We start from the raw sequence: 54,847 nt of genomic DNA on the forward strand, positions 1-54,847 counted from the left end.
CTGCGGCCTTATCTGCGGTCGTGTGCGTAGGGGTATTGTTTAATGTTAAACAACTTTGCCCTAATGTGCCTCAAGGCCTCTCCCTCGGCAAGCCTCTACGCCTCTCGAAGGGGCCGATGCAAGGGGAGACGTATAAAATGGGGGTCTTGTGTCAGGGCGCCATTCGAGGCGCGTAAAAGACAAGCAAACCTGTGCGAAGAACCGCACAATCGGTAAGCCCCTGCGTCAGGCCCGCGTGCCGGGCGTGTATCGCGCTTGCATCTGGGCGGGCGAGGCTTCACTCTGGACCGAATAGTCAAAAATGAGGGTTTCCCATGTCTGCGCCCACCTCTCTCTTGGATGAAGCCGCGAAAATTCAGGACAAAGCCTATGCGCCCTATTCCAACTTTCGCGTCGGGGCCGCGATCCGCACCGCGTCGGGCGCGATTTTTACTGGCGTGAACGTGGAAAATGCCGCCTATCCCGAAGGCACCTGTGCCGAAGCCGGGGCCATCGCGGCCATGGTTTTGGGGGGTGAAACAGAGATCGCCGAGGTGGCCGTGATCGGAGACAGCGACGAGCCGGTGCCGCCCTGTGGCGGCTGTCGCCAGAAAATTCGCGAATTTGCGGCGCCGGAGGTGCAGGTCTCGATGATGTCGCGCACGGGCAAGGTGCTGACCATGACGGTGGGCGAACTTCTGCCGGGCGCCTTCACGCCGGATCATATGGACTGAGCCTCATGAGTTTCGATGCACGCCAAATCATTGAAAAATTACGGGACAAACGCGAGTTGTCGCCCACTGAGCTGACCGGCTTTGCGCAGGGTCTCGCCAGTGGCGCTGTGACCGATGCACAGGCCGGGGCCTTTGCCATGGCCGCTTTGCTGAACGGCATGTCCGACCCGGATCGCGTGGCGTTGACGCTTGCGATGCGCGACAGCGGCGAGGTGATGCGCTGGGACCTGCCGTCGCCCGCGATTGACAAACATTCCACCGGCGGCGTCGGCGATTGTGTCTCGCTTTTGCTTGCGCCTGCTCTGGCGGCTTTGGGTGCTTGCGTGCCGATGGTCTCGGGGCGCGGGCTTGGTCACACCGGCGGCACATTGGACAAGCTCGAATCCATTCCGGGCCTCAAAACCGAGGTTACGGACGCGCGGTTTCATGAGATCGTCGAGCGCGTCGGCTGTGCCATCGTCTCCGCCTCTGGCTCCATCGCGCCCGCCGACAAACGGCTCTACGCGATCCGCGACGTCACCGGCACGGTAGAAAGCATCGACCTGATCACCGCCTCGATCCTGTCCAAAAAACTCGCCGCAGGCCTTGAGGCACTCGTGCTCGACGTCAAATGCGGCTCGGGCGCTTTCATGACCACGCCCGAGGACGCCCGCGCTTTGGCGCAAAGCCTCGTGACCACAGCGAATGGCGCAGGCTGCAAGACCTCCGCGCTGATCACCGACATGAACCAACCGCTCTGTCCGACGCTGGGCAATGCCTTGGAAATCATGACGGTGATGGAGGCGCTGACCACGGGCGAGGTGGACAATATCTTGTGCGATGTGACCTGTGCCTTGGGGGGCGAATTGATGGTTCTGGCCGGATTGGCCGAGGATGCGGACCAAGCCGCCTGGGCCGTGCGCGACACGCTCACAGATGGCTCCGCCGCGGAACGCTTTGGTCAGATGGTCGCAGAACTTGGCGGGCCTGCCGATTTCGTCGATCACTGGCGTGACCGCTTGCCCTCGGCCCCGGTGGTGCGCGATGTCCTGTCGCAAGAGCCGGGCTATGTGTCCGAGATGGACGGCCACGCGCTTGGCATGGCGGTGGTGCATCTGGGCGGCGGGCGCATGAAAGGCGGCGACAAAGTCGATCCGGCGGTGGGGCTTTCCAATTGCTGCATGATCGGGGAGTATCTCGATGCGGACAACCTGATTGCCACCATCCATGCGAAATCCGTGGAGGAGGCCGATCAGGCGGAGGCCGCGATCCGTGCGGCGATCCGGCTGGCGCCTGAGGCCCCCGACGAGCCGCCTTTGGTCTATGAAAAGGTATCGGTATGAGCAGGGCATTTTTGATCGTGGTGGACTCGGTGGGCCTTGGCGGCGCACCGGATGCGGACAAGTTTTTCAACGGTGAGCGGCCCGACACGGGGGCGAACACCATCGCCCATATCGCGCAGGCCTGTGCCGAGGGGCGCGCCGAAGACGGTCGCTCGGGGCCGCTGCATCTGCCGAACCTCGATGCGCTTGGCTTGGGCGCGGCGATGGCGCATGCGACCACGGACCCGGCGCCGGGGCTGGAGGCTCTGCCAGAAGGACTTTATGGCGTTGCTGCCGAGATCAGCCCCGGCAAGGACACGCCTTCGGGCCATTGGGAATTGGCCGGTGTGCCTGTGCCTTGGGATTGGCATTATTTCCCGGATGAGCAGCCGTCTTTCCCGCAGGATTTGATGGAGAAGGCGGCGGAGTTGTGCGGGGCAGGGGGCACTTTGGCGAATTGCCACGCTTCCGGCACGGAAGTCATCAAGGAGTTCGGCGCGCAGCATATCGCGACCGGTTGGCCGATTTGCTACACCTCTGCGGATTCCGTGTTTCAGATCGCCGCCCATGAGGATCATTTCGGCCTCGACCGGTTGCTGAAGCTCTGCGAAGACCTCGCCCCCACGCTCCATGCGATGAAGATCGGGCGTGTCATTGCCCGGCCTTTCATCGGCACGCTGGAAGACGGGTTCACCCGCACTGGCAACCGCCACGACTACGCCATCGCGCCGCCCAGCCCGACGATTTGCGATTGGGCGAAATCCGCCGGGCGTGCGACCTATGCTGTTGGGAAGATTGGCGATATTTTCTCGATGCAGGGCTTGGATGAGGTCCGCAAGGGCAACGATCATCTGCTTTTCGACCACCTCTGCGACGTGATGGGCGAGGCGCCTGACGGGTCCTTCACCTTTGCCAACTTTGTCGAATTCGATAGCCTCTATGGGCATCGCCGAGATGTCTCCGGCTATGCCCGCCATCTCGAATGGTTTGACGCCCAGATGCCGCGCCTGTTTGAGCGGGCGCGCGAGGGCGATCTTTTGATTTTCACCGCCGACCATGGCAACGACCCGACCTGGTCGGGCACGGACCACACCCGCGAACAGGTGCCGGTGCTGGGCTATGGTGTCGGCCTCAAACCCATTGGCCCTGTGGCCTTTTCCGATGTGGCGGCCTCGATTGCGGCGCACCTCGGGATCGAGGCGCAAGGGCCCGGACGGAGTTTCCTATGAGCATCACGGATATGCCGAAAATCGAGTTGCACATGCATCTCGAAGGGGCCGCGCCCCCCGCCTTCATTCGCGGCTTGGCGGCTGAGAAAAAGGTCGATCTCTCGGGCGTTTTCGATGAGAGAGGCGCCTATAAATACAAAGACTTCTGGGATTTTCTCAAGGTCTATGAGGCCGCCACCTCGGTCCTCAAAACGCCGCAGGATTACTACCGCCTGACCCGTGCCGTGTTGGAAGAAAGCGTGGCGTCGAATGTGATCTACACCGAAAGCTTCCTCGCGCCTGATTTCTGTGGCGGTGGCGATGTGTCGGCGTGGAAAGACTACCTCGCCGCGATCAAACAGGCCGCTGATGAGATGGAGCGGGAGGCCGGCATCGTGATGCGCGCGATCCCGACCTGTGTCCGCCATTTCGGGCCGGATCAAGCCAAGAAAACCGCTGCTTGCGCTCAAGAGACCGTGGGCGATTTCGTCACCGGTTTTGGCATGGGCGGTGATGAGGCGATGGGCAAACAGGGGGATTTCAAATACGCCTTCGACATGGCGCGCGAGGCGGGGCTGCGGCTGACCTCTCATGCGGGCGAATGGGGCGGGCCGGAGAGTGTCCGCGACGCCATTCGCGACCTCAAGGTCGAGCGCATCGGCCATGGTGTACGGGCCATCGAAGACCTCGCGCTGGTCGATGAGATTGCCGAAGCGGGGATCGTGTTGGAGGTTTGTCCGGGCTCGAACATTGCGTTGGGTGTCTATCCGAAATGGTCCGATCACCCGATCGCCAAGCTGCGCGCGCGCGGTGTGAAGGTGACCGTTTCCACGGACGATCCGCCGTTCTTCCATTCCACAATGCGCTATGAATTCGACCGCCTCGCCGAGACCTTCGGCTGGGAAGAGGATGATTTCAAAGACTTGAACAAGGTCGCGATTGAAGCGGCCTTCTGCGATGAGGCGACCCGTGGAATGGTCGCCAAGAAACTGGAGCCTACCGATGCTTGATCATTTGACCGTCGTGAAACACCCGCTGGTGCAACACAAACTGACCATCATGCGCGACAAGGAGACCTCGACCGCCGGGTTCCGCCAGCTGTTGCGGGAGATTTCCCTTTTGCTCGCCTATGAGGTCACGCGCGAGCTGGACATGACGGAAAAGACCATCGAGACGCCGATGCAACCCATGCAGGCGCCGACTTTGGACGGCAAAAAACTGGCGCTGATCTCGATCCTGCGCGCAGGCAACGGCTTGATGGACGGCATTCTGGAGCTGATCCCCTCGGCGCGTGTCGGGTTCGTGGGCCTGTACCGCGATGAAGAGACGCTTGAGCCGGTCGAATATTATTTCAAAGTGCCCGAAGACTTGGGCGACCGCTTGGTGATCGCTGTCGATCCGATGCTCGCCACGGGCAACTCCTCGGTCGCGGCCATTGATAAGCTCAAAGAGGCGGGCGCGAAAAACATTCGGTTCCTTTGCCTTTTGGCGGCGCCCGAAGGGGTCAAACGCATGAAAGAGGCGCATCCCGACGTGCCGATCGTCACAGCGGCAGTGGACGAAAAGCTGAACGAACATGGATATATTGTCCCCGGGCTAGGGGATGCGGGCGATCGCATGTTTGGCACAAAATAAGCGATTTCCCCTCTTAACAGCGAATCAGTTCTGCGCTAGTCTGTGCACAATATCTTGTGCGGGGCATCATGATGCAGGGTTTGAGAACGATTTCCGTCGCCGTGATGGTTGCGACTTTGGGCGTGTCCGCCGTCGGTCTTTCAGAGGCCGGGGCGCGCGCCCTTTCTAATGCAGATCATCCGGCGGAATTTCCGCCTGCATCTTACAAAGGGTCGCAATATGTCGACAGCCGGGGCTGTGCCTATGTGCGCACAGGCTCCGGTGCCGCGGTGCAATGGGTGCCGCGCGTGTCGCGGGATCGTCAGGTGCTCTGCGGCTTCAAACCGACCCTTGCTCAGATCGAAGACAGCTTGCCGGTCATTCCCGATCCCGTGAGCCCGACGCCGACCACGACTGTGGCGGCGGCTGCGACCCCTGCGCCGAAACAACCTTCTACGGTTCACGTGTCGGCGCCCACCCCCGCCCCCCAAGCAGCGCCGGTCGCTGCAAAAGCGGCGCCCGCTCCGCAACCCAGCCTGCCGCCGCTTGAGCAACTCGCCGGTAAAACTGTGGGCGAACGCGGCTGTGTGGCCTCTGTCACGGGCGGTCAGCTGCGGTGTGAGACCGGGACGGTCGAATATATTCTCAAGCGCCTGCCTGCAGGCGTCACGGTGCGCACTGCCGATGGCGGTCGGATGAAATTGACCGAGCCGACGTTGGTGCGTGTGCCGGTCAAACGCGCAGCACCTGTTCAGGCTCCGGTCGAGGCCCCCGCGACGATCATGGTCACGGCTGCCGCCCCCGCCACTGTTGCACCAACAGCCACGGCGGCCCTGACGCAATGTGGCGGTCTCTCCGGCAATGCAGCGCAATATATGAACACGAACGGGCGTTATGCCGTGCGGTGCGGCCCGCAGGCCGTGCACCCCTCCGCCTATATTCAGCGCAACGCGCAGGCGCGTTTGTCGACCCAAAGCGCCAATCAGCTTGCCGTGGCGCGTGCCGCCGGGATCGATCCCTACGCGCTGCCGCGTCCGGTGGCGGGCAGCTTGCCGGATGGCTACAGCCGCGCTTGGACCGATGGGCGCCTCAACCCGCACCGTGGTCCGCAAACCGCCCGCGGTGATTTGCAAATGGCACAGGTCTGGACCCAGACCACGCCCGCCTATGATCTCTATGCGCCGCGCAAAAAGACCTTCTGGGAATGGCTCTTTGGCACGCCTTTCAAGACCCGGAACACCGTCACGGTTCAGGCCCAGCACTACGCGGGGCAAGGTCAGGCGCCGGTTCAAATTTCGACCAAATCGGCGGTGCCCGCGCGCACGCCCGGTGTGGCCAAACCCGCTTTGGCGCAGGTCCAACCCCAACAGGCGCAGGCTCTGCGCTATGTCCAGGTGGGCACCTTTGGTGTCCCCGAAAATGCCGAGCGCTCAATCGCGCGTCTTTCGGCCATGGGCTATCCCGTCTCCTCGCAGGTGCTGCACCGAGGTGGAAAGCCTTTGAAGATTGTTCTGGCCGGCCCCTTCGCCCGGCCCGAGCAAACCCTGTCCGCTTTGTCTGCCGTTCGTGGGGCAGGCTACGGGGACGCATTCGCGCGCAAGTAGCGTTGAGTTAGACGAGGCAGAACAATAAAAAGAAACCCCCGCATCTGGCGGGGGTATTCTTTTGTTTCTGGTGTCGTGTGAGGTGTTAGCCGCCACAGACCCCTTGCAACGCGACCCAATCGCCATCTGAGAGCACAGGCCGCGTGGTCTCGATCTGCACGCCATCGGCCTCGATCAAGGGCAGGACGCTTTCGCCGGTGATGTCGCGGGCATAGGCGTAGGGGGCGCTGTGGACTTCTGCTCCGGCAAAGGCAGCGATCAGGTGATCGTTTTCCACCGGCGTCACGGGGGCCGTCAAAAGGCTTTCGGCATGAGCGTCGAGGATTTCGGGCGGAATATGCCCGGTGGTCAAAAGTCTGAGCGAGGTGGTGAGCCCCGCATCCTGCAACAGGCGTTCCAGCGGATCTTGCTCCTCTGCGCGCACCAGCTCGGCCAAAACATAGCCGGCCAAGACATCGGGGTCCTCGTGATCTTCGACCAGCGCACGGTTCAACAGGATGATCTTGCCGGGCAGGTGCTGTGACTGGGCGACGCCACTGGTGAGCACAACGATCTGACCGGAACCTCCGGGAATGAGGCGGTTTTTCAACGTGTTGAGCGCGCGGGCGCCATGCACCGTATCACAGGGCGCACCAGACAGGCGTTTGATCCGTTCCAAAAGCTCTTCGCCGATTTCAGCGCGGGACACAGGCGGCACGATGGTGACGGCCTGACGAATGAGCGCGCCGGGCAACCAGAACACGCCCAGCCCGAGGATCGCAGCCGCCCCCAGTCCGATCATCACCCCACGCAGTCGCCCCGGATGCGGGCGGGCACGGTCGATGGCGCGACGAATGCGGTCGATCGCTTCGATCATCAGCGCGTCGTCGATCTCCAACTCTTCACTGCTGTCAGACGCGGGACGGTAGCGGGCCGGGGTCTCGCCCTCGGCGGTGATGCGTTCGATGGCGGGCAGCGACCAATGGGTCAGGGGCCGACCATCGGTGCGATCATCGCTCAGCGTTAGCGTCGCCTCGCCCACGGAAACGATCACGGAACGGCGCTGGCTGTCCCCTTCGGGAAGCCAGAGACCGGGGGCTTCGAGCCGTTCGAATTCCGTAAGCGCGATCATGCGCGGGCTGCTCTTTTCATCGTTGTTTCGGGCAATCTATCGCGGAACGCCGGGCGCTACAATCGTTCTGGGAACCGAAGGGAAAAGGCTTTAGTATTTTGCCATGATCATCTCACCGGGCCGCCGCTATATCTTTGTTCACATTCCCAAAACCGGGGGCACGGCGCTGGCGCAGGCGCTGGAGACGCGGGCCATGGCCGAGGACATCTTGATCGGTGACACGCCCAAAGCGGTGAAGCGGCGCGGGCGGGTCAAGGGGCTGACGGCGGCGGGGCGGTTGTGGAAACATTCCCGGCTGGCGGACATCGAGGGGCTGGTGGCGCGCGAGGATTTCGCGGATCACTTCATCTTCACCCTCGTGCGCAATCCCTGGGACCGGTTCGTGTCCTATTATCACTGGCTCAGAGGGCAGAGTTTCGATCATTCTGCGGTGACTTTGGCCAAGTCCACGGCGTTCTCCGGCTTTCTCAATGCGCCCGAGACGGTGAAGAGCCTCTCGGTGCCGTCGCGCAGCTATATGTGCGACGGGGCAGGGCAGGATCGGGCCGATCTTTATGTGCGGCTGGAGGCTTTGGACGAGGATTTGGCGCCGCTGTGGGATCATCTGGGGTTTGACCTTTCGCCGATTGCGCCGGTGAATGAATCCCAGCGCGCCCGCGATTTTCGCACTTATTACTCGGAGGCCGATGCGGAGTTGGTGGCCCGGATCGCGGCGGAAGACATTGCCCAATTTGGCTATGGTTTTGACTGAGCGCGCGTTGAAACTGAGGCTGAAATGCGGCGGGCTGGGGGAGATTGCCTGAGGTTTTGCGCCTGTGAGGGGGGATTCGGCGTCGAATCGTGGGGACATCCGGCAAAGCATTCCTTTGAGAGAGGGCCGCTAACCCCAAGAATTCTTGGTTGAACCTGAGTGAACTCCGAATTTTCTTAACGGACTGTTACCAAATTCGAGAACAATTGAATGAAATCCCCGACATTTGCGCCGATGTCGGGATTATGCCCCATTTGCGTCCCATTCGCGTCGAACTGTGACCCCACCGGCCACCTTTTCATGATCTCACAGATCGCAGAGCTCGGGCTGCCACCCGAAAAGAGCCTGATGGGGATGAGACGATGATGAAACTGGGTCAGATGTTGCGAAAAGAGCCGGTCCATGATGCGGGCGGGCGCTCTGGCGTATGGGATGGGGCGTGTCATGGTGGGCATGCGGCGCAGACCTCGGGCCTCATCGCCGGGATGCAGGTGGCGACCAGCACCGGCTGGCGCGATGTGGCTGCTCTGCAAGAGGGCGATAAGGTGCTGACCTTTGACGAATGCCTTCAGACCGTGCGTCGGATCATCAAACGTTGGACCTACACGGATCAGGGCAGGACTCCCGCGCATCTCTGGCCGCTCTTTGTGCCCGCGGGCGCCTTGGGCAACCGCTCGGAGATGACACTTTTGCCGGAGCAGGCGGTGATGGTGGAAAGCGATGCGGGCGAGGCGATGTTTGGCGATCCTTTCACTTTGATGCCAGCTTTGGCGCTTGAGGGCTATAAGGGTATCGAGCGTATGTGGGCGCGCAAACCGGTCGAGGTCGTGATCCTGCATTTTGACAGGGAACAAGTGGTGTTCGGCAATATCGGCGCGCTGTTTCACTGTCCGGCCGAGGAGACCGTCACCATCGCCGGATTGATGGAGGCGCGCGACCAGCCGGGCTATGAGGTCATGTCGCTGACCCAGGCGCGGATGTTCGTGGATGCGCTGATCGATGAGGACGCGCAGGATAGCGTTTGGATGCAAGAAGAGCAGCGGCACAGAGGTCAGACCACATCGCGGCGCTACGCGTCCTGATGCGAAATCGAGACGTCTTTTCGATTTTGAGAGCTGTTTCTTGGGCTTTCGCGGCTGAAATTGCCTAGGAAAGTATCATTTCTTTGTGGGGATTGCTGCGGCGCAGCATTTGTTGGGCGCTGTCGAAGAGGCTGGCGATTATGATGAGATCATGCCTCGTGTGGGAGGGCTTATCAAGGCGCGAGGGGTCACCAAAACGGAGCCCGATCCATGTGTATTTCCGCCGAAGCGCTCGCGCTTTTCCTTAATCTCATCGCTGCGCCGATTTCCTCGGAGCCGGGGCGGATCATCGTCCATGCCACGGAACAGGACGCCCATTGGGTGCAGGTCGAAGACCGTTGGTGCACCATGGCGCCGCAGCTTCAAGGACGCGACATGTTTGCTGAATTGGCCAAGGATGACGTATAAAAAAAGCCCTCCCCGAAGTGGGAAGGGCTGAGTGTCATGTGGGGCGCGCTCAGGCGGCTTTGCTGTCCACGCCTGCGCCGAAGCGGCCGTAGAAGGTCTCGCCAGAGGCCGCCATCTCGCGCAGGAGGGTCGGCGTCTCGAACCGCGGCCCGTGCGTTGCGGTGAGATTGTCGCAAATCTCGACGGCTTTCGCCGCCCCGATGATGTCGAGCCAAGAGAACGGACCACCGGACCAAGGTGCAAAGCCCCAGCCGAGGATGGCGCCGACGTCGCCTTCGCGGATGTCTTCCAACACGCCCTCTTCGAGTGCGCGCACGGCTTCCAGAACCTGCGCCATCATCAGACGGTGCTGGACCTCGTCGAGATCGGGCTGGGCGTCGGCCACCGGGAACTCTGCGTTGAAGCCCTCCCAGAGATAACCGCGTTTGCCCTTCTCGTCATAGTCGTAAAAGCCCGCATTGGCCTTTTTGCCCAGACGCCCCTGATCGAACATCCAGAACACCACCTCATCGACGGCCTCATCCGGGTAAGCATCGCCCATCGCGGCCTTCGTCGCCTTGGCGATCTTCACGCCGAGATCAATCGAGGTTTCGTCGATGAGTTGAAGCGGCCCGAGCGGGAAGCCCAGAAGTTTTGCTGCATTCTCAATGAGCGGCAGGTCCACGCCCTCGGCGGCCATGCGCACACCCTCGTTGATGTAGGGGATGATGCAACGGTTGGCGTAGAAGAACCGCGCGTCATTCACGACGATCGGCGTCTTGCGGATCTGGCGCACATAGTCGAGCGCTTTCGCCACGGCGACATTGCCGGTCTCTTTGCCCTTGATGATCTCCACGAGCAGCATCTTGTCGACGGGGCTAAAGAAGTGGATGCCGATGAACTGCTCCGGGCGCACAGACGCCTTGGCCAGCTCGGTGATCGGCAGGGTCGAGGTGTTTGACGCAAAGATGCAGTCCGGGCCCACGATGGCTTCGACTTTCTTGGTCATCTCCGCTTTCACGCCGATGTCTTCGAACACGGCCTCGACAATCAGGTCACAGCCTTTCAGAGCGTCGAGATCGGTGGTCGCGGTGATGCGCGACAGCACTTGCTCTTTCTTCTCCGGCGTCACCTTTTTGCGGGAAATGCCTTTGTCGAGGATGGCCTCAGAGTAAGCTTTGCCCTTGTCCGCGGCCTCTTGTTTCATGTCGATCAACACGACCTCGATGCCCGCATTGGCGGAGACATAAGCAATGCCAGCCCCCATCATGCCCGCGCCCAAGACGCCGACTTTTTTGACGGTCTGGTCCGCGACCTCGGGACGGTTGGCACCTTTTTCCAAAGCCTCCTTGTTGATGAACAGGGACCGGATCATCGACGACGACGACGGGTTCATCAGCACATGGGTGAACCACCGCGCTTCGATCTTAAGCGCGGTGTCAAACGGCACCTGCGCGCCTTCGTAGACGGCCGAGAGCAACGCTTTCGCCGCCGGGTAGACGCCCTGGGTGTTGCCGTTGACCATGGCGGAGGCGCCGACGAAGGTCATGAAACCGGCCGGGTGATAAGGCGCGCCGCCGGGCATTTTCCAGCCCTTCGCGTCCCAAGGTTTCACGATGTCCGCGTCTTTCGCGGAGAGCACCCATTCTTTCGCCTTCGCCAGCAATTCGCCGGGCTCTACGACCTCTTGAATGAGGCCCGCGCCCTTGGCTTTCTTCGGGTCCAGCATCTTGCCTTCGAGAAGGATCGGTGCCGCCGCCATTGCGCCGACCATGCGCGAGACACGCGTGGTGCCGCCCATGCCGGGGAAGATGCCGACTTTGATCTCCGGCAGGCCGATCTTGGCCTTCGGATTGTCGGCGGCAAAGATGCGGTGGCAGGACAGAGGCAGCTCCAAGCCGATGCCAAGCGCCGTGCCGGGCAGAGCCGCCGCGACCGGCTTGCCGCCCTTGTTGGTCTTCGGATCCATGCCCGCACGTTCCAGCTTGCGCAGGATCGCGTGCATGTTCATCAGCCCGTCAAACAGACCTTTGGCCGGATCGTCCCCCGCCGCGTCCTTCATCTTGGCGATGATGTTCAAATCCATCCCGCCGGCAAAGGTGTCCTTGCCGGAGGTGATCACGATGCCTTTCACGGCCTCGTCGCCCAAGGCCTTGTCGATACAGGCGTCCAGTTCGGAAATTCCCTCCATCGAAAGCACGTTCATGCTCTTGTTCGGGATGTCCCAGGTGATGACGGCCACGCCGTCGCTGTCTACGTCGTAATGAAAATCAGTCATTGTTTTCCCTCTCTCGCAGGGCTGGTGCCGGTCCAGGGGTGATGCCCGCGCGCATTCATGATGGAGGACATTTTGTACCCCCCGTCGGTGGCGTGGATCAGCGCGGAGGAGGTGAAAGGCTCCGTCGCGCGATGTCCGTGGCTCAGCAGTTCAGTCTCATAGGTTCCGATGAAGGTCCCGTCGCGACAATCCTCCAAAGAGATCGGGCGGCGATAAATCTCGTCCAGCCTCATGACCGCGCAGGCCTGAAGGTAGAGATCGAAATTCTCGCTGAGCTCTCGAAGGGTTGTCATGAAAACGGGGCCTTGTTGTGTCACCATGGAAAAGGGCAGGAGGATGCGCGAGGCCCAGAGATCGAATTCGCCTGTGATGAAACAGGTGGAAATATCGTCCAGAAACTCGCGAAACTCTGCCGCGTTCACATTCAGATCCTTTCGATAATCGTCGCCGCTCCCATACCGGATGCGATACAAAGCGTGGCGAGACCCGTGCCTTTGCCGGTGCGCTCCAACTCGTCCAGAAGCGTGCCGATGATGATCGCCCCGGTTGCGCCAAGAGGGTGGCCCATCGCGATGGAACCACCGTTAACGTTAACTTTCGATGAATCAACATCGAATGCCTGCATGAAACGCATGACGACGGAGGCGAAGGCCTCGTTGACTTCGAAGAGGTCGATGTCGGAAATCGACATGCCGCTGTCGCGCAGAATTTTCTCGGTCACAGGCACGGGGCCGGTGAGCATGATGGTCGGATCGGTGCCGATCTTGGCGGTCGCCCGGATGCGGGCGCGCGGTTTCAGGCCGTATTTCTCGCCGAACTCCTTGTTGCCGATCAGCACGGCGGCGGAGCCATCGACGATGCCCGACGAGTTGCCCGCATGGTGGATGTGGTTGATCTTCTCGAGATGTGGATATTTCATCAGCGCGATCTTGTCGAAGCCCGGCATGACCTCGCCCATCTCTTTGAACGAGGCTTTGAGTGCCCCCAGTGCCTCGACCGAGGTGCCCGGACGCATGTATTCGTCATGATCCAGAATGGTCAGCCCGTTGATGTCCTTGACCGGCACGATGGATTTCGCAAAACGGTTGTCCTTCCACGCCGCTTCGGCGCGGTTTTGGGACTCGACTGCCAGCGCGTCGGCCTCTTCGCGGGTGAAGCCGTATTCGGTGGCGATGATGTCCGCCGAGATGCCCTGCGGCACGAAATAGGTCTTCATCGCAATCGCCGGATCGACAGCAATCGCCGCCCCGTCCGATCCCATGGCGACCCGGCCCATCATCTCGACGCCGCCGGCGATATAGGCCATGCCCGCCCCGCCTTTGACTTGGTTGGCGGCGAGGTTCACGGCTTCCATGCCCGAGGCGCAGAAGCGGTTGATCGCGAGGCCGGGGATGGATTGGTCCAACTCGGAGGCCAAAACGGCCGTGCGCGCAAGGCAACCGCCCTGTTCGCCCACTTGGGTCACATTGCCCCAGATCACATCCTCGACGGCATGGCCCTCAAGTCCGTTGCGCTCCTTGACGGCGTTCAGCATCTGCGCGGAGAGCGCGGCCGAGGTCACCTCGTGCAGGCTCCCGTCCTTGCGCCCTTTCCCGCGCGGGCTGCGCAGGGCGTCGTAAATATAGGCTTCGGTCATAGTCTCCTCCAAAGTCTTGGCAGTGGCGTTTCAGGCCCGGTCCAAAGGGTTTCCGGGCATCATGTCGTAAGGGTGTTTCCAGCCGGGCAGGGCGCTGATGCGCGTGAGCCAGGCGTCGATTTGGGGCCAGTCGGCACGGTCAAATCCGAAAGGCTCCGGGTAAAAGAGATAGGAACAACAGGACAGATCGGCGGCGCTGATCTCCTCCGTTCCGGCCAACCATGTGCGATCCGCAAGCGTGTCGTTCAGGACGGTAAAGGCGGCTTTGAGGCGGCCCTGCGTGAAGGCGATCACCTCGGCGGGGCGTTTGTCCTCAGAGAGGAAGTTCATCAGGAACCGCGCTGTGCCAGCCTGCGAGGACATCTTGTGATTGTCCCACAAAACCCAGCGCAACACCTCGCGCCGCTCTGCTTCGCTTTGGCCCTGAAACTTGCCGGTCTCTCTGGCGATATAGTCAAGGATCACGCCCGATTGCGTCAGCACCAGATCGCCGTTCACATAGACCGGGCATTCCCCCATCGGATTGAGCGCGCGAAAGGCTTCGGATCGCGCCTCTCCGCCAAAGAAATCGACATAGACCGGCGACCAGTCCAGCCCCGCGAGTGTCAGGCCAAGCGCCACCTTGTAGGAATGGCCGCTCTCTCCAAAGCAATAGAGTTGAATGCTCATCGCGCGTCTCCTCTCGGGACACAGGTAGTGCGACCGGCATTGGTTTTGAGTATTTTCGCCAAGAAAAAGTCAGGACGCTTACTCAAAGTTAACCTTACCGGATCATGTTCGGAGCTGCGGAACAGGCTGGAGAGCCGATGACCGTCCAAGGAAAAGTCGCGTGAAGGCCTCAAGGCGGGGCGCAGGCCTGCGGTCGATCGGCTTTCGCGCGCATTTTCGGCTTTTTCTTGGCAGAAATACTCATGAAGAAGAGAATTCGGACACATCATCGGCCGCGCGCGGGCCGGGTGATTATGATGCGCCACAAAACTCATCTCTTTCTCGTCTCCAAATCCGAATTGAACAGGCGCAAGCGGTGCGTCAGCTTTTCTTCATCCGTGACGGAGGTGAAATTCTCGAACAGGAAAGACAGCGCCTCTCCCTCGTCCAAGCCCGCCTCCCTCGCGAACTGTCTAAGACGACGATACCCGTCTTCGGTCATGGAAACAGGAAAACGCCGCGTCATTCTGAATCGCTTTGCCATGGTTACGCTCCGTCATTTCGCCATTTTGTGGCGCTGCAAAAGAAAAGGCCCCCGCCGGGGCAGGGGCCTCATGTCTCGGGTTGGGCGCAGTTTAGAACGCCTCGGCGGGGAGAGTCATCACCGGATCGGCACCGGATTCGATGCGTTTCAAAAGCGTGCCGGTCATCGGCAGTTGGCGGGCCATGTAATAGCGCGCGGTGGTGAGCTTGTTCTGGTGGAACTCCGCGTCATCCGTGCCGTTTTCCAGAGCGGCGAGCGAGACTTTCGCCATCCGCGCCCACATCAGGCCAAGGCAGACGTAGCCAAACAGATGCATGAAGTCATAAGAGCCCGAGAGCGCCGCATTCGGGTTTTTCATGCCGTTCTGCATGAAGAACATGCCCGCGCCCTGAAGGTCTTTCGAGGCGGCTTTCAGCGGATCGACAAATTCGGCCATATCGCCTTCGCCGTTCTCTTTGCAGAAACTCTTCACCATCTCGAAGAAGGCCATGACGTGTTTGCCGCCATCGGTCGCCAGTTTGCGGCCCACGAGGTCGAGCGCCTGAACGCCGTTGGCGCCTTCGTAGATCATGGCGATCCGGGCATCGCGAGTGAATTGCGACATGCCCCATTCTTCGATATAGCCGTGGCCGCCGTAGACCTGCTGCGCATTGACCGTGGCTTCATAGCCTTTGTCGGTGAGGAAGCCCTTGAGCACCGGGGTCATCAGAGAGATGAGGCCATCGGCGTCCTTGTCTTCGGAACGATGCGCCTGGTCGATGAGCTGCGCGCCCCAAAGCATGAAGGCCCGCGCGCCCTCGATAAAACTCTTTTGATCCATCAGGTTGCGGCGAATATCGGGGTGGACGATCAGCGGATCGGCGGGGCCGTCCGGGTTTTCGGCACCGGTCACGGCGCGGCCCTGAAGGCGGTCCTTGGCATAGATCACCGCGTTCTGATAGGCGGCTTCGGCCTGCGCGAGGCCCTGCATGCCGACGCCCAGACGGGCTTCGTTCATCATGGTGAACATGGCGCGCATGCCCTTGTGCTCGGTGCCCAAGAGGTAGCCGGTCGCCTCGTCGTAGTTCATCACACAGGTCGAGTTGCCGTGGATGCCCATTTTTTCTTCGATGGAGCCGACAGACACACCGTTGCGCGCACCCGGGTTGCCGTCCTTATCGACGATGAATTTCGGCACGATAAAGAGCGACACACCTTTGATCCCCTCAGGGCCGCCGACGATCTTGGCCAGCACGAGGTGGATGACGTTTTCGGACATGTCGTGATCGCCCGCCGAGATGAAAATCTTCTGGCCGGAGATTTTATAAGACCCGTCCGCTTGCGGTTCGGCTTTCGTGCGCATGAGGCCCAGATCGGTGCCGCAATGCGGTTCCGTCAGGTTCATCGTGCCGGTCCAGTCGCAGGACGTCATCTTCGGCAGGTAGGTGGCCTTTTGCTGATCCGTGCCATGGGCGAGGATCGCGGAAGCGGCACCATGGGTCAGGCCCTGATACATGGTAAACGCCTGGTTCGCGGCGGAGAACATCTCGCCCACGGCGGTGTTGATCACATAGGGCATGCCCTGACCGCCGAATTCCTCCGGCATGTCGAGACCGGGCCAGCCGCCCTCTTTCACCTGCTCGAAAGCCTCCTTGAAACCGGTCGGCGTGGTGACAACGCCGTTCTCCAGCGTACAGCCTTCCTGATCGCCCACGACGTTCAACGGCGCGATCACCTCGGAGGCCAGTTGGCCGGCAGCGTCGAAAATGGCTTCGGTGAACTCGGGCTCAAGGTCCGCGTAGCCCGGAATGTCGGAGCCCGAAATGTTCAGCACATCGTGCAGAACATATTGAATGTCTTTGGTCGGAGCCGTGTAGCTCGGCATGGCGTGTCTCCCTTTGCACAGCGCGCGGGAGACATCTGTCACCCCTCGCGTTTCAATCCTTCGATTTGCCCTTCGACAAATCCGATTTCATCCTCCAGATCGGTCATGACCGCGATCAGCGCCTGTTTCTGCGCCTCCATTTCCGCGCGCTTCACGTGATAGGCCGCAAGGGTCTCACGCAATTGCTTTTCACCGCGATCTTCCTCCTTGTAGAGATCGAGCAGCTGCCGGATCTCTTCAAGGGCAAAGCCAAATTTCTTGCCGCGCAGGATCAGCGTCAATCGCGCCCGGTCCCGTTTGGTAAAGAGCCGCTTCTGACCCTCGCGGATCGGAAACAAAAGCTCCTTGGCCTCGTAAAAGCGCAATGTGCGGGGCGTCACGTCGAACGCATCACACATTTCACGGATCGTCATAACCTCATTCGTCACGTCGGCGTGCTCCGGTCTCGTCACTTGGGTCGCTGGTTCCGGGCGAGGATAATCCCGCTGGAGCTGGCTTCCTGTTATGAGGCCCGCAGCTTGCGCCGTCGCCTCACTCTAATCTTATCATAGAGACCTCTTTAATCGAAACGTGGCGTCACTTTTTGAGCCATGATTGGGGGCGGAGGTCCGTTGAACTCTGTCAAAATATTCTTTCGTGGCAGGCAATGCAAACGGTTTGGTTTAGATAATGGGACGCGAATGTTTTGCCTTGTTCCGTTTGACTTAAAGCGCTTTGGGTATTGGTCCTATTTGAGAGAAAGACCAACATGTGCGCTGTCGTTGGTCGCGTGCTGACGCGAATGCACGAACAAGCCGGTCCGAAATAGGAACGTAACGTCGCAAGTTTGCGCAGGCGGGACCCGCGTCAGGCGGAGACGCTTTTGACGGTCTCCGCGCGCAGCTCCGTAAGCTCCGCAATCGCTTGATCAAGCTCGCGTTTCTGCTCTTCGAGGGCCATCAACTGACGGTCGGCCAGCTCGAGAAAAGCCTGCGCCTGCGCCGCTGTGCCCTTTTCCTCGTAAATCAAAAGCCACTGGCGGATTTCTTCCAGAGAAAACCCGTATTTACGTCCACGCAAAATAAGCGTCATACGCGCCACTTCGCGCGGCGTATAAAACCGTGACCGGCCTTCCTTTTCAGGCGCCAGCAACTCGATATATTCATAATAGCGCAGCGTGCGTGGGGTCACATCGAACTCGGCGCACATCTCTTTGAACGTGAGACGTTGATCGGACATGGCTTCTCTCTCCTCACGTCGCATCTAAACTGATTGGTTCAGTTTCGCAACTCAATTTCGCCGTTATGCGCGACCATAGCCATCCGCGCGGGGGCGGATCAAGCCATGTTCGGCGCACAGGTTTCCCACATGGGTTTCGTGGCGTCAGTTTGGCGCAGCTGTCCCCATTGCTCGCGATTTTCTCCTTGCAGCCAGATCGGCAGGTCACATTATAAACGCGCCCATACCGCGCTCATAAAGAAGAAGATCATGCCCGCCGACCGCACAGAAATCGCCCGCCAATTCATCGCGAGCCTGCCGCATTGCGAGGCGCTGGGCATGGTTCTGACGACCATCGGCGCGGGCGAGGCCGAGATTTACATGCCCTATTCGGAAAAGCTGATCGGGGACCCGGAAAGCGGCGTGATCCATGGCGGCGCCGTTTCGGCCCTGATGGACACCTGTGCTGGGGCGTCGGTGATGAGTCATCCGAACGCAGGGCTTGCGACCGCCACACTCGATCTCAGAATCGACTATATGCGTGCGGCGAAACCCGGCGCGACGATCACCGCCCATGCGATTTGCTATCACATGACGCGTGCCGTGGGATTCGTGCGGGTCTCCGCCACAGATGGCACCTCCGACGTGCCGGTCGCCGCCGCCACGGGCGCCTTTACCGTCGAAAGGGGCAACTCATGAGCCGCGCCAAACCCGAACCGATTCAGGTCGTCAAAGAACGCCGTGATGCCGCGCTTTCTGCCCTGGTGGCGCGCGTGCCTTATATCTCTTTCATGGGCTTCGAGTTTGAACGCCGCGGCGATGAGCTGACCGCGGTGATGCCCTATCGCCCCGATTTGATCGGCAATCCGGCGCTGCCCGCGCTGCATGGCGGGGCCTTGGCAGCCTTTCTTGAAGTCACCGCTTTGATTACGCTGAGCTGGTCGATGGTCTGGCCGAAGATCGAAGCGGGCGAGACCGTGGATGTCCTGCCGAAATTCCCGAAAACCATTGATCTGACAGTGGATTACCTGCGCTCCGGTCTGCCGCGCGATGCCTACGCCCGCGCCGAGATCACCCGCGCCGGGCGGCGTTATGCCTCGGTGCAGGTCGAAGCCTGGCAAGACAACCGCGCGCGTCCGACCGTGCATGCGACGGGGCATTTCCTGATGCCTGTCCTGATGCCGGACAATCGCACGTCCAATGACTGAAGCGCTGCCTCTGACCCATCGGCGGGTCCTGAAAATCGCGCTGCCCATTGTTTTGTCCAACGCCACCGTGCCCATCTTGGGCGCGGTCGACACCGGCGTCGTGGGGCAAATGGGGGAGGCGGCGCCCATCGGCGCTGTCGGGCTTGGCGCGATCATTCTGGCCTCTCTTTACTGGGTCTTCGGCTTTCTGCGCATGGGCACGACCGGCATGGTCAGTCAGGCGCGGGGCGCTGGCGACACCGGCGAGGTGGCCGCGCTTTTGACCCGCGCGCTGATGATCGGCGTCCTCGGCGGCGGGCTTTTGATCCTCTTTCAAGCGCCGCTCCTCTGGGCGGCGTTTCAAGTGGCGCCGGCGTCCGATGAGGTCGAAAGCCTCGCCCGCAGTTACATCGGCATCCGCATCTGGTCCGCGCCGTTTAACATCGCGGTTTTTGGCCTCACCGGCTGGCTCATCGCACAAGAGCGCACGACCGGGGTCCTGCTGTTGCAACTCTGGATGAACGGTCTCAACATTGGGCTCGATCTCTGGTTCGTGCTTGGGCTGGGCTGGGGCGTCGAAGGCGTGGCGATTGCGACCGTGCTGGCCGAGGTCTCCGGTGCGGGGTTTGGCCTCTGGCTCTGTCGCGATGCCTTCAAAACCACGCTCTGGCGCGATTGGGCGCAGGTCTTCGACGGGGCGCGGCTCATGCATATGCTGCGGGTCAACACGGATATTCTGATCCGCTCCGTTCTGCTGTTGGGCATCATGGTGAGCTTTACCTTTTTCGGCGCGGGTTTCGGCGATCTGACGCTGGCCTCGAACCAGATTCTGATGCAATTCATCGAGATCACCGCCTATGCGCTCGACGGTTTTGCCTTTGCCGCCGAGGCCATTGTCGGCAATGCCTTGGGCGCGCGGTCGCGCATGGCGCTGCGCCGAGGCGCGGTTTTGGCGTCCTTTTGGGGGCTGATCGTGTCCGCTTTGCTGGCGTTGGGATTTGCCGTCTTGGGCGGCACGATCATCGACGTGATGACCACCGCGCCCGATGTGCGCACGGAGGCGCGCACCTATCTGCCGTGGATGGTGGCGGGGCCTTTGTTGGGGCTGGCGGCCTGGATGCTCGACGGAATTTTCATCGGCGCGACGCGCACCCGCGACATGCGCAACATGATGGTGCTGTCGCTTTTGGTCTATCTGGCAGCGGTGGCCGTGTTGATCCCGCTTTGGGGCAATCACGGGCTTTGGGCGGCGCTGATGATCAGCTACATCGCCCGCGGCGCGACGCTGTTTGCGAAATATCCGGGGCTGGAGCGGAGTGCCGAGGTCTGATTTGAGTATTTGGGCAGCAAAGGAAACGGCGACTTAGAGCCAGTCGCCGCGTCCTGTGCCCACTGCCTCCGAGACGTGGTCGAAACCGTCTTTCGCCAGCAAGTCGTCGAGGCCGCGCGCGATGCGAGGGGCGAGCGAGAGGCCTTGGTAAACCATCGCGGAATAGAGTTGGACCAAAGAGGCGCCCGCGCGGATTTTCGCATAGGCATCGAGCGCCGAAGAGATGCCGCCAACGCCGATGAGCGGCACGTCGTCGCCCAGTTCGCGGGAGAGCGTTGCGAGCACGCGCGTGGACTTTTCGAACAATGGACGCCCGGAAAGCCCGCCTGCTTCGCCTTTATGTGCAGATTTCAAACCTTCGCGCGACAGCGTGGTGTTGGTGGCGATGACGCCGTCGATGCCGGACTTGCGGGCGACTTCAGCGATTTCCTGAAGCTCTGTCAGCTCAAGATCGGGGGCGATTTTAAGCAAAACCGGCACGGCACGTTTCAGGCCCTTGCGGGCGTCGAGCACACCGGCCAAGAGCGCTTCGAGCGCTTCGGCACCTTGCAGGTCACGCAGCTTCTCGGTGTTGGGACTCGAGACATTGACCGTCGCGAAATCGATGAAATTGCCGCAATGCGCCAGCACCTTGGCGAAATCTGCGGCGCGGTCTTCGCTATCTTTGTTGGCGCCGAGGTTGAGGCCGACGGGGATGTCCGTGCTGTGATGCGAATGACGGCTGCGGGCGAGGCGGTTGGCGATCTCTTCCATGCCATCATTGTTGAACCCGAAACGGTTGATCACGGCGTGATCTTCGCTCAGGCGAAACAGGCGCGGTTTCGGGTTGCCGGGCTGCGGATGCGGGGTCGCGGCGCCCAGTTCGATAAAGCCAAAACCCGCGCGCGACAGTTGCGGAATGGCCTCGGCGTTCTTGTCGAAGCCTGCGGCGAGGCCGACGGGGTTTGGCATTTCGATCCCGGCGAAGGTGGTTTTGAGTCGAGCCGACGTCACGGGGCCGGGCAGGGGCGCAAGCCCCGCACGCAGCGCGGAGAGCGACAGTTTGTGAGACTTCTCCGGGTCGAAGCTGCGCAGGACCATCATGCCAAATTGTTCGAAAATAGACATTTGCGGCTCCTAGGGGCTCAGGACAGATCGGGGAAGATATGGCCCTCGGGGCCAAGCGGCAGGGGGGTGACCCAGAGGATGTCCTCCATGGTCAGCGCCCGATAGAGATGCGGAAACAAAGCTCCGCCACGCGAAGGCTCCCATTTGAGATGGGGTGCCAGCGCGTCGCTCTCGAGTGCGAGAAGATGCAGGTCCTCTTCGCCGGCGAACCATTTCGCGGCGGTCTCGGCGACCTGATCTTTGGTGGAGAAATGGACATAGCCATCGGCGAGATCCACGGGGGCGCCGAGGGTCTCGCCAGCGGTTTGCATTGCCGCCCACTCGGGGGCACGGAAGATTTTGTAAATCAGCATGGTTTCCAGATGCCAGTGCGGCGCGGCGCGGTCAATGACACTTTCACGCAGAGGCGAAAATGCCGCGTGGATCAGAGCCAGCGGTGGCAGTGTTTGTGGATGGCCGGAATGATGACGAAGACCATCGAGCCAACGATCATCGGCACCATGACGAGGTTGCGTTGCCAGATGTGCCATTCGGAGGTGAAGGGGGTGAGCGCGTAGATCACAGCGGTGACCAGAGGATAAACGCCCATAAAGACGAAGAAGCTGAAACGTAGGCGGTTGGGTTTTCTGGGGGGTGTTTGGGGCAGGGTGGCGGAGGATGCAGACATGTGGTAGCTCCAAAGAGAACGGTGCGTTTCGTTTGTCTTATATGAACGATCCGTTTTGATATGTAAAGGATCAGCTTGTGACAAATCCTGTGGCAAATCGCACAGCCCCCTCTGCGGAGGCGATGGGTGGAGAGGGGAAAACGTCTCGGCCTCAACGGCGCTCCATCGGCGCGCGCCGTAATCCGGCGACGGAAGAGGCGATTCTGGACGCGGCCGAGGCGCTTTTGGTCGAGAAGGGGGTGAAAGGGCTGACCATGGAGGCGGTGGCCAAACGCGCCCGCGCGGGCAAGGCGACGCTTTATAAATGGTGGCCGTCGCGGGGCGCCTTGTTGGTGGCGGTCTATGAGCGCGCCAAGGGCACATATCATCACGAGGACAAAGGCACATTGATCGCTTCGATCACCGCGTTCTTCCGTTTCGTTTTTACCCATTGGCAGACCCCGAAAGGCCAGACCTTCGCGCTGATCATCGCGGAGGCGCAGTGCAATGCCGATGTCGCCGAAGCTCTGGAGCACTATCGCCTCGAGAGGCTGGAGGCCTTGAGCGCGGTGGTCGACAGCGCGGTCGCGCGCGGCGAGGTCAAACCCGGTGTGACGGCGAAAGCCCTAGCGGAGACGATTATGGCGGCGGCCTGGATGCGGCTTTTGACCGGGCGGCTCGAGACCGATCCTGCGATCTTGGCGCAGGAGGTGCTGGGGGGGTGCCTGGACGGGCAGGACGTCGAAAAAGGATGATCTGCCTGTCATTGCATCGTTACATTTCCGTTACGTTGCGAATGTAGCCAAAACCCGGAACAGGGCTTTGACTCTTTGATAAACTTTGGTCAGGCTCAGGGTCATCTAGTTTAACAGGGGGCAAGATATGCTCAAAAAAGTTCTCACCACCACCGCTGCAATGGCTCTGATGGCCGGAGCTGCGCATGCCGAATATACGCTGCACATTCTTCATACCAACGATTTGCACAGCCGAATCGAACCGATTACGAAATACGACAACACCTGCCCCGAAGAAGACAACGCGGCGGGCGAATGCTTTGGCGGCTATGCCCGTCTGGCCACGAAAGTTGCCGAGATGCGCGCGGAGCTCGACGGTGAGAACGTGCTTCTGCTCGACGCAGGCGACCAGTACCAGGGCTCGCTGATGTACACGACCTACAAGGGCGATGTCGAAGCCGAGATGATGGAAAAGATCGGCTATGACGTGATGGCGCTGGGCAACCACGAATTCGACGATGGCCCGGACGGCACGCTCAAACTGATCGAAAACGTGTCCTTCCCGGTGATCTCCGGCAACCTCGACGTATCGCAATCCAACATTCTGGCCGATAAGGTGAAAAACCATGTCGTGCTTGAGGTGGGCGGCGAAAAGATCGGCATCATCTCCGCGCTGGCCGTGGACACGCCGGAGACCTCCAGCCCCGGTCCGAATGTGATCTTCCAGGACGAAGCCGATAGCCTTGCCGCCGATGTGGCCGCACTTGAGGCCGAAGGTGTGACCAAGATCATCGCGCTGACCCACGTCGGCGTGAACAAGGATCTGTCGCTGGCGGAAGAGGTCGCGGGCATCGACGTTGTGGTCGGCGGTCACTCCCACACGCTGTTCTCCAACGAGATCGAAGGCGCCATGGCGTACCCCACGATGGTGGGCGAGGTCCCGGTGGTCTCCGCCTATGCCTATTCGAAATACCTCGGTCACCTCGTGCTGACCTTTGATGACGAGGGCACGCTGATCTCCGCGACGGGCGAGCCGATCCTGCTCGACGCCTCCGTGGCCGAAGACGAAAGCATCAAATCCCGCGTCGCCGAACTGGCCGGGCCGATCAACGAACTGAAAGCCACGGTCGTGGCCGAAGCCTCCGCCGACATCGACGGCTCGCGCGAAACCTGCCGCGCTGTGGAATGCCCGATGGGCAACCTCGTGGCCGACGCCATGCTGGAGCGCGTGAAAGACCAAGGTGTCGAGATCGCGATCCAGAACGGCGGTGGCCTGCGGGCTTCCATTCAGGGCGGTCAGGTGACCATGGGCGATGTGCTCACGGTGCTGCCGTTCCAGAACACGCTCTCCACCTTCGAAGTGACCGGCGAAACCATTGTCGCGGCGCTTGAAAACGGCGTCTCCGAGATGGCCGATGGCGCGGGCCGTTTCCCGCAGGTGGCGGGCATGTCCTACACCGTTGACCCCTCCGCCGAGGTGGGTGCCCGCATTTCCGACGTGATGGTCGGCGGCGCGCCGATCGAGATGGATAAGGTCTATGGCGTGGCGTCCAACAACTACGTCCGCAATGGCGGTGACGGGTACAAAATGTTCACGAGCGCTGAGAATGCCTATGACTTCGGCCCCGATGTGGCCGATGTTCTGGCCGATTACCTGATCGAAAACGCGCCCTACACGCCCTACACGGACGGCCGCATCACCGTGAAGTAAATCGCGGTTCGACCTAGACAAACCAAGAAGCCCTCGCGATCATGCGGGGGCTTTTTTGTTGGAGGACGGATCATGCACGGGCGCTGCACATGTGGTGAGGTGGAATTCGAGGTCACGGCCTCGCCAATGATCGTGCATTGCTGTCACTGCAGCTGGTGTCAGCGCGAGACGGGATCGGCTTTTGCGCTCAATGCCTATCTTGAGACCTCTGAAATCAAGGTGACGAAAGGCGCGCCGGACATGGTTTTGACGCCCTCGAATTCGGGCCATGGCCAGAGCATCGCGCGCTGTCCGACCTGCAAAGTCGCGCTCTGGTCGCATTACGCGGGCTCAGGCGAGGTGTTTGCCTTTGTCCGTTGCGGCACGCTGGAAGAGCGCGCCGAGATCGTGCCGGATGTGCATATCTTCACCTCCACGAAATTGCCCTGGGTCGTGTTGCCCGACGGCGCGCAGGTGTTTGAAGGCTTCTATAAGCCGAAAGAGGTTTGGTCTGAGGCCAGCCTTGCGCGGTTCAAGGCCGCGAAAGGGGCTTAGATGGATCACCCGCTCATCGATTTGATCAATCAGAAAATCGCAGAGGCCGAGCGCGACGGCGCTTTCGACAATCTGCCGGGTGCGGGCAAGCCTTTGCCTGAGGAAGACGACCCGGAGAACGCGCTTCTCAATCGGGTGATCAAGGAAAACGGCGGCGTGCCGGAGTTTGTTATCCTGTCGCGGGAGTTGGAGAAGCTGCGTGAGGAACTGCGCGAGACCGGGGACCGGACGCGGCGCACCGAGATCATGAAAGAGATGTCGATGATGGATGCCAAGATTGATCTGGCGCGCAAGGCGCATCGCTGAGGGGGGGGGCTGTTGCGCCAGTCTTGTTCTGAGCTTGTCATCGGAACACCAGGCGTCAGTTTTCGCGCCTCACCGATACGATCCGCTCTGGCCCCCGCCATCTGAGCGGGTAAAATACGCTTATGTGCGGACGTTTTGCCCTGACCTTGCCCAATGATGCCATGGCGCAGCTTTTCGAAGCGGCGCCTGCGAATGACCTGCCGCCGATCCCGAATTACAACATCTGCCCGACCACACAGATCCACGTCATCTATCGCGAGACCGATCAGCGCCGCCTCGTGCCGATGCGTTGGGGCTTTATCCCGCGCTGGTATAAAATGCCTTCCGACGGGCCGCTTTTGATCAACGCGCGTGCCGAAACCCTCGCCGAGAAACCCGCCTTTCGCGAGGCCTGCCGCACGCGGCGCTGCCTCATTCCGGCGGATGGGTTTTATGAATGGTTTCGCCCCGAAGGTGGGGAGAAACTGCCGTGGTACATCCAGCCCTCGGGGGAGGGCCCGATGGTCTTTGCGGGCGTCTGGCAGGAGTGGGAGCAGAACGGCACGCGCCTTGCGTCCTGCGCCATGGTCACGACCGAGGCCACAGGCCGCATGGCCGAGATTCACCACCGCATCCCGGTCATTTTGCGAGCCGACGATTGGGGCAAGTGGCTGGGCGAAGAGGGGCATGGCGCGGCGCGTTTGATGCAGCCCGCAGCAGATGACAGACTTACATTTCACCGCGTCGATAAGGCCGTGAATTCCAACCGGGCCACGGGGCCTGAGCTGATCGAGGAGATCGACGAATGAAGACATCGCTTTTGGAAGGGCCGTCTGCGGCGCTGGCACATTTGGGTGTTGAAATGACCGGTTGGGACAGGGATGTGGCGCGGTTTGAGGCGACGATTTGCCCCGAGCACCTGAACCGCTCCGGCTTGCCGCATGGAGGGGTCTACGCCACGATGCTCGACACGGCGATGGGCTATGCTGGCGCCTATACCGGCGACCCGGAAGACCGGCGCATGACGCTCACCCTGTCGCTGAGCATCAACTACCTGTCGCGCCCGAAAGGCACGCGGCTGATCGCGGTCGGACGCCGTATGGGCGGCGGGGCGAAGACGTTTTTCACCGAAGGGACGATTGTCGATGAGACCGGAGAATTGATCGCCACAGCACAGGCGACGTTTCGGGTGCGATCAGGTGTGTAATTCGAATTCAATATATTGAATTTGTATTCGCGTTATGCTACATCTGTCGCAAATCTGACATCCATTCACGGAGACCCCCATGTCCATTGACCGCGCTATGTTCCGCTTTGCCGGCATCATGGTTTTGGTCAGCGTCGCGCTGACCCAATTTGTTCACCTCGGCTTTGTCTGGCTGACCGTGTTCATCGGCGCCAACCTTCTGCAATCTTCCTTCACCGGCTGGTGCCCGGCGGCGATGGTCTTTGCTAAGCTGGGCATCCCTGCTGGCTGCGCCTTTGAGAAGTGATCTCAGAGGATAAGACGTTCGAGCGGGGTCCTTTGGGACCCCGTTTTTTTGAGTATTTGTGCCAAAGAAAAGCGTAAGTCGACGGGCACAGATTTGAGAGGGAGGGGGATTTTGGAGCGGGCGGCGGGAATCGAACCCGCGTCATTAGCTTGGAAGGCTAAGGTCTTACCACTACACAACGCCCGCCGCGTAGAACCCTGTGTTTAGGGCATGGATTTTGGAGCGTCAAGTGGTCAAGGTGGCGTCAAATGGCTGACTGGGGCGGGCGGGCGCGATCACGATTTCTGTGTGGGGCTTGACTTCGGTCAAATTCCTGATTGAAAAGCTCGGGTAAAGCCGTCCCGACGGACCTCGCTTTGGAAACTGCCATGACTCTCAGGAAGCTCACGATGAAATCTCTTGCCCTGCGGATCTTCTGTGCTTTGCTGGCCGCTCCGGCGATGGCCGAAGACCTTGCGACGCTCGAAAAGCTGGGGGAGGCGCTGTTTTTCGACGAAAACCTGTCGCAGAACCGGACGCAATCCTGTTCGACCTGTCACAATCCCGACTACGGCTTTGCCGATCCGCGGGGCATGGCGTCGCCGGGCGATGACGGGGTTTCCATAGGGGACCGCAATGCGCCGACCGCGAGCTACGCGCATTTCGCGCCCATGTTCGAAAAGCTCGACGAGGGCGTCTATCGCGGTGGGCAATTCCATGACGGGCGCGCTGCGACTTTGGCGGATCAGGCGGGCGGGCCGCCGTTGAACCCGATCGAGATGGGCATGCCGGATGCCGCCTCCGTGGTGGCACGGCTGGAGGAAAACCCGGCCTATGTCGTGGCCTTCAAGGACCTCTTTGGCGACGAGATTTTCGCCGACCAAGACGAGGCCTATGCCGCGATAACCAAGGCGATTGCCGCCTTTGAAGGCACCGATCTGTTCTCGCCGTTTGACAGCAAATACGACCGTTACCTACGGGGAGAGGCGGAGTTGACACGCGAGGAGGCGCTGGGCGAGACGCTGTTTTTCTCGCAGCAATTCACCAATTGCAACCTCTGCCACGAGCTCAAGCCGCGTGCGGGGATGGAGGGCGAGACCTTCACCAATTACGAATATCACAACATCGGCGTGCCGGAGAATGGCGCGCTGCGTGACATGAACGGCGTCGGGCGCGGGCATCCCGATCTGGGGCTGGCGCAGAACGCGTTGGTCGAGGATGCGGCGGGTTTGGCAGGCAAGATCAAGGTGCCGACGCTTCGGAACGTCGCCGTCACCGGGCCCTATATGCACAACGGCGTGTTTCAGGATCTGCGCACGGTCGTGCTGTTCTACAACACCTACAACACGAAATCCGAGGCGCGGATGATCAACCCGGAAACCGGCGAACGCTTTGGGGCGCCGGAGGTGGCAGAGAACCTTTCGATGGAAGAGCTGACCACGGGGCCGGCGCTTGAGGATCGCGAGATTGACGCCTTGGTGGCCTTTATGAAGACCCTGACAGATGCGCGTTACGAGCATCTGCTCGACGAGTGATCACAGCGCGAGGGCTTTCGGCACATCCTTGAGCCTTGCGCCATTGCCAAGATCGAGCGCGCCTTGCCAGATACCTTTGGCGCGCAGCAAAGGCAGGGCGCGGGGTGTCGTTTGCGTGCCATCGGCCAAGGTGAGCACCGCATCCCATTGCGCCTCGGACAGATCGCGCCAACAGACGTTGAGATGCACTTCGGAGTGCTGAAACAGGTGCCGAAGCGCGCGGGCCGGGAGCGTGGCTGCGAGCTCAAGCGAGGGCAGTTCTTGTGGCAATTCCAGCACCTCGCCCTTGTCCAATGCCTCCAAAGCCAGCGCCTGATAGCGGGCCTCATAGCTGACGCGGACAATGATATGTGCGCGGCTCAAGCCGGAAATCGCGGAGGGCGCGTAGAGGTCGTCATCCGACAATTCCATGAGTTTGCGCGCGAAATAGGCGGTGCCTCGGCGCGCCAAAAGCAAATCTTCAGCGGGCGCGTTGGGGGCGTCGAAACGCGCCCCCTTGCCCAAGCGTTCCTTTAGCGCCTCGCGGGCGGCGATGTCTGTCTCGGTGAGCGACATCACTGCCCCTCGACCATCTGACGCATGAAGCCAAGGCGTTCCATGATCGGCGCATCCGAGAAGCGGAACAGGTCGAACTGCGTCTCGGCCTGCAAAGACCACGGCACCCAAGACGGCACGACGAACATGTCGCCTTTCTCCAGCTTATGCTCGACGCCATTCATCACGACAGCCCCTTTGCCTTCAAAGACTTGGAACACGGTCGAGCCAACCTCATTGCGCGTGGCCGTCTCCGTGCCCGCGCGCAGCCGGTGGAATTCGCAGCGGATCGTCGGCATCACATCGCCGCCGGTGGTCGGATTGACGTAGCGGATCGCGGCGTGGCCCTGCTCAACCGTGGCGGGCTGGCCCTCGTCTTCGAGCAAAAGCTGCTCGGTCAGTGCCCGGTCGGTGAACTCCCAACGATAGGCGCCGATGGGCGAGGAGACGGTGTTTTGCAACTGCGACAGCGGACGCAGACCCGGGTGACACCAGAGGCGTTCGCCACGGGAGACATCCGGGGTCGCGTTGTCGGTCACACGGTCAGAGCCGAACTCAAAAAAGCCCACATCCATCTGTTGGCTGAACGGAATGTCGAGCCCGTCGATCCAGGCCATCGGCTCGGTCGCGACATTGTGGTGACCGTGGAAACACCAGCCCGGCGTCAAAAGCAAATCGCCCCGCGACATGCGCACCGGGTCGCCATTGACCACGGTCCAGACGCCTTCGCCCTCAACCACAAACCGAAAGGCGTTTTGCGAATGGCGGTGTTCCGGCGCGTTCTCGCCCGGGCAGAGATACTGGATAGCGGCCCACATGGTCGGGCTGACGTAGGCGTTGCCACCGAGGCCCGGATTGGCAAGGCCAATCGCACGGCGTTCGCCGCCCCGGCCCACGGGCACGAGTTCCCCGGATTTTTCCGCCAGCGGCAAAAGATCGGCCCACCGCCAGACATGCGGCACAGCTTTGGATTTGGGCGTCATCGGCATCAGATCGCCAAGCTGGGTCCAGAGCGGGATCAGGCTTTCATGCTCAAAGCTCTTGTAAAGCGCGCGCAGTTCCGGAGTGTCCTCCGGCTGCATCCCGTGTTCTATGGTGTCGTGGTTGCGATCTTCGGTCAGCATGGTGAAATTCCTCCGGGTTGGTCACGCGCTAGGCTGCGTGCGTATGGGCGAGGCCTCAGGCGGCGTCGGGTTGGTTGGGCGGGGCCGCTTTGGTGAAAGCCGGGAGCGTGTCGAGTTCGGCATAGATGCGCGAAATCACCGGCCAATTTTCAAGCGGCACGCCAAAGCGTTTGTTGTTCCAGACCTGCGCATAAAGACAGCAATCGGCCATGGTCGGCGTATCGCCATGGCAATAGGTACCGGTGTCTTTCGAGGTCGAAAGCTCAGCTTCCAGCGCATCAAAGGTGAGGGTGACCCAATGGGTGAACCACGCTTTCTGGGCTTCCTCATCTGCCCCGAACTGATCGCGGATGCGGAACAAAACGCGCAGGTTGTTGAGCGGGTGAATCTCGCAGGCGATCATATAGGACAGCGCACGCACGCGGGCGCGACCGGCGGCATCCTCGGGCAAAAGCGCAGGTTCCGGGTGGGTTTCCTCGAGCCATTCCATGATGGCGAGAGATTGCGTCAGAAAGCTGCCGTCTTCGGTCTCAAGCGTCGGCACGAGACCTTGCGGGTTCTTGGCCAGATACTCCGGCGTCCGGGTTTCTCCGTCACGCAGCACATAGGCGATATAGTCATACTCCAGCCCCTTGAGGTTCAACGCGGCACGCAGCCGCGTTGAGGTGGAGGAGCGGAAGAAGTTGTGCAACTTCAACGGCATGTCTTAGCCCTCGCGTTTGCCAATCGGGGTCTCGATCTTGCCCAGGCCCTCGATCTCGACGACACAAACATCGCCCTCAACCATGGCACCGACGCCTGCGGGCGTGCCGGTCATGATCAGATCGCCGGGGGCGAGCGCGATGGAATGCGACAGGATCGAGATGATCTCCGGCACCGACCAGATCAGCTCGGCCAGATCAGCGTCCTGTTTGACCTCGCCATTCACCGTGAGCTTGATCGCGCCGCTGGAAAGATGGCCGACTTTTTCCACCTGGAACACCGGGCCAATGACGGCAGAGCGGTCGAACGCCTTGCCCCAATCCCACGGACGGCCTTGCTCGCGGGCCTTGAGTTGCAGGTCGCGCCGCGTCAGGTCGTTGCCGACGGCATAGCCCCAGACGTGCGAAAGGCTGTCCTCTTCGGCGATGTTCTTGCCGCCTTTGCCGATGGCCACAACCAGTTCCGCCTCGTAGTGGAAGTTTTCGGTCTCTGGCGGGTAGGCCACGACCTCACCGCTCTCGACAACGGCATCTGCCGGTTTGGTAAAGAAGAACGGCGGTTCACGATCTGGGTCGCGGCCCATCTCACGGGCATGGGCGGCGTAGTTGCGACCGACGCAGAAGATGCGGCGGACCGGCAGGCGATCATCGGTGCCGTCTACGGCGACGGTGGCCTGCGGGGCGGGGGGGAAGACATAGGACATATCGGTTCCTTTTGCGTTTCTTAGGGGAGGTTATTCGGCGGCGGTTTTCAGCGCGGCGTTCACGGTGGTGTCGTCAAGGCCGGTCGAGCCATAGAGCCATGAGAGCTGGTCGTACCATTCATCCGGCGACATGCCCGACATCACATGGTTGCGCACGGCGGCTTTCGCGTCGTCCGGGTGGTAGATGTATTCGCCGATGAGACGCGAATTCATCTGAACGCGGGCGGTGCGGACCTTGCGCATTTCCTGATAAATCTGGAGCGCGCGTTCGACGTTCTCGCCGTAATGCTCGATGCAATGCGACAGCGCGACCGCGTCTTCCATCGCCATACAGGCGCCTTGGGCAAAATATTGTAGCATCGGGTGGGCGGCATCGCCGAGCAAAGCCACGCGGTCCTCGACCCAGTTGGAAATCGGATCGCGGTCGCAGAGCACCCAGAGCTTCCAATCGGAGCCATTCTCAATCACCTGACGGGCCTTCGGGTGGATGTGCTCAAAGCCTTGCGCGACCTCTTCTTTGCTGACCGGACGGCCTGCGATGGCCTCTTGCACGTCGCGGTGATAGGTCACGACGAGGTTGAAGACTTTCCAGCCCTTGAGCGGGTAGTGCACGATGTGACATTTCGGACCGGCCCAAAGCGTGGCCGCGTTCCAGCGCAGGTCTTCGGGCATTTGTTCGGTCGGGATGACGGAGCGATAGGTGGTGTGGCCGGAAATGCGCGGCTCGCCGTCGCCGATCATTTGACCGCGGATCGCAGAGCGCAGACCTTCGGCGCCGATCAGGAAGGAGCCTTTGATCGGATCGCGGTCTTTGACTTTGAGTGTCACGGAGGTGCCGTCTTGGTCATAGCCCTCCACGATGTGGGAGGTGCGAATGTCCACCAGCGGGCTGTCTTCGCAGTATTTCAGCAAAACGCCATGCAGGTCGGCGCGGTGCACCACGGCGTAGGGGTTTTTGAAGCGCTCACGGAAGGGCTCGTCCAGCGGGATAGAGGTGATGTCCTCGGCGGTTTGCGCATCCATAAGACGCAGCTTGTCGATATAGACCGCCTTCTCGCGCGCCTCGTCGCCGACGCCGAGATAGTCGAAACAGTGGAATGCGTTCGGGCCGATCTGGATGCCGGCGCCGATTTCGCCCAAGGCGGGGGCTTGTTCGACAACGATGGACCGGTGTCCTTTGCGGGCCAGACCACAGGCGGCAGCAAGGCCACCGATGCCGCCACCGGCAATGAGAATGGGAAGATCAGACATGGGTGTGTCTCCTTATTGTCAGCCGCCGATGAGGCGCGGAATGGTGAGGGTGAGGGCCGGGATCATCAGGATCAGAGCCACACGGATGACCTCGGAGCCAAGGAAGGGCATGACACCGCGGAAGACGGTGGACATGGGCGTGTCCTTGGCGAGCGAGGAGATGATGAAGACGTTGAGACCGACGGGCGGGGTGATCAGCCCGAGCTCGACCACAATGAGGGCGAGGATGCCGAACCAGATTTTGAGGCTTTCGGTGTCCATGCCGTAGGCGGCGGTCTCTGCGGTGACATATTCGCCGCCGTTGAGCGCGATGAGCGTCGGCCAGAAGAAGGGCACCACGACGAGGATCATCGCGAGGCTTTCCATGAAGCAGCCGAGGATCACGAAGGCGATGAGCATGATCACAAGCACCAGCATTGGATCCATGCCGGAGTTTGCCGCCCATTCCGACAGAGCTTGCGGCAGGCCGGAGCGGGTGAAGAAGCCCTTGAGCACTTCGGCCCCGAAAAGGATCAGGTAGATCATGCCGGAGGTGATTGCGGTGGCTTGAAGCGCGCGGCGCAGGCCTTTGAGGTTCAACCCTTCGCCGGTCAGAGCGCGGAGCGCAAAGCCATAGGCGCCGATCAGGAAGACACCGATGGAGGCGGCGGGCGTTGGCGTGAAGAGGCCAAAACCCAGACCCAGAATGATCGCGCCAAAAATGAGGATCACCGGGAAGAGGCGCTTGAGCGCAAGGTTGCGTTCCGCGCGCGGCATCGGGCGCGGTTCGGGCGCCAGAGACGGGTTGACGCGGACCAGAATGGCGATCACGCCGATAAAGGACAGCACCGCCAGAAGGCCGGGGATCACGGCGGCCTGGAACATCTTGAGGATCGACCCCTCGACGATGATCGCATAGATCACCAGCGCCACCGAGGGCGGGATCAGGATGCCGAGCGTGCCACCTGCGGCCAGTGCGCCCGCGGAGAGACGGTCCTTGTAGCCAAGCTCTTTGAGTTCCGGCAGGGCCACTTTGCCCATGGTCGCAGCGGTCGCCAAGGAGGACCCACAGACCGCGCCAAAGCCGCCACAGGCCGCGATCGCCGCCATGGCGACACCGCCGCGCAACCGGGACAAGAGGGCCTCGAGACCTTTGAACAGGTCCGAGGACAGCCGCGCTTCGGCGGCGATGTAGCCCATCAGCACGAACAAAGGCACGACGGAGAGATCGTAGCTCGCGACGTTCTCCCAGAGGAGCGATTTGAACTGACGGATATAGGGCACAAAGCGCACATAGGGCAGTGCCAGCGAGAGCGCATAGGTGCCGCCGATGCCAACAATAATCATCGCGATGCCGACGGGCATGCGCAGGACCAGAAGGACGAAAAGAACGACGAGGCCCAGAACCCCGATGGTGATGGGATCAAGCATAGCGCGCGTCTCCGAAAATCTGGCTCACGGAGACCACGGCCCAAAGGACCATGGAGGCGATGCCGGGAAGGTAGAAGGGCCAGATCGGCCAGCCCAGGACACCGGCTTCGGCGGCGTCAGAGCGGGATTCGAGCATGCCATGGACCATCCAATAGGCCAGAAACAGCGCGACTGCGGCAGTGAGCGTCAGCCACATGTGGTCCAAAAGCCGTTTCACGGGCATTGGCGCATTGGCGACGAACAAATCCACGGCGACATGGCCGCGCGAGGCCTGCGTGTAGGGGAAAAACATGAGTGCCGCGCCGGAAATGGCGAGCTGGACGAAATCTTCGTAGCCCGGAAGGCCGGAGACGTCCTGGCCAAACAGGCCCATGAACCGATCAAGAATAAAGGCGCCAGTGTTGGTGGTGGTGACCATCACGATGACAAAGAGGATCGCGCCTCCAAGCATAGCGAATACGTCTGCCAGACGCGTCACATGAGCGTGCATAGCATGCCTCCCGGTTGGGTGCGTTTCGTTAGGGGAGAGCGGCGGGCGGTTCCGCCGCTCTATGTTTTCGGGTTGTTTTATTCGCCGTGTGCCGCCGCGACAGCCGCACGGGCCTGATCCACGATCACGGCGCCGTCGATGCCCTTCTCAGTGACCTCGGCGACCCAGCGGGCCACGACTTCTTCGCTCACCGCGTTGAATTTCGCGGCTTCTTCGTCGGAGAAAGTGTGTCGGCTGATGCCCGCGCCATCAAGCGCGCTTACACCAGCCTCCTCAAAGCCTTCCCACATCGCGCCGATCTCGGCTGCGACGTTCTCGCGGGAATTGGCGTCGATCACGGCTTTCAGATCGTCCGGCAGGTCCTCGTAGACGTCCTTGTTCATCGCCACCATGAAGACGGCGGTGCCGAAACGGTCGCCATTCGGCAGCTCGGCGGTGTATTTGTCGAGTTCCTGCAATTTGAGCGCCGGGACGATCTCATAGGTGGTCATCGCGCCGTCGATCACGCCTTTCGCCATGGCCTCGGGCACGGCAGGGACGGGAAGGCTCACGGGCTCCGCGCCCATGGCTTCGATCAGCCAAGCGCCGGTGCGTGACGGCGTGCGCAGCTTCATGCCCGCGACGTCTTCAAATGTGGTGACTTCCTTGTTGCCGGAATGGATCAGGTTGCCGTCATTGGCGTGCAGGAACAGCACATGGATGTCTTTGAAATCCTCACCCAGCATCTCCATCGAAGCATTGAGCGCGATGGTCGTGTCGGTGGCGGAGCCTTTGTGCACGGTCGGCAATTCAAAGACCTCGGTGCGCGGGAAGACGCCCGGGTTGTAGCCCAGCAGCGTCCAGACGATGTCCGCTGTGCCGTCACGCACCTGATTATAAAGCTCGCCCGGTTTGCCGCCCATCGACATGGCCGGGTAAATCTGGATGTCGATGCGCCCGTCGCTGTCGTCCATGACCTTCTGTGCCCAGGGCTCCAACATCACTTTATGGGCGTTGGCCACCGGCGGCAGGAAGTGGTGCATGATCAGGGTGACGTCCTGCGCGAATGCGGATGTGGCGGTCGCGATGCTGGCGGCGGCGATGGTGCCGAGCAGCTTGGCGCGGGTGAATTTGGCCCGAATGGACATGTGAGCTCCTCCGAATTTTGTCGCAATTTTCGCGGCGCACTCCCGTTGCGCCCTGAATAGTGTGTATACTTACTATTGATCTGAGTCAATTCGGTAAGCATACTTATTATTGACCTGCATCATGCGGATAAGGCATGAAGAAGTCCGATATGTCGCCGGATCTGACACCGGGCGCTCAGGGGAAAACTCAGGGGAAAACCTCATGCAACTCGAAATACACAACATGGCCGGATACTTGATTCGACGCCTGAATCAGATCTCCATGTCTGTCTTTCAGGAGCGGATGAAAGAGCTGGGGCTGACCATGACGTCGGTGCAATTCGCTGCGATGTATGCCGTCAAGGCAAACCCGGGCATCGATCAGGCGCGACTGGCCGGGGTCATCGCCTATGATCGTGCGACGATTGGCGGCGTGATCGACCGGCTGGAGAGCAAGGGGCTCGTCGAGCGCAGGGTGTGCGATCATGATCGTCGCGCGCGGATCGTCAGCCTGACGTCTGAAGGCGATGCGCTTTTGGAAAAACTGGTTCCTTTGGTTCGGGATTTTCAGGATGACATTCTGTCCGGGCTCTCTGATGTCGAGCGGGCGGAGTTCTTGCGCCTCGCGACCAAGGCGGCGGACGCTGGCAATGATCTCAGCCGTGCGCCTCTGATTCTGGATAAAAAAGCCTGACATTCCGTCTTTGCGGCGGCTCTGCGCCGCAGCGACATCCTGCCGTCTTGGAGGCGCGCCCGCATGGTTTTCCTTGCGGGGTCTGGCGGTTTGTCTTTGCTGCATCTGCGAGATAGGTCTGTGATTTAATTGTTCATTGACATAACAATTAATCCTCTGCATGGTTTTCTCAAACGGGAGGAGACATCATGGAGATCAAAGGGCATGTCGCCGTCGTGACGGGCGCGGCCAGCGGGCTGGGCTTTGCCACGGCAAAACGCCTGGCCGAGGCGGGCGCCACGGTGGCCATTCTCGATCTGTCGGGGGAGGCGGCGGCCAAAGCGGCAGCCGAGATCGGTGGCACAGGCTATGCGGTGGATGTCAGCGACGCGGGCGCGGTCGAGGCGGCATTCGCGCAAATCGAACGCGAGTTGGGCACGCCCCGTATCGTGGTCTCTTGCGCGGGCATCGGCACGGCGGGGCGCATCCTGCCGCGGGACGGATCGCTCACCATCGACACATTTGCCAGGGCGCTGAACGTCAATCTTCTGGGCACTTACGCGGTGATGAACATCGCGGCGCGCGCCATGGCCGCCGCCGATCCCATCGATGCGGACGGGGCACGCGGCGTGATCATCAACACCTCCTCTGTGGCGTTTGAGGACGGCCAGATCGGGCAGGCGGCCTATTCCGCCTCGAAAGGCGGCGTGGCCTCGATGACGCTCCCGGCGGCACGCGAGCTTGCGCGTTTCGGCATCCGTGTCATGGCCATCGCGCCGGGGCTCTTTGAGACCGCGATGAGCGCAGGCCTGCCGGATGACATCCGCGCCGATATTCTCAAGAACGTGCCGTACCCGTCCCGCATGGGCGACCCAGACGAATATGCCCGTCTGGCGCAGGCCATCGTTGAAAACCCGATGCTGAACGGGACGGTTATTCGCCTCGACGCCGCAGCCCGCATGCCAATCAAATAAGAAGAAAAGCCGATGACCAGCGAGATTCTCAAAATCGACATCGAGGGGCCGATCGCCACTCTGACCATGAACCGCCCCGGCAAGCGCAACGCCATGTGCGATGAGCTTTTGGATGCCATCGACGGGTTTTTCTCCGCGCCGCCTGAGGGCGTGCGTGTGGTGATCATGACGGGCACAGAGGGGCATTATTGCTCCGGCCTCGATCTTTCCGAACATGTCGCCCGCAACGCCGAAGGCACCATGCGCCACTCGCGCAACTGGCATGGCGTCATGGATAAAATCCAGTTCGGCGGCCTGCCGGTGATTTCTGCCATGTATGGCGCCGTGATCGGTGGAGGGCTTGAAATGGCCGCCGCCACTCATGTGCGGATCTCGGAGCCTTCGACGATTTTCCAACTGCCCGAAGGCATGCGCGGCATCTTTGTCGGTGGCGGGGCCACCGTGCGCGTGGGGCGCATTCTGGGCGCGGACCGGATGTGCGAGATGATGCTCACGGGCCGCAAATACAATTCGGATGAAGGTCTGGCGCTTGGCCTCACCCATTATGCCGTGGGCGAGGGCGAAGCGCTTGCGCTGGCACAGAAACTTGCGGCCAAGATCGCCAAGAACGCCACGCTGTCGAATTACATGATGATCCAGGCGATCAGCCGGATCGAGGATATGTCGAAAGCCGACGGGTTGTTCATGGAAAGCATGTGCGCTGCCGTCTCGCAAACCAGTGAAGATGCCGAAGAGGGTCTCAAGGCCTTCTTGGAAAAGCGCGTTCCGGTTTTCAGGTAACGCGCCAGAGATGGGCGGAGAGGAGACCGCCCGCTCCAACAAAACAAGACCCGTAACACGGGCATCCGTCATGATTTTGGGAGGATTACACATGACAACTATGACACGCCGTATGGCCATGGCCACGATGGGCGCCGCCCTCGCGACCCCCGCATTTCTCAGAAAAGCCCACGCCGCCGAAGTGACGCTGCGCGTGGCGCATTTCCTGCCGGGCGTGGCGCCCATGCAGACCCGGTTCTTCGATGTCTGGGCCAAGGAAATCTCCGACGCTTCCGATGGCGCCATCGAGATGCAGATGTTCCCCTCGATGCAGTTGGGTGGCAAACCGCCCCAGCTCGCCGATCAGGCACGCCAAGGCATCGCCGACATCTCATGGACCCTGCCGGTGTACACGCCGGACCGGTTCCCGGTGGCCGAAACCATGGCGCTGCCCTTCATGGTGACCAATGCCGAAAAGACCTCTGTCGCGATGCATACGCTGATGGAGGAATTCGGCCAGAACGAATATCGCGGGCTGAAACCCTTGGCCTTCCACACCCATGATGGCGGCAAATTTCACACCCGGGGTCAGAAAATTTCGACCGCTGACGATGTGAAGGGCCTCAAACTGCGCGCGCCGAACCAGGCGACCGGCAAGATGTTGGAGATCATGGGGGCCGAGACCGTGTTCTTCCCGGTGACCGAGATGGTCGTGGGGCTGTCGAATGGCGTGATCGACGGCTGTTGCCTGCCCTATGAGGTGGTGCCAGCGTTCAAGCTTCAGGAACTGACCTCTGTGTCCAACGAACCCGAAGCGGGCGCGCGTGGGCTTTATTGTAACACCTTCGCGCTGGTGATGAACGAGCGCAAATACGAGGGCCTCTCCGACGATCTGCGCAAGGTGATCGACGATCATTCCGGCGCCGATCTGTCCCGTCGTCTGGGCGCGCAATTCGATGAATTCGAGGCCTTCGGGCGCGGCGTTGTCGAGAAACAGGGCAATGAGATCCACACCATTCCGGCCGCCGAGATCGCGAAATGGCGTGAGATGGCGACGCCCGTCTATGACGAATGGATCGGCAAGTTGAACGACGCGGGTCTCGATGGTGCGGCCATTGTGGCGCGTGCGAACGACCTTCTGGACGCCGGGTGATCCATCATGGCCGAGCGACTTAACACAGAAACAGGGCAGGGGGATCACACCCCCCTGTTCCGCGCGCTCCGGGCGATTTGCCTTGGCTCTGCGGGGCTTGGGGGTGCTGTGATTTTCGCGGCCTCTCTGGCCGTCACCCTGTCGGTGGTGATGCGCAATCTGGGCTTGGGTGGCATTCGCGGGGATTTCGAATTGGTCGAGCTGGCCTGTGCGGCCTGTGCCTCGCTCTTTTTGCCTCTGTGCCAGTTCAACAAGGGGCACGTCATGGTCGATCTTTTCACGCTCTGGCTGAAACCCGTGACCCAGCGCCGCTTTGACGGCGTCTGGACGATGATTTTCGCCGTCTGTTGGGCGTTTCTGACCTGGCGGCTCGCAATGGGACTTTTGGAAATGCATGACTATGGCGACCGCACCATGTTGCTGCGCGCGCCCGTGTGGTGGGTCTATCTGCCCGCGCTTTTGGGCACCGGGCTTTCGGCCATCGTGGCCTTTTTGCAGGGCCTGCCGATGATCAGCACCGCCTTTCGCGGTCTGGAGGTGCGCTGATGGAGCCGATGACGATTGCCATTCTGATGGTCGTGGGGCTTTTGCTTTTGATCTTTGCCCGGATGCCGATTGCTTTGGGCATGGGGTTGGTCGGCGCCGTGGGCTATATCACGCTCGCCTCGCCTTACGCGCTCATGGCCTATTTCAACACGGCCTGGGTCGATAAATTCATGTCTTATGAGCTGGCCATCGTGCCTTTGTTCATTCTCATGGGACATCTCGCGACGCGCTCCGGCATCTCTGCCGCGATCTTTGCGGCGTCGAACTCTTGGATCGGACATTTGCGTGGCGGTCTGGCGATGGCGTCTGTGGCGGGCTGTGCGATGTTCGGGTCCATTTCGGGCTCGTCTCTCGCGACCGCTTCCACCATGGCCCGCGTGGCGCTGCCGGAGATGCGCAAACATGGCTATTCCGGTGCTTTGGCCTCCGGCTCTTTGGCGGCGGGCGGCACGCTTGGCATCCTCATTCCGCCTTCTGTGGTGCTGATCATCTATGCCCTTCTGACTGAGCAGAACATCGTCAAACTGTTCTTGGCGGCGACCATTCCCGGCATTCTGGCGGTCATCGGGTTCTGTATCGCCATTGCGGTCTATGTCCGGCTTTACCCCTCCGAAGGCCCGACCCATGAACCCGCCAGTTTCGCGCAGCGTCTGAAAGCCTTGAAAGACATCTGGCATGTGGTCGTGATCTTCGTCATCGTCTTGGGCGGCATCTATGGCGGGTTCTTCACGCCGGCCGAAGGCGCCTCCGTCGGTGTGATCCTGATGCTGGTCGCCGGGCTTTTGACCCGTGGTCTCGACGGGCGGGCCATCCTCGATTGCCTGATCGACACCGCCGGGTCCACCGCGATGATCTTTGCCATCGTCTTTGGCGCCGACATCTTCAACGTTGCGCTGGCGCTCTCGCGCATGCCCACCGAAGTGGCCGCCTATTTCTCCGCCGCGAATGTTGCTCCCATGGTGGTGCTGATGGGGATCATCGTCTTCTACCTCGTCATGGGCTGCCTCATGGACAGCCTCTCGATGATCCTCCTGACCGTGCCGGTGTTCTTCCCCACGATCATGGCGCTGGATTTCGGTCTCATGCCGGAACAACAAGCCATGTGGTTCGGCATCATCTCTTTGGTGGTGGTCGAAATGGGGCTGATCACGCCGCCTGTGGGGATGAACCTCTTTGTCATCTCCTCGATGGCGAAAGACATCCCGACGAGCCAGATTTTCCGCGGCACCACGCCGTTCATCATTGCGGAGTTCTTCCGCATCGCCATTCTGGTCAGCTTCCCGGTGCTGAGCTATTGGCTGGTGGATTTGGTGGCCAACTGAGGAAGAGACGATGAGCAAGTGCGATAAAGATACCGAAATCACCGACCAGAACCTGCGCCAATTCGTGGGCTACAATATGAAACGTGCCTTTTTGGCGGTGCGCGAGGATCTGGCGCGGGTGCTGGAGCCTCTGGGGCTTCGGATGACGTCTTTTTCCGCCCTCGCGATCATCAAGGAAAACCCCGACATCTCCCAGAGCCGCCTCGCCGTGGCGCTGCATATCGAGCGCTCCGGCGTGGTGGTTTTGGTGGATGAATTGGAAAGCGCCGATCTGATCGAACGCGGACGCGTCGAAGGCGACCGGCGGCAATATGCCCTGCGCTCCACCGCGCTGGGCGACAAGAAATGGCAGGAGGCAGAGCGGGCGGTTGAGGCCCATGAGGACGCTCTGTTTGCTGCGCTGACGGATGAAGAACGGACCAGGCTCAAGACCCTTTTGGGCCGCGTCGGGAGGAAATAGCCGCATCTTATCGGCTTTTGGGAGGAACCTATGAAAGATCAAACGACGGGGCTGACGCTTGCACCGCATTCGGTGCACATGGACCGCAAAAGCGCGGGTGAGATCATCCTGACCTCGGCCCTGCCGCTCGATCCTGTGGTCGATCACACCGGGGTCTGGTTGGAAAAATGGGCCTCTGAGCGCCCGGAGCACATCTATCTCGCCGAACGCTCCGGTGCGGGATGGCGCGAACTGGGCTATGCCGAGGTGCTGGAGCGCGTCAAAGCGATTGCCGCCTCCCTCGCCGCACGCGGCCTCAACGAGACGACGCCGATCCTGATCATGTCCGGCAACTCCGTCGATCACGCCTTGCTGTCCTTTGGTGCGCAATGGGCGGGGGTGCCGACCGTGCCCTTGGCCGAACAATATTCCCTGATCGAAGAGGCGCATTTCCGCCTGCAATATGCGATCGGCAAGACGAAGCCCAAAATGGCCTTCGTCGATGATGCTGCGCGCTATGCCAAGGCGCTGGCCCTCTCCGATCTCGACGGCATCGAGATTGTCGCGGTCAATCCCGAAGGCGCCCCGCGCCCGGTGACCCCCTTTGCCGATCTGTTGAAAGGCGACGCGAGTGTGGATCTCGCGGCTGTCCATGCAAATGTCGGCCCCGATACGCTGGCGAAAATCCTCTTCACCTCGGGCTCAAGTTCGGACCCGAAAGGCGTCATGACCACCCAACGCATGATGTGCGCCAACCAATCGCAGATGGTCTCCGTCCTGCCCTTCACCAAGGAACGCCCACCGCGCATCGTCGATTGGCTGCCTTGGAACCACGTTTTCGGCGGCTCGCATAATGTCAACATGATGCTCATGCATGGCGGCTCTTTCTACATCGACAACGGCAAACCCACGAAGGCGCTGTTCCAGCACACCGTTGACAATATCACCGACAAGGCGGGCACTTTTGCCTTCAACGTTCCGGTCGGGTTTTCGATGCTGGTGCATGAGATGGAGCACAACTTGGCGCTGCGCGAGGCCTATTTCAAAGACCTCGACATGCTGTTCTATGCGGGTGCGTCGCTGCCGCAAGACATCTGGACCCGGCTCGAAGAGATGGCGATGGAGGTGCGCGGGCGGCTGCCCCTAATGATCTCAAGCTGGGGCCTCACCGAGACCGCGCCCGCCAACGTCATGGTGCATGAACATATCGGCCGCTCCGGTGTCATCGGCGTGCCGCTCCCGGGGACTGAGATCAAGCTTTTGCCCGATGACGACATGCGCTGCGAAATCCGGGTCAAAGGCCCGAACGTCATGCCCGGCTACCTGCACGATCCGGAGAAAACGGCGGAGGCCTTTGACGAAGACGGCTTTTTCATCACCGGCGATGCGGTCAAGTTCCTCGACAATGACGACCCGAACCGAGGCCTCGTTTTTGATGGCCGCGTCTCCGAGGATTTCAAACTGCTGACCGGCACATGGGTGCAGGCGGGCAAGCTGCGTCTCGATGCGCTGGAGGCGCTGCGCGGGCTGGTGCTTGATGTCGTGATCTGCGGTCATGACCGGGGCGAGATCGGCCTTTTCGTCTTCCCACGCCCGGATCACGTCCATGACGACAACACCTCCGAGGGCGCGGTGATCGACGATCATCTTCAGGCCGAAATTCACCACGTTTTGCGCAAAATGGCCCGTGCCGCCTCGGGCTCTGCCAAACGCATCGCCCGTGCCATCATCCTGTCCGAGCCGCCCTCGGTCAAAGATGGTGAGATCACCGACAAAGGGTCGTTGAACACCCGCAAAATCATCACCCGCCGCGCCGATCTTTTGGAGCGTCTTTATGACAACGAAGATCCGGCCCTGATCCGAGTGTAAGGAATTGAAATATGGTAGATTTCTCCAAAGTCAGAGCGATTGATTTTCACACCCATGCCGAGGAGGCCTGTGGCTGTCACCACGATGACGGCTATGACGATTTGCAATCCGCGATGGCGACATATTTCAACGCGCCCTGGGCCCATCCGCCGACCATCGACGAGACCGCCGCGCATTACCGTGAGAAAAACATCGCCGCCGTGATTTTCCCGGTCGATGCCGAGCGCGAGACGGGCTACCGCCGCTACGACAATTACGAGGTCGCGGACGCCGCCGCCAAGCACTCCGACATCCTCATTCCCTTCGCCTCGATCGACCCCGCGAAAGGCAAATTGGGCGCCCGCGAGGCGCGTGATCTGGTGGAGAACCACGGCATTCAGGGCTTTAAATTCCATCCGACGATGCAGGGGTTTTACCCCAATGATCGGAGCGCCTATGTGCTCTACGAGGCCATCGCCGAGGCCGGAAAACCGGCGCTATTTCACACCGGTCAGACCGGGGTCGGATCGGGGATGAAGGGCGGCAATGGCATGCGGCTCAAGTACTCGAATCCGATGTATATGGACGACCTGGCGGTGGATTTTCCCGACATGCCGATCATCCTCGCGCACCCGTCTTTCCCGTGGCAGGAGGAGGCCCTGTCGGTCGCAACCCACAAGCCCAATGTCTACATCGACCTCTCCGGCTGGTCGCCGAAATACTTCCCGCCGATCCTGGTGCGTTACGCGAATACTTTGTTGAAAAACAAGATGTTGTTCGGCTCCGACTGGCCAATGATCGCGCCGGAGAAATGGCTCGATGCCTTTGACAAAGCGGAGTTCCGCGACGAGGTGCGGCCTTTGATTTTGAAGGAAAATGCCATGCGGTTGTTGGGGGTCTCCGAATGACGCCGTTCAAAGCGCCGCTCGATGACATCCTTTTTTGCCTGCGCAACGTGGCCGGGGCGGACCGTTTGCCCGAGTGGGACGCGGAACTGGCCGAGGGTATCCTTGGTCATTTCGCCGCTTTCGCCGAAGGCGTCATCGCGCCGCTGGACGAGCCGGGAGATGCGCAGGGATGCACCCTTTCCGAGGGCCGGGTCACCATGCCCGACGGTTTTAAAGATGCCTACACCCAGCTCGCAGAGGGCGGGTGGCAAGGCCTCACGGCCCCCGAGGAGTTCGGCGGCATGGGGCAAAACGCGCTTTTGGCGGCGGGCGTTTCGGAGATCTTTTCCGGCGCCAACCACGCGATGCAAATGGTCTGCAACCTCGTGCCGGGCGCCATTTCGACGCTGATGAAATTCGGCACTGAGGCGCAAAAACAGTATTGGATTCCACGTCTTGCGGCGGGCGAGACGCTCTCCACCATGTGCCTGACCGAACCGGGCGCGGGCTCCGATCTCTCTCGTATCCGCACCAAAGCCACGCCTTCGGGTAACAGCTGGCGGATCGAGGGAGAGAAAATTTTCATCTCCGGCGGCGATCAGGACATGTCCGAAGATGTGCTGCATCTCGTCCTTGCCCGCACCGGCGGCGATGGTGTCAAAGGCCTGTCTTTGTTCCTCTGTCCCTCCGAGGTCCGTGGCACACGCAATGCGGTGACCGTCACCCGGATCGAGGAAAAGCTGGGCCTCCATGCCTCGCCCACCTGTCAGCTGGCCTTCGATGGCGCTGAGGCCGAGTTGATCGGCGAAGAGGGCGCGGGGCTGATGGCGATGTTCACCATGATGAACCACGCGCGCCTCGATGTGTCGTTGCAAGGCGTGGCCCATGCCGCGCGCGCGTATCACATCGCGGCTGACTACGCCGCCGAGCGCAAACAGGGACGTAAAGCCGACGGCGCCGAAGCCGTGCTCGCCGATCACCCGGATGTGCAGCGCATGTTGGACGACCAGAAATCCCTCGCGCTCGGCGCCCGCGCGATGACCTATCTGACCATGGCCGAACTGACCCTCGGTGAGAACCGTGCGCTGGTCGATTTTCTGACGCCGATTTGCAAGGTGTTCTGCACCGAGGCGGGCATTCGTGCTGCCGATCTCGGCATTCAGGTGCTGGGTGGCTATGGCTATCTGACCGAATATCGTGTCTCCCAAACTTGGCGCGATGCGCGGATCACTTCGATCTACGAAGGGGCAAATGGCATCCATGCGGTGGCCATCGCGACCCGTGGTCTGCGCGCGCCGGAGGGACCGGAGGCTTTTGCGGCTCTTGTCGAAGAGCTGACGTCTGGCGACACCGACTGCCTCGCGCTTTTGTCTGACTGGCAAGATGCGCGCGCAGGCATGACGGAGCAGGCGGTCGAGAAAGCCCATGATTTCATGACCTTGACCGGCGAACTTTTGTTCCGCGCGGTCTGGAGCAAACTGGCTGCGACGGGCGAAGCGGAAATGGTCCGTCTCGCAAAACGCGTGGCGCGCCGTCCTCTACCAGTGCGGTTGCCGCTCAGCGTTTAAAGATCTCCCGCGACCCGGGCGCGATAGGCTGTGGGGGTCTCCCCCATGCGCGCCCGGAAGCGGCGGGAGAAATACGGCGGGTCCGTATAGCCCAGCCGATAGCCCACCTCCGCCACCGGCAGTCGGGTAAAGGCGAGGTGGCGACAGGCCTCCGTCATCACCGCAGTTTCGAGATATTCGGTCAGTGTCACCCCACTGTCGCGCCGCACGATCCGGTTTAAATTACCGGCGGTCATATGCAGCGCGCGGGCATAGTCGGTGGCACTCCAGCCCTCTGTCATATGTTCGGCGATCAAAGCGTCCAGTTGCTGCATTTGCCGCGTCTGATCCTGGTCCGGAGTGTCGATCTGGGCGCTGTCTTCCGCCAAGGTCACCAGGAGCGCATGCGACAGAGCGACAAGCTTCTGTGCGCGAAATATACCAGATTTGTCATGGAATAGTGCAATCTGAGACAAGAGCCCGCTTGCTGTGTCGGAGAGGGGGGCGTGATGCGTTCCGCTGAGCCATGTCGTCAGAGATTGCGAGTGCGGTCCAAGACGCTGTACCACGGGAGAGGGCAGCGACAGCACGAACCCCTCGGTGCCCTTGTCAAAGGTAAATCCATGCACAATTTTCGGTGGAACATAGAGAAATTCACCGTTTTTCAATGTGCTCTCCGACCCGTCCAGCGTGACCTGCGCAAAGCCCGTTTCGATGTGAAACACCTGCGCCATTTGGTGATGTCGATGCGGAGAGATTTTCCAGCCGTGCAAGCGGGCCCGATCAAAGATGCGCTCGCAATGGATCACGTCCGGGAAGGCGCTGGTTTCGCCAAAGAGGTTGAAGGCGGGGATGTGGCTGGTCTCACTCATGCCGGAAAAGTACCATTCATTGCCGCGCGGGTCCATTCCGATGTCGGGACATGCGCTTTAAAGTCTTCTCAAATTGGAGGAGACGCATATGACCACTTTGACCACCCAGGTCGCCATCATCGGCGGCGGCCCATCCGGCCTGCTTTTGTCGCAGCTTTTGAACAAAGCGGGCATTGAGACCGTCATACTCGAACGTTCCACCCGAGATCACGTTTTGGCCCGTATCCGGGCAGGCATCCTTGAGTGGGGCACTGTCGAATTGCTCCGTGAGGCGGGTGTTGGCGCGCGGATGGAGGCTGAGGGCATTCCGCATGACGGCTGTTACCTGACCGACGAGGAGTTGATGGTGCACATCGACTTCAAAGAGCTGACCGGCAAACAGGTCATGGTTTACGGCCAGACCGAAGTGACGACGGATCTGTATAACGCGCAGGACGCCATGGGGACGACCGTGCTGCACGAGGTGTCCGACGTAGAAATTCACGATCTCGATCAGGCGAAATCCTATGTCGAATTTACGCATGAGGGGACGCGCAAGCGGCTTGAGTGCCTGTATGTGGCGGGCTGCGATGGTTTCCACGGCGTGTCGCGCAAAACCATTCCCGAAGAGAAACGCCGGGAGTTCGAGCGGGTCTATCCCTTTGGCTGGCTGGGCATCCTGTCGGAAACCCCACCGGTGCATGACGAGCTGATCTATTCGAATTCCCGCCACGGCTTCGCGCTGGCCTCGATGCGCAACGAGAACCTCGTGCGCTACTATGTGCAGGTGCCGCTTACGGATAAGGTCGAGGATTGGTCGGATCAGCGGTTCTGGGACGCGTTTTCGCGCCGCATTCCGTCGGAAGCCGCGAGCCGTCTCGTCACCGGGCCGTCGATTGAAAAGAGCATCGCACCGCTGCGCAGTTTCGTGTCCGAGCCGCTGCGTTGGGGCAATCTGTTTTTGGTGGGTGACAGCGCCCATATCGTGCCGCCGACGGGGGCGAAGGGGCTGAACCTTGCCGCCTCGGATGTGTACTATCTCTACACGGCGCTGATCGACGCGGTGAAAGGCGGCAGCAAGACCGGTGTGGACGAATATTCCACCCGCGCGCTGGAGCGGATTTGGAAAGCGATGCGGTTCAGCTGGCAGATGACCACCATGTTGCACCGGTTTAATGGCGAGGACGCTTTTGCCGAGCAGATGCGCAAGGCCACACTGAATCATCTGGCGACCTCGGAGACCGCGCGGCGCGATTTGGCGGAGAATTACATCGGTCTGCCGTTCTAAGGCAAACGGCCCGGCGGGTTACGCCGGGTCGCCCAATCTTTGAATGTTTTGAATGAGTTGAATGGCCATGGAGAGCGACCGCGCCGTGGCCATCAGCATCTGGGGCAAGACCATCCACTCAAGGCTCCAGGCCGTGCCAGAGCGTTCCTGTTCATGCACGACCGCATGGTGCATTGCGCTGACTTGCGTGGCATTAAAGCGCGCCAGGGTGACCAAAAGCTCGGCGGCAACCGGGTTTTGTTTATGCGGCATGGCGGAGGAGCCACCGGCGCCGGAAATCGAAACGCATTCAATGCCTTGCTGCGCCATGAGGGCAATATCCTGACCGATTTTCCCCAAGGACCCGGTCACAAGCGACAGAAACGAGGCATAGCCCGCAATCCCGTGCCGCATGGTCTGCCAGCTCTTGTCCGTGGGCGCGAGGCCCAAGGTTTTCGCCACCTCAGCGACCACGAAATCACCCTTGTCACCGAGGGCTTTACGATCACCGGAGGCACCGCCAATTTGCACTTTTTCAACATCGGCACGTTTTTGGTCGAGTGTCTTGAGATGGTCCGTAATCGGCAGGCGCCAGGCCAGAACACGGTCGCGCACGGTGATCTCGGTCGCCGCCTGCATGCGCGTGCGGCCCATCAGGGGGGCGTTGCCAAAGCGGTCTTCAAGCGCCTTCAAATGGGTTTCCAACTCCATCAACCGCCCGGCGATCAGGAAAGACGCCTCGCGCAGCGACAGGACCATCGCGGTGTCCACCACATCTTGTGAGGTCGCCCCCTTGTGCAGGGCCTCGGACGGGGCGACGGCTTTCAATTGCTTCACCAGACGCGGGATCGGCACGCCGTCTTGCGCCATGCCGGCTGCAATATCCGCCAGATCAATCTCTGCCGTCTCAATGGCAACAGCCGCCGTTTCGGCCTGTGCTGCGTCGAACAATCCGGCCTTGCCACAGGCCCGCGACCACGCCGCCTCAAACGCCAGCATATGCGCCATCTGACGCTCAGGCGCGAGAACCGCCGCCATCTCAGGGTCGCCAAATAGACCGGACAGCCAAGGGTGATCAAAGACGCTCAGGCTCATTTTTCTTCCTTTGTCATAGCAAGAGGGGCGACCGAAGCCGCCCCCTCAATACCGTCAGATTTTCGCTCAGATGTCGAGGAATACGGTTTCCCGGTCGCCCTGAAGTCGGATGTCAAAGCGGTATTTGCCCTCTCCGGTTTTCTTGGCGATCAAAGTATCAACGCGGGGGCGCTGTTCGATCCGGTTCAACAGCGGATCGTTCGCGTTGTCCTCATCCTCGAAATAAATCCGGGTGTTCAAACCGATGTTGATGCCACGGGCCACAACCCAAAGCGAGATATGAGGTGCGCTCATCACACCACCACGGCCCTTCACGGCGCCCGGTTTCACAGTGCGCAGGGTGAATTCGCCGCTTTCGGCGTCGGCGGCAAAACGGCACAGCCCGTTGAAATTCGGATCGGCGCCCTCCTGGCCCGGGAAAATCCCGTTGCCATCGCATTGCCAGCTTTCCACCATGGCATCGCGCAGCGCCCAGCCGGTGCCGTCGAACACGGAGCCGGTGATTTCGATCACCTCGCCTTGGACATCGCCGTCGATGGGCGAAAGGCCGATTTCGTTTTCATAAGCGCCCGCGTTGCCCGCATGGCTTGGCATCAATCCGATGTGGACGTAGGGGCCTGCGGTTTGCGACGGGGATTCTTGCAGAACATCAAGTTTCTGGACCATGATTACATGCCCTCCATCTTGTTTTCGAACATGGTCTGGCGGCGGCCGCGCAGCACGATGTCGAACTTATAGGCGAGGAAATCGAGCGGACGCGATTTCGAGAAATCGAGCGGCGCGACGAGGCGGTCGAGCTGACTGCGATCCTTGATCGTGGCCGCAATCGGGCAGTGATCGATCAGCGGGTCGCCCTCGAAATACATCTGCGTGATCAGGCGCTGGCCGAAACTGTGACCATAGACCGAGATGTGGATGTGCATCGGACGCCAGTCGTTCGCGCGGTTCGGCCAGGGGTAGGCGCCGGGACGCACGGTCAGGAATTCGTAATGGCCGTTCTCATCGGTGATGGTCCGGCCACAGCCGCCGAAATTCGGGTCGAGCGGCGCGAAATAGGTGTCTTTCTTGTGACGATAGCGGCCACCAGCGTTGGCTTGCCAAATCTCCACCAGCGTGTGCGGTACGGGACGGTTGTTTTCGTCCAAAACCCGACCATGCATCAGGATGCGCTCGCCCACGGCAGGGGCCGCGCCCTTGGTCCAGTTCAGGATCAGGTTGTTGTCCAAAGCGCCGAGTTTGCCGTGGCCAAAGGTCGGGCCGGTTTCCTCCGACGGAGAGCTTTCCATCGACAAAAGCGGCAGGTTCGGCGAGCGCGCAACAGATGTCTTGTAATCGGGGTCGTAGGGGGCCGGGTGAATCGCGCGGTTGCGCGGGATCAGCGGGCCCTGATCTTTGATCAGGCTGGTCATTGGGTCTCCTCCATTTCCGCATAGGTCTGTTTGGCGAGCTTGAGCGCATGGTTCGCCTTCGGCACACCGGCATAAATAGCGACATGTTGCAGCGCCTCCGCCACGTCGTCTTTCGTCGCACCCGTGCGCGCGGTGGCACGGATATGCATCGGAATTTCCTCGAAATTTCCGGTCGCCGCCAAAAGCGCGATGGTCAGCATCGAGCGCTCGCGGCGCGAGATTTTGTCCGAGGACCACACGGTCCCCCAAGCGCCCTCGGTGATGAGGTCCTGGAACGGCAGGTCGAACTCGGTCTTCGCGGCCTCGGCGCGGTCGACATGGGCATCGCCCAGAACCTCGCGCCGCGTTTTCATGCCTTGATCAAATTTCTCGCTCACGTTTTTCTCGGTCATGCGGCGATCCTTTCCACGAATTTCGTCAATGCCTCGGTAAAACCCTCCGGCGCCTCGATGGCGGGCAAATGGCCTGTTTCTTCGAACATCACCAGATCGGCGCGGGGCAGGGCGCGGGCCAGCGCCTCGACCACCTCGGGCGGGGTCGCCAGATCGTGTTTGCCACCAAACACCAGCGCGGGCTGGGTGATCTCGGAGAGGCGGTCTGTGATGTCGGTGCCGGCAATCGCGGCGCAAGTGGCGAGGTAGCCGTCCTGATCGGTGCGGGCCAAAAGCGTGCGCCACAAAGGCGCGTTCGGATTGGCGAGCATCTCGGGGCCGAACCAGCGCGGCAGGATGCCCTCGGCCATCGCCGCCATGCCGTTTTCGCGAATGGCTTCGATCCGGGTGAGCCAACCCTCGGCGGCGCCCAGCATCGGGGCGGTGTTCGACAGAACCAGCCCCGTGACCCGCTCGGGCGCCATCAGCGCCACATGTTGCGCGATCAACCCGCCGATGGAACAGCCGACCAGAATGGCCGTCTCAAGCCCCGCGTCATCCATCGCGGCGATCACGTCCTCGGCCAATTCCGGTATGCCGTAGCCCTCAGGCGCGGTCTCCGACAGACCATGTCCGCGTTTGTCCATGCGCAGCGTGGCCCAGTCTTGCGGCAGCTGCGTGCAAACCGCGTCCCACATCCGCAAATCGGTGCCGAGTGAATTGATAAAGACCAAGGCAGGCCCGGTTCCGCCCTTGTGACGGACATGCATGGTGCCCCAGTCGCGTGTGAGTGCGTGCATTCTTCTCTTCCCTTTTCCTCAGATTGCCATAAGTATTTCGAGGTGAAAAATACAATGTGATGCAAAAAGCATAACCAAATGGATATACCTAACGGCATGAAACTGCGCCATCTGGAGGCGTTTCTGGCGGTGGCGGAGGCGGGGACGATCTCTGCTGCGGCGCGTGCGCGCAATGTGTCGCAACCGGCACTGTCGAAAACCATCGGCGAGTTGGAGGCGCAGTTGGGCACGGAGCTCTTCACCCGCACCGGGCGGCAGGCGGTTTTGACACCCGCGGGCGAGGCTTTTCGCCGCCATGCGCTGTCGTCCTTGCAAAGTCTTGAGGCCGGGGTGCGGGCGTTGACGGGTGGCGGGCGGATGGATGTGGTGAAAGTTGGCGTCTTGCCGACGGTGGCGAGCGGGTTGTTTCCCGCCGTGGCGCTGGAATTCTCGGAATTGCGCCCCGACGCGCGCATCGCCGTCATCACCGGCCCGAACCGCTATCTCATTGATCGCATGCGCTCCGGCGGGTTGGATTTGGTGGTCGGGCGTATGGCACCGGCGCGGGACATGACCGGGCTGTCGTTCGAATATCTCTACGACGAAACCGTGCTTTTGGTCGGGCGCAAGGATCATCCGGGGCTCGCGCTCTCACCTGTCGAGGCGCTTCGGCGTTACCCGGTCATCCTGCCCAATCCCGGCTCGATCATTCGCCAACAGGTGATGCAATATCTCATTGCGGCGGGGCTTGAGGGCAGTCTTTCCGTACGCTTCGAAACCGTGGCGCGGCCGGTGGGGCTGCCGCTCGTGGAGCGCTCCGACATGCTCTGGTTCATCTCGCGCGGCGTGGTTGAGCGCGAGCTCACCGAGGGGCGTCTTGCGACGCTCGATCTCGGTGTGGATTACCTGACGGGGGCGGTGGGGTTGACGCGAAAATTCGATTTCACGCGCGACAGTCCGGCGGATTTTCTGGCCAGCCTGTTGCATCAGCGGGCGAAGGATTTCTCCGCCCGCTGAGAGATTTAGAGGGCTTCGAGCGCAATCGCGATGCCTTGGCCGACGCCAATGCACATGGTCGAAAGCGATTTCTCACCCGGTTTCAGCTCCAACATCGCCGTGCCGGTGATCCGTGCGCCGGACATGCCCAGAGGGTGGCCAATGGAGATCGCGCCGCCGTTCGGGTTCACACGCGGATCGTCGTCGGCGATGCCCAGATCGCGCAGCGTGGCGAGGCCCTGCGAGGCGAAGGCTTCGTTCAGTTCGATCACCGCGAAGTCTTCCTGTTTGAGACCGAGACGCGTCATCAATTTCTTCGACGCGGGCGCCGGGCCAAAGCCCATGATCCGCGGCGCAACACCGGCGGCGGCCCCGCCAAGCACCTTGGCGATGGGTTTCAACCCGTGTTTCTCGGCGGCTTCCTTGGAGGCGAGGATCAGCGCAGCCGCGCCATCGTTCACGCCCGAAGAGTTACCCGCCGTCACGGTGCCGTCGGCTTTGACGAAGGTCTTGAGCTTTTGCAGCGCTTCAAGCGTTGTGGACGGGCGCGGGTGCTCGTCCTCGGACACCACAATCGGATCGCCTTTGCGCTGCGGAATCGTGACTGGCACGATCTCTTTTGCAAGACGCCCGTTGGCCATCGCTGCGCCCGCTTTTTGTTGCGAACGGAGCGCAAAGAGGTCCTGATCCTCGCGGGAGATGTTGAAATCTTCCGCGACGTTCTCGGCGGTTTCGGGCATGGAATCCACGCCGTATTGCGCCTTCATGAGCTTGTTCACAAAGCGCCAGCCGATGGTCGTGTCATAGACCGCATTCGTGCGCGAAAAGGCGGTTTCGGCCTTGGGCATGACAAACGGCGCGCGGGACATGCTCTCGACGCCGCCCGCGATGATCAGATCGGCCTCACCCGCTTTAATGGCGCGGGCGCCCGCGATGATCGCATCCATGCCGGAGCCGCAGAGCCGGTTCATTGTCGTGCCGGAAACCGTCTCAGGGTAACCCGCCAGCAACAATGACATGCGCGCGACGTTGCGGTTGTCTTCGCCCGCTTGGTTGGCGCAGCCAAAGATCACGTCGTCAATCGCCGCGAGGTCCATCGACGGGTTGCGTTCCGCCAAGGCTTTCAAAGGGATAGCCCCCAAATCATCGGCCCGCACGGACGACAGCGTGCCGCCGTAACGGCCCACAGGCGTGCGGATATAGTCGCAGATATAAACGTCGGTCATCACGGGTCCTCCTTACAAATCTTGCGGGACAATCAGGTCAGGCACGTCGCCCTCGGTGTGAAGCGTCGCGCCGGTGACGGCTTGCAGTGCTTCCATCGAGAGACCGGGCAGCTTTTCGCGCAGGATGAACTTGCCGCCTTCGATGTCGATCACTGCCAAGGAGGTGTAGACACGGGTCACACAGCCGACGCCGGTGAGCGGGAAGGTGCAGGTCTCGACCAGCTTCGGGCCACCGTCCTTGGTGACGTGATCGGTGACCACGGCCACACGTTTCGCGCCATGCACAAGATCCATCGCGCCGCCCACGGCAGGCACGCCTTTGGATCCAACACGCCAGTTGGCGAGATCGCCGTTTTGCGCGACCTGATAGGCGCCAAGCACGGCGAGATCGAGGTGACCGCCGCGAACCATGGAGAAACTGTCGGCATGGTGGAAAAATGAGGCACCGGGATTGAGCGTGATGGCTTTTTTACCGGCGTTGATCAGGTCCCAGTCTTCCTCGCCCTCAGCAGGCGCTTTGCCAAAGCCCAACACGCCGTTTTCGGTGTGATAGGTGACATCGCGGCCTTCCGGCTGGAACTTGGCGATCATCTCCGGGAAGCCGATGCCGAGGTTTACATAGGAGCCGTCTTCGATGTCTTGTGCGGCGCGCCATGCGATTTGAGCGTTGGAGAGCTTGTCTGCCATAATGTTGAAATCGGACATCAATAGACCACTCCCGTGCGCACCAGCACTTCTTCTTGTTGAGGTTGTGCAACTTCTACAATCGCGTCGACGAAGATGCCGGGGGTGATCACCTGTTGCGGATCAATCGACCCCGGCTCACCCAGCTCAGAGACCTGCGCGATGGTTTTGGCGGCGGCCATCGCCATCAGCGGGTTAAAGTTGCGGCCCGCCATGCGGTAG

The 54,847-nt window shown here is 61.0% G+C and carries 61 protein-coding genes and 1 tRNA gene (1 of these 62 cut by a window edge); 32 read left to right on the top strand and 30 right to left on the bottom strand.

Annotated elements, in window-relative coordinates:
• Positions 1 to 314: 314 nt before the first annotated feature.
• The 6 genes from cdd (at position 315) to LC094_RS00850 (ending at position 6,440) form a co-directional block, all read left to right on the top strand.
• Complete coding sequence (gene cdd / locus LC094_RS00825) at positions 315 to 713, top strand: cytidine deaminase (RefSeq protein ID WP_226549193.1); 399 nt, start codon at positions 315 to 317, stop codon at positions 711 to 713.
• 5 nt (positions 714 to 718) lie between these two features.
• Complete coding sequence (locus LC094_RS00830) at positions 719 to 2,035, top strand: thymidine phosphorylase (protein WP_226549196.1); 1,317 nt, start codon at positions 719 to 721, stop codon at positions 2,033 to 2,035.
• Complete coding sequence (locus LC094_RS00835) at positions 2,032 to 3,243, top strand: phosphopentomutase (protein ID WP_226549199.1); 1,212 nt, start codon at positions 2,032 to 2,034, stop codon at positions 3,241 to 3,243. Before LC094_RS00830 ends, LC094_RS00835 begins: the two co-directional genes overlap by 4 nt.
• The gene (locus LC094_RS00840; RefSeq protein WP_226549202.1) at positions 3,240 to 4,232 is read left to right on the top strand and encodes an adenosine deaminase; all 993 of its coding nucleotides are present in this window, start codon (positions 3,240 to 3,242) and stop codon (positions 4,230 to 4,232) included. The genes LC094_RS00835 and LC094_RS00840 overlap by 4 nt, the downstream gene beginning before the upstream one ends.
• On the top strand, positions 4,225 to 4,857 hold the full coding sequence (gene upp / locus LC094_RS00845; protein WP_226549205.1) for a uracil phosphoribosyltransferase: 633 nt from the start codon (positions 4,225 to 4,227) through the stop codon (positions 4,855 to 4,857). The genes LC094_RS00840 and upp overlap by 8 nt, the downstream gene beginning before the upstream one ends.
• Before the next feature lie 80 nt (positions 4,858 to 4,937).
• A complete protein-coding gene (locus LC094_RS00850) occupies positions 4,938 to 6,440 on the top strand; it encodes an SPOR domain-containing protein (protein WP_226549208.1) in 1,503 nt (500 codons plus the stop codon).
• Positions 6,441 to 6,525: 85 nt separating this feature from the next.
• Here the strand turns inward: LC094_RS00850 and LC094_RS00855 are convergent, their stop codons facing one another.
• On the bottom strand, positions 6,526 to 7,551 hold the full coding sequence (locus LC094_RS00855) for a hypothetical protein (protein ID WP_226549212.1): 1,026 nt from the start codon (positions 7,549 to 7,551) through the stop codon (positions 6,526 to 6,528).
• Positions 7,552 to 7,654: 103 nt separating this feature from the next.
• Here LC094_RS00855 and LC094_RS00860 point away from each other — a divergent pair, with 103 nt between their 5' ends.
• The 3 genes from LC094_RS00860 to LC094_RS00870 all read left to right on the top strand — a co-directional run bounded on the left by LC094_RS00860 (position 7,655) and on the right by LC094_RS00870 (position 9,792).
• Positions 7,655 to 8,302, top strand: coding sequence for a sulfotransferase family 2 domain-containing protein (locus tag LC094_RS00860; protein WP_226549215.1), 648 nt, complete (start codon positions 7,655 to 7,657; stop codon positions 8,300 to 8,302).
• Positions 8,303 to 8,664: 362 nt separating this feature from the next.
• The gene (locus LC094_RS00865) at positions 8,665 to 9,384 is read left to right on the top strand and encodes a Hint domain-containing protein (protein WP_226549218.1); all 720 of its coding nucleotides are present in this window, start codon (positions 8,665 to 8,667) and stop codon (positions 9,382 to 9,384) included.
• A gap of 210 nt (positions 9,385 to 9,594) precedes the next feature.
• Positions 9,595 to 9,792: a hypothetical protein gene (locus tag LC094_RS00870; protein WP_226549221.1), complete on the top strand. Its 198-nt coding sequence runs from the start codon at positions 9,595 to 9,597 to the stop codon at positions 9,790 to 9,792.
• Between the two features lie 49 nt (positions 9,793 to 9,841).
• On the opposite strand, the gene LC094_RS00875 is transcribed toward LC094_RS00870, so the two are convergent.
• From LC094_RS00875 to LC094_RS00910, 8 genes are all read right to left on the bottom strand, one after another.
• Entirely contained in the window at positions 9,842 to 12,049 is a 2,208-nt protein-coding gene (locus LC094_RS00875) for a 3-hydroxyacyl-CoA dehydrogenase NAD-binding domain-containing protein (protein WP_226549224.1), read from the bottom strand.
• Entirely contained in the window at positions 12,046 to 12,471 is a 426-nt protein-coding gene (locus LC094_RS00880; protein WP_226549227.1) for a hypothetical protein, read from the bottom strand. The genes LC094_RS00875 and LC094_RS00880 overlap by 4 nt, the downstream gene beginning before the upstream one ends.
• Before the next feature lie 2 nt (positions 12,472 to 12,473).
• Entirely contained in the window at positions 12,474 to 13,685 is a 1,212-nt protein-coding gene (locus tag LC094_RS00885; RefSeq protein ID WP_226549229.1) for an acetyl-CoA C-acetyltransferase, read from the bottom strand.
• 30 nt (positions 13,686 to 13,715) lie between these two features.
• A complete protein-coding gene (locus tag LC094_RS00890) occupies positions 13,716 to 14,354 on the bottom strand; it encodes a glutathione S-transferase family protein (protein WP_226549232.1) in 639 nt (212 codons plus the stop codon).
• A 310-nt stretch (positions 14,355 to 14,664) separates the two neighbouring features.
• Positions 14,665 to 14,877, bottom strand: coding sequence for a hypothetical protein (locus tag LC094_RS00895; RefSeq protein WP_226549235.1), 213 nt, complete (start codon positions 14,875 to 14,877; stop codon positions 14,665 to 14,667).
• A 91-nt stretch (positions 14,878 to 14,968) separates the two neighbouring features.
• A complete protein-coding gene (locus tag LC094_RS00900) occupies positions 14,969 to 16,741 on the bottom strand; it encodes an acyl-CoA dehydrogenase C-terminal domain-containing protein (protein ID WP_226549238.1) in 1,773 nt (590 codons plus the stop codon).
• Positions 16,742 to 16,779: 38 nt separating this feature from the next.
• Entirely contained in the window at positions 16,780 to 17,169 is a 390-nt protein-coding gene (locus LC094_RS00905; protein ID WP_226549241.1) for a MerR family transcriptional regulator, read from the bottom strand.
• A gap of 418 nt (positions 17,170 to 17,587) precedes the next feature.
• The gene (locus LC094_RS00910; protein ID WP_226549245.1) at positions 17,588 to 17,959 is read right to left on the bottom strand and encodes a MerR family transcriptional regulator; all 372 of its coding nucleotides are present in this window, start codon (positions 17,957 to 17,959) and stop codon (positions 17,588 to 17,590) included.
• Between the two features lie 249 nt (positions 17,960 to 18,208).
• On the opposite strand from LC094_RS00910, the gene LC094_RS00915 reads away from it, so the two are divergent.
• Genes LC094_RS00915 through LC094_RS00925 form a run of 3 tightly spaced genes read left to right on the top strand, consistent with a single transcriptional unit; the run spans position 18,209 to position 20,455 of the window.
• The gene (locus LC094_RS00915) at positions 18,209 to 18,637 is read left to right on the top strand and encodes a PaaI family thioesterase (protein ID WP_226549248.1); all 429 of its coding nucleotides are present in this window, start codon (positions 18,209 to 18,211) and stop codon (positions 18,635 to 18,637) included.
• Complete coding sequence (locus LC094_RS00920; RefSeq protein ID WP_226549251.1) at positions 18,634 to 19,146, top strand: PaaI family thioesterase; 513 nt, start codon at positions 18,634 to 18,636, stop codon at positions 19,144 to 19,146. The genes LC094_RS00915 and LC094_RS00920 overlap by 4 nt, the downstream gene beginning before the upstream one ends.
• Positions 19,139 to 20,455: an MATE family efflux transporter gene (locus LC094_RS00925; RefSeq protein WP_226549253.1), complete on the top strand. Its 1,317-nt coding sequence runs from the start codon at positions 19,139 to 19,141 to the stop codon at positions 20,453 to 20,455. The genes LC094_RS00920 and LC094_RS00925 overlap by 8 nt, the downstream gene beginning before the upstream one ends.
• Before the next feature lie 33 nt (positions 20,456 to 20,488).
• On the opposite strand, the gene LC094_RS00930 is transcribed toward LC094_RS00925, so the two are convergent.
• The 3 genes from LC094_RS00930 to LC094_RS00940 all read right to left on the bottom strand — a co-directional run bounded on the left by LC094_RS00930 (position 20,489) and on the right by LC094_RS00940 (position 22,229).
• Positions 20,489 to 21,562 (bottom strand): quinone-dependent dihydroorotate dehydrogenase, encoded by a 1,074-nt coding sequence (locus LC094_RS00930; protein WP_226549255.1) that lies wholly within the window; start codon positions 21,560 to 21,562, stop codon positions 20,489 to 20,491.
• 17 nt (positions 21,563 to 21,579) lie between these two features.
• A complete protein-coding gene (locus LC094_RS00935; RefSeq protein ID WP_226549257.1) occupies positions 21,580 to 21,915 on the bottom strand; it encodes a DUF952 domain-containing protein in 336 nt (111 codons plus the stop codon).
• A 71-nt stretch (positions 21,916 to 21,986) separates the two neighbouring features.
• The gene (locus LC094_RS00940; RefSeq protein ID WP_226549258.1) at positions 21,987 to 22,229 is read right to left on the bottom strand and encodes a hypothetical protein; all 243 of its coding nucleotides are present in this window, start codon (positions 22,227 to 22,229) and stop codon (positions 21,987 to 21,989) included.
• A gap of 77 nt (positions 22,230 to 22,306) precedes the next feature.
• Between LC094_RS00940 and LC094_RS00945 the strand changes: the two genes are divergently transcribed.
• From LC094_RS00945 to LC094_RS00975, 7 genes are all read left to right on the top strand, one after another.
• On the top strand, positions 22,307 to 22,963 hold the full coding sequence (locus LC094_RS00945; RefSeq protein WP_226549260.1) for a TetR/AcrR family transcriptional regulator: 657 nt from the start codon (positions 22,307 to 22,309) through the stop codon (positions 22,961 to 22,963).
• Between the two features lie 127 nt (positions 22,964 to 23,090).
• On the top strand, positions 23,091 to 24,653 hold the full coding sequence (locus tag LC094_RS00950) for a bifunctional metallophosphatase/5'-nucleotidase (RefSeq protein ID WP_226549262.1): 1,563 nt from the start codon (positions 23,091 to 23,093) through the stop codon (positions 24,651 to 24,653).
• Between the two features lie 72 nt (positions 24,654 to 24,725).
• The gene (locus tag LC094_RS00955) at positions 24,726 to 25,187 is read left to right on the top strand and encodes a GFA family protein (RefSeq protein WP_226549263.1); all 462 of its coding nucleotides are present in this window, start codon (positions 24,726 to 24,728) and stop codon (positions 25,185 to 25,187) included.
• Positions 25,188 to 25,493, top strand: coding sequence for a DnaJ family domain-containing protein (locus LC094_RS00960; RefSeq protein ID WP_226549266.1), 306 nt, complete (start codon positions 25,188 to 25,190; stop codon positions 25,491 to 25,493). It begins immediately after the preceding gene.
• A gap of 122 nt (positions 25,494 to 25,615) precedes the next feature.
• The gene (locus tag LC094_RS00965; protein WP_226549269.1) at positions 25,616 to 26,281 is read left to right on the top strand and encodes an SOS response-associated peptidase; all 666 of its coding nucleotides are present in this window, start codon (positions 25,616 to 25,618) and stop codon (positions 26,279 to 26,281) included.
• On the top strand, positions 26,278 to 26,679 hold the full coding sequence (locus LC094_RS00970; protein ID WP_226549272.1) for a PaaI family thioesterase: 402 nt from the start codon (positions 26,278 to 26,280) through the stop codon (positions 26,677 to 26,679). The genes LC094_RS00965 and LC094_RS00970 overlap by 4 nt, the downstream gene beginning before the upstream one ends.
• A 79-nt stretch (positions 26,680 to 26,758) precedes the next feature.
• A complete protein-coding gene (locus tag LC094_RS00975) occupies positions 26,759 to 26,965 on the top strand; it encodes a YgaP family membrane protein (RefSeq protein ID WP_226549275.1) in 207 nt (68 codons plus the stop codon).
• A gap of 112 nt (positions 26,966 to 27,077) precedes the next feature.
• Here the strand turns inward: LC094_RS00975 and LC094_RS00980 are convergent.
• Positions 27,078 to 27,151, bottom strand: a tRNA-Gly gene (locus LC094_RS00980).
• A 203-nt stretch (positions 27,152 to 27,354) separates the two neighbouring features.
• On the opposite strand from LC094_RS00980, the gene LC094_RS00985 reads away from it, so the two are divergent.
• Positions 27,355 to 28,479 carry a cytochrome-c peroxidase gene (locus LC094_RS00985; protein WP_404814955.1) on the top strand — a complete coding sequence of 375 codons (1,125 nt, stop codon included), beginning with the start codon at positions 27,355 to 27,357 and terminating at the stop codon, positions 28,477 to 28,479.
• Here the strand turns inward: LC094_RS00985 and LC094_RS00990 are convergent, their stop codons facing one another.
• From LC094_RS00990 to LC094_RS01025, 8 genes are all read right to left on the bottom strand, one after another.
• Entirely contained in the window at positions 28,480 to 29,034 is a 555-nt protein-coding gene (locus tag LC094_RS00990; RefSeq protein ID WP_226549277.1) for a maleylpyruvate isomerase N-terminal domain-containing protein, read from the bottom strand.
• A complete protein-coding gene (locus tag LC094_RS00995) occupies positions 29,034 to 30,137 on the bottom strand; it encodes a cupin domain-containing protein (RefSeq protein ID WP_226549280.1) in 1,104 nt (367 codons plus the stop codon). Before LC094_RS00995 ends, LC094_RS00990 begins: the two co-directional genes overlap by 1 nt.
• A 55-nt stretch (positions 30,138 to 30,192) precedes the next feature.
• Positions 30,193 to 30,840: a maleylacetoacetate isomerase gene (gene maiA, locus LC094_RS01000; protein ID WP_226549283.1), complete on the bottom strand. Its 648-nt coding sequence runs from the start codon at positions 30,838 to 30,840 to the stop codon at positions 30,193 to 30,195.
• Positions 30,841 to 30,843: 3 nt separating this feature from the next.
• The gene (locus tag LC094_RS01005; protein WP_226549286.1) at positions 30,844 to 31,542 is read right to left on the bottom strand and encodes a fumarylacetoacetate hydrolase family protein; all 699 of its coding nucleotides are present in this window, start codon (positions 31,540 to 31,542) and stop codon (positions 30,844 to 30,846) included.
• A gap of 30 nt (positions 31,543 to 31,572) precedes the next feature.
• Positions 31,573 to 32,793, bottom strand: a complete 1,221-nt coding sequence (locus LC094_RS01010; RefSeq protein ID WP_226549289.1) for a 3-hydroxybenzoate 6-monooxygenase — start codon at positions 32,791 to 32,793, stop codon at positions 31,573 to 31,575.
• Between the two features lie 18 nt (positions 32,794 to 32,811).
• A complete protein-coding gene (locus LC094_RS01015; RefSeq protein ID WP_226549292.1) occupies positions 32,812 to 34,203 on the bottom strand; it encodes a TRAP transporter large permease in 1,392 nt (463 codons plus the stop codon).
• Positions 34,196 to 34,693 (bottom strand): TRAP transporter small permease, encoded by a 498-nt coding sequence (locus tag LC094_RS01020; RefSeq protein ID WP_226549294.1) that lies wholly within the window; start codon positions 34,691 to 34,693, stop codon positions 34,196 to 34,198. The genes LC094_RS01015 and LC094_RS01020 overlap by 8 nt, the downstream gene beginning before the upstream one ends.
• A gap of 77 nt (positions 34,694 to 34,770) precedes the next feature.
• A complete protein-coding gene (locus tag LC094_RS01025) occupies positions 34,771 to 35,820 on the bottom strand; it encodes a TRAP transporter substrate-binding protein (protein WP_226549297.1) in 1,050 nt (349 codons plus the stop codon).
• Positions 35,821 to 36,082: 262 nt separating this feature from the next.
• Here LC094_RS01025 and LC094_RS01030 point away from each other — a divergent pair, with 262 nt between their 5' ends.
• From LC094_RS01030 to LC094_RS01075, 10 genes are all read left to right on the top strand, one after another.
• A complete protein-coding gene (locus LC094_RS01030) occupies positions 36,083 to 36,493 on the top strand; it encodes a MarR family winged helix-turn-helix transcriptional regulator (RefSeq protein WP_226549299.1) in 411 nt (136 codons plus the stop codon).
• Between the two features lie 188 nt (positions 36,494 to 36,681).
• Positions 36,682 to 37,446, top strand: coding sequence for an SDR family NAD(P)-dependent oxidoreductase (locus tag LC094_RS01035; RefSeq protein WP_226549301.1), 765 nt, complete (start codon positions 36,682 to 36,684; stop codon positions 37,444 to 37,446).
• Between the two features lie 12 nt (positions 37,447 to 37,458).
• Positions 37,459 to 38,226: a crotonase/enoyl-CoA hydratase family protein gene (locus LC094_RS01040; protein WP_226549303.1), complete on the top strand. Its 768-nt coding sequence runs from the start codon at positions 37,459 to 37,461 to the stop codon at positions 38,224 to 38,226.
• A gap of 91 nt (positions 38,227 to 38,317) precedes the next feature.
• Complete coding sequence (locus tag LC094_RS01045; RefSeq protein WP_226549304.1) at positions 38,318 to 39,358, top strand: TRAP transporter substrate-binding protein; 1,041 nt, start codon at positions 38,318 to 38,320, stop codon at positions 39,356 to 39,358.
• A 6-nt stretch (positions 39,359 to 39,364) separates the two neighbouring features.
• Entirely contained in the window at positions 39,365 to 39,904 is a 540-nt protein-coding gene (locus tag LC094_RS01050) for a TRAP transporter small permease (RefSeq protein ID WP_226549306.1), read from the top strand.
• Positions 39,904 to 41,226, top strand: a complete 1,323-nt coding sequence (locus tag LC094_RS01055) for a TRAP transporter large permease (protein WP_226549308.1) — start codon at positions 39,904 to 39,906, stop codon at positions 41,224 to 41,226. Before LC094_RS01050 ends, LC094_RS01055 begins: the two co-directional genes overlap by 1 nt.
• 10 nt (positions 41,227 to 41,236) lie before the next feature.
• On the top strand, positions 41,237 to 41,686 hold the full coding sequence (locus LC094_RS01060; protein ID WP_226549310.1) for a MarR family winged helix-turn-helix transcriptional regulator: 450 nt from the start codon (positions 41,237 to 41,239) through the stop codon (positions 41,684 to 41,686).
• Positions 41,687 to 41,716: 30 nt separating this feature from the next.
• Positions 41,717 to 43,534, top strand: coding sequence for a feruloyl-CoA synthase (locus LC094_RS01065; RefSeq protein ID WP_226549311.1), 1,818 nt, complete (start codon positions 41,717 to 41,719; stop codon positions 43,532 to 43,534).
• Positions 43,535 to 43,545: 11 nt separating this feature from the next.
• Positions 43,546 to 44,421 carry an amidohydrolase family protein gene (locus LC094_RS01070; protein ID WP_226549313.1) on the top strand — a complete coding sequence of 292 codons (876 nt, stop codon included), beginning with the start codon at positions 43,546 to 43,548 and terminating at the stop codon, positions 44,419 to 44,421.
• Positions 44,418 to 45,968, top strand: coding sequence for an acyl-CoA dehydrogenase family protein (locus tag LC094_RS01075; RefSeq protein WP_226549315.1), 1,551 nt, complete (start codon positions 44,418 to 44,420; stop codon positions 45,966 to 45,968). Before LC094_RS01070 ends, LC094_RS01075 begins: the two co-directional genes overlap by 4 nt.
• On the opposite strand, the gene LC094_RS01080 is transcribed toward LC094_RS01075, so the two are convergent.
• On the bottom strand, positions 45,965 to 46,819 hold the full coding sequence (locus tag LC094_RS01080) for a helix-turn-helix domain-containing protein (protein WP_226549317.1): 855 nt from the start codon (positions 46,817 to 46,819) through the stop codon (positions 45,965 to 45,967). The two genes, LC094_RS01075 and LC094_RS01080, sit on opposite strands and share 4 nt — an antisense overlap.
• Before the next feature lie 88 nt (positions 46,820 to 46,907).
• On the opposite strand from LC094_RS01080, the gene pobA reads away from it, so the two are divergent.
• Positions 46,908 to 48,086: a 4-hydroxybenzoate 3-monooxygenase gene (gene pobA, locus LC094_RS01085; RefSeq protein ID WP_226549320.1), complete on the top strand. Its 1,179-nt coding sequence runs from the start codon at positions 46,908 to 46,910 to the stop codon at positions 48,084 to 48,086.
• An 18-nt stretch (positions 48,087 to 48,104) separates the two neighbouring features.
• On the opposite strand, the gene LC094_RS01090 is transcribed toward pobA, so the two are convergent.
• From LC094_RS01090 to pcaD, 5 genes are all read right to left on the bottom strand, one after another.
• On the bottom strand, positions 48,105 to 49,160 hold the full coding sequence (locus LC094_RS01090; protein WP_226549323.1) for a 3-carboxy-cis,cis-muconate cycloisomerase: 1,056 nt from the start codon (positions 49,158 to 49,160) through the stop codon (positions 48,105 to 48,107).
• 66 nt (positions 49,161 to 49,226) lie between these two features.
• A complete protein-coding gene (gene pcaG, locus LC094_RS01095; RefSeq protein WP_226549326.1) occupies positions 49,227 to 49,826 on the bottom strand; it encodes a protocatechuate 3,4-dioxygenase subunit alpha in 600 nt (199 codons plus the stop codon).
• Between the two features lie 2 nt (positions 49,827 to 49,828).
• Positions 49,829 to 50,569 (bottom strand): protocatechuate 3,4-dioxygenase subunit beta, encoded by a 741-nt coding sequence (gene pcaH, locus LC094_RS01100; RefSeq protein ID WP_226549330.1) that lies wholly within the window; start codon positions 50,567 to 50,569, stop codon positions 49,829 to 49,831.
• Complete coding sequence (gene pcaC, locus LC094_RS01105) at positions 50,566 to 50,961, bottom strand: 4-carboxymuconolactone decarboxylase (protein WP_226549333.1); 396 nt, start codon at positions 50,959 to 50,961, stop codon at positions 50,566 to 50,568. Before pcaC ends, pcaH begins: the two co-directional genes overlap by 4 nt.
• Positions 50,958 to 51,740 carry a 3-oxoadipate enol-lactonase gene (gene pcaD / locus LC094_RS01110; protein WP_226549336.1) on the bottom strand — a complete coding sequence of 261 codons (783 nt, stop codon included), beginning with the start codon at positions 51,738 to 51,740 and terminating at the stop codon, positions 50,958 to 50,960. Before pcaD ends, pcaC begins: the two co-directional genes overlap by 4 nt.
• Positions 51,741 to 51,818: 78 nt before the next feature.
• Here pcaD and LC094_RS01115 point away from each other — a divergent pair, with 78 nt between their 5' ends.
• Positions 51,819 to 52,736 (top strand): LysR substrate-binding domain-containing protein, encoded by a 918-nt coding sequence (locus LC094_RS01115; protein WP_226549339.1) that lies wholly within the window; start codon positions 51,819 to 51,821, stop codon positions 52,734 to 52,736.
• Between the two features lie 5 nt (positions 52,737 to 52,741).
• On the opposite strand, the gene pcaF is transcribed toward LC094_RS01115, so the two are convergent.
• The 3 genes in view from pcaF to LC094_RS01130 are tightly spaced (at most 12 nt apart) and all read right to left on the bottom strand, a layout consistent with a single transcriptional unit that may run on beyond the window.
• Complete coding sequence (gene pcaF / locus LC094_RS01120) at positions 52,742 to 53,941, bottom strand: 3-oxoadipyl-CoA thiolase (protein WP_226549342.1); 1,200 nt, start codon at positions 53,939 to 53,941, stop codon at positions 52,742 to 52,744.
• 12 nt (positions 53,942 to 53,953) lie between these two features.
• Complete coding sequence (locus LC094_RS01125) at positions 53,954 to 54,646, bottom strand: 3-oxoacid CoA-transferase subunit B (RefSeq protein ID WP_264186314.1); 693 nt, start codon at positions 54,644 to 54,646, stop codon at positions 53,954 to 53,956.
• Positions 54,646 to 54,847, bottom strand: partial view of a 3-oxoacid CoA-transferase subunit A gene (locus LC094_RS01130; protein WP_226549345.1) — the end only. Its footprint extends 518 nt past the window's final position; 202 of the gene's 720 nt are visible here — the last part of the coding sequence; its start codon lies beyond the right edge, outside the window; its stop codon occupies positions 54,646 to 54,648. Before LC094_RS01130 ends, LC094_RS01125 begins: the two co-directional genes overlap by 1 nt.

It is taken from the genome of Celeribacter naphthalenivorans (assembly GCF_020524585.1).
GTDB classification, from domain to species: domain Bacteria; phylum Pseudomonadota; class Alphaproteobacteria; order Rhodobacterales; family Rhodobacteraceae; genus Celeribacter; species Celeribacter naphthalenivorans.

Coding starts and splice junctions, on each gene's coding strand:
- LC094_RS00890 (WP_226549232.1), bottom strand. CDS start 14,354: ATGAGCATTCAACTCTATTGCTTTGGAGAGAGCGGCCATTCCTACAAG.
- LC094_RS00830 (WP_226549196.1), top strand. CDS start 719: ATGAGTTTCGATGCACGCCAAATCATTGAAAAATTACGGGACAAACGC.
- upp (WP_226549205.1), top strand. CDS start 4,225: ATGCTTGATCATTTGACCGTCGTGAAACACCCGCTGGTGCAACACAAA.
- LC094_RS00965 (WP_226549269.1), top strand. CDS start 25,616: ATGTGCGGACGTTTTGCCCTGACCTTGCCCAATGATGCCATGGCGCAG.
- LC094_RS01005 (WP_226549286.1), bottom strand. CDS start 31,542: ATGTCCTATGTCTTCCCCCCCGCCCCGCAGGCCACCGTCGCCGTAGAC.
- LC094_RS00835 (WP_226549199.1), top strand. CDS start 2,032: ATGAGCAGGGCATTTTTGATCGTGGTGGACTCGGTGGGCCTTGGCGGC.
- LC094_RS00915 (WP_226549248.1), top strand. CDS start 18,209: ATGCCCGCCGACCGCACAGAAATCGCCCGCCAATTCATCGCGAGCCTG.
- LC094_RS00855 (WP_226549212.1), bottom strand. CDS start 7,551: ATGATCGCGCTTACGGAATTCGAACGGCTCGAAGCCCCCGGTCTCTGG.
- LC094_RS01125 (WP_264186314.1), bottom strand. CDS start 54,646: ATGTCCGATTTCAACATTATGGCAGACAAGCTCTCCAACGCTCAAATC.
- LC094_RS00955 (WP_226549263.1), top strand. CDS start 24,726: ATGCACGGGCGCTGCACATGTGGTGAGGTGGAATTCGAGGTCACGGCC.
- LC094_RS01020 (WP_226549294.1), bottom strand. CDS start 34,693: ATGCACGCTCATGTGACGCGTCTGGCAGACGTATTCGCTATGCTTGGA.
- pcaG (WP_226549326.1), bottom strand. CDS start 49,826: ATGGTCCAGAAACTTGATGTTCTGCAAGAATCCCCGTCGCAAACCGCA.
- LC094_RS00865 (WP_226549218.1), top strand. CDS start 8,665: ATGATGAAACTGGGTCAGATGTTGCGAAAAGAGCCGGTCCATGATGCG.
- LC094_RS00935 (WP_226549257.1), bottom strand. CDS start 21,915: ATGCTGATTTACAAAATCTTCCGTGCCCCCGAGTGGGCGGCAATGCAA.
- LC094_RS00885 (WP_226549229.1), bottom strand. CDS start 13,685: ATGACCGAAGCCTATATTTACGACGCCCTGCGCAGCCCGCGCGGGAAA.
- LC094_RS00960 (WP_226549266.1), top strand. CDS start 25,188: ATGGATCACCCGCTCATCGATTTGATCAATCAGAAAATCGCAGAGGCC.
- cdd (WP_226549193.1), top strand. CDS start 315: ATGTCTGCGCCCACCTCTCTCTTGGATGAAGCCGCGAAAATTCAGGAC.
- LC094_RS00840 (WP_226549202.1), top strand. CDS start 3,240: ATGAGCATCACGGATATGCCGAAAATCGAGTTGCACATGCATCTCGAA.
- LC094_RS00900 (WP_226549238.1), bottom strand. CDS start 16,741: ATGCCGAGCTACACGGCTCCGACCAAAGACATTCAATATGTTCTGCAC.
- pcaD (WP_226549336.1), bottom strand. CDS start 51,740: ATGCACGCACTCACACGCGACTGGGGCACCATGCATGTCCGTCACAAG.
- LC094_RS00920 (WP_226549251.1), top strand. CDS start 18,634: ATGAGCCGCGCCAAACCCGAACCGATTCAGGTCGTCAAAGAACGCCGT.
- LC094_RS00990 (WP_226549277.1), bottom strand. CDS start 29,034: ATGTCGCTCACCGAGACAGACATCGCCGCCCGCGAGGCGCTAAAGGAA.
- LC094_RS01060 (WP_226549310.1), top strand. CDS start 41,237: ATGAGCAAGTGCGATAAAGATACCGAAATCACCGACCAGAACCTGCGC.
- LC094_RS00875 (WP_226549224.1), bottom strand. CDS start 12,049: ATGACTGATTTTCATTACGACGTAGACAGCGACGGCGTGGCCGTCATC.
- LC094_RS01035 (WP_226549301.1), top strand. CDS start 36,682: ATGGAGATCAAAGGGCATGTCGCCGTCGTGACGGGCGCGGCCAGCGGG.
- LC094_RS01070 (WP_226549313.1), top strand. CDS start 43,546: ATGGTAGATTTCTCCAAAGTCAGAGCGATTGATTTTCACACCCATGCC.
- LC094_RS01050 (WP_226549306.1), top strand. CDS start 39,365: ATGGCCGAGCGACTTAACACAGAAACAGGGCAGGGGGATCACACCCCC.
- LC094_RS01115 (WP_226549339.1), top strand. CDS start 51,819: ATGGATATACCTAACGGCATGAAACTGCGCCATCTGGAGGCGTTTCTG.
- LC094_RS01030 (WP_226549299.1), top strand. CDS start 36,083: ATGTCTGTCTTTCAGGAGCGGATGAAAGAGCTGGGGCTGACCATGACG.
- LC094_RS00860 (WP_226549215.1), top strand. CDS start 7,655: ATGATCATCTCACCGGGCCGCCGCTATATCTTTGTTCACATTCCCAAA.
- pobA (WP_226549320.1), top strand. CDS start 46,908: ATGACCACTTTGACCACCCAGGTCGCCATCATCGGCGGCGGCCCATCC.
- LC094_RS00985 (WP_404814955.1), top strand. CDS start 27,355: ATGAAATCTCTTGCCCTGCGGATCTTCTGTGCTTTGCTGGCCGCTCCG.
- LC094_RS01065 (WP_226549311.1), top strand. CDS start 41,717: ATGAAAGATCAAACGACGGGGCTGACGCTTGCACCGCATTCGGTGCAC.
- LC094_RS01090 (WP_226549323.1), bottom strand. CDS start 49,160: ATGAGCCTGAGCGTCTTTGATCACCCTTGGCTGTCCGGTCTATTTGGC.
- LC094_RS00975 (WP_226549275.1), top strand. CDS start 26,759: ATGTCCATTGACCGCGCTATGTTCCGCTTTGCCGGCATCATGGTTTTG.
- LC094_RS01045 (WP_226549304.1), top strand. CDS start 38,318: ATGACAACTATGACACGCCGTATGGCCATGGCCACGATGGGCGCCGCC.
- LC094_RS01055 (WP_226549308.1), top strand. CDS start 39,904: ATGGAGCCGATGACGATTGCCATTCTGATGGTCGTGGGGCTTTTGCTT.
- LC094_RS00950 (WP_226549262.1), top strand. CDS start 23,091: ATGCTCAAAAAAGTTCTCACCACCACCGCTGCAATGGCTCTGATGGCC.
- LC094_RS01040 (WP_226549303.1), top strand. CDS start 37,459: ATGACCAGCGAGATTCTCAAAATCGACATCGAGGGGCCGATCGCCACT.
- pcaH (WP_226549330.1), bottom strand. CDS start 50,569: ATGACCAGCCTGATCAAAGATCAGGGCCCGCTGATCCCGCGCAACCGC.
- pcaC (WP_226549333.1), bottom strand. CDS start 50,961: ATGACCGAGAAAAACGTGAGCGAGAAATTTGATCAAGGCATGAAAACG.
- LC094_RS01075 (WP_226549315.1), top strand. CDS start 44,418: ATGACGCCGTTCAAAGCGCCGCTCGATGACATCCTTTTTTGCCTGCGC.
- LC094_RS00995 (WP_226549280.1), bottom strand. CDS start 30,137: ATGCTGACCGAAGATCGCAACCACGACACCATAGAACACGGGATGCAG.
- LC094_RS00895 (WP_226549235.1), bottom strand. CDS start 14,877: ATGGCAAAGCGATTCAGAATGACGCGGCGTTTTCCTGTTTCCATGACC.
- LC094_RS01025 (WP_226549297.1), bottom strand. CDS start 35,820: ATGTCCATTCGGGCCAAATTCACCCGCGCCAAGCTGCTCGGCACCATC.
- LC094_RS01015 (WP_226549292.1), bottom strand. CDS start 34,203: ATGCTTGATCCCATCACCATCGGGGTTCTGGGCCTCGTCGTTCTTTTC.
- pcaF (WP_226549342.1), bottom strand. CDS start 53,941: ATGACCGACGTTTATATCTGCGACTATATCCGCACGCCTGTGGGCCGT.
- LC094_RS00930 (WP_226549255.1), bottom strand. CDS start 21,562: ATGTCTATTTTCGAACAATTTGGCATGATGGTCCTGCGCAGCTTCGAC.
- LC094_RS01080 (WP_226549317.1), bottom strand. CDS start 46,819: ATGAGTGAGACCAGCCACATCCCCGCCTTCAACCTCTTTGGCGAAACC.
- maiA (WP_226549283.1), bottom strand. CDS start 30,840: ATGCCGTTGAAGTTGCACAACTTCTTCCGCTCCTCCACCTCAACGCGG.
- LC094_RS00910 (WP_226549245.1), bottom strand. CDS start 17,959: ATGTCCGATCAACGTCTCACGTTCAAAGAGATGTGCGCCGAGTTCGAT.
- LC094_RS00925 (WP_226549253.1), top strand. CDS start 19,139: ATGACTGAAGCGCTGCCTCTGACCCATCGGCGGGTCCTGAAAATCGCG.
- LC094_RS01010 (WP_226549289.1), bottom strand. CDS start 32,793: ATGTCTGATCTTCCCATTCTCATTGCCGGTGGCGGCATCGGTGGCCTT.
- LC094_RS00940 (WP_226549258.1), bottom strand. CDS start 22,229: ATGTCTGCATCCTCCGCCACCCTGCCCCAAACACCCCCCAGAAAACCC.
- LC094_RS00870 (WP_226549221.1), top strand. CDS start 9,595: ATGTGTATTTCCGCCGAAGCGCTCGCGCTTTTCCTTAATCTCATCGCT.
- LC094_RS00970 (WP_226549272.1), top strand. CDS start 26,278: ATGAAGACATCGCTTTTGGAAGGGCCGTCTGCGGCGCTGGCACATTTG.